This is a genomic window from Geosporobacter ferrireducens, assembly GCF_001750685.1.
Classification (GTDB): Bacteria; Bacillota; Clostridia; order Peptostreptococcales; family Thermotaleaceae; genus Geosporobacter; species Geosporobacter ferrireducens.
The window spans coordinates 1,326,445-1,384,115 of the sequence record NZ_CP017269.1 but is presented as its reverse complement, the minus strand read 5'-3'; the positions used below and the strand labels follow the sequence as shown (position 1 = coordinate 1,384,115).

General features: G+C 37.9%; 46 protein-coding genes (2 of these 46 only partly in view). 32 read left to right on the top strand and 14 right to left on the bottom strand.

The window, feature by feature from the left end; translation table 11 throughout:
* The 5 genes in view from Gferi_RS28775 to Gferi_RS06910 are tightly spaced (at most 12 nt apart) and all read right to left on the bottom strand, a layout consistent with a single transcriptional unit that may run on beyond the window.
* Positions 1 to 39: the start of a glycosyltransferase gene (locus Gferi_RS28775; RefSeq protein ID WP_069974894.1), read on the bottom strand. 1,467 nt of this gene lie to the left of the window's left edge; 39 of the gene's 1,506 nt are visible here — the first part of the coding sequence; its start codon is at positions 37 to 39; its stop codon lies beyond the left edge, outside the window.
* Entirely contained in the window at positions 36 to 602 is a 567-nt protein-coding gene (rfbC, locus tag Gferi_RS06925) for a dTDP-4-dehydrorhamnose 3,5-epimerase (protein WP_069974893.1), read from the bottom strand. Before rfbC ends, Gferi_RS28775 begins: the two co-directional genes overlap by 4 nt.
* The gene (rfbB, locus tag Gferi_RS06920; RefSeq protein WP_069974892.1) at positions 595 to 1,620 is read right to left on the bottom strand and encodes a dTDP-glucose 4,6-dehydratase; all 1,026 of its coding nucleotides are present in this window, start codon (positions 1,618 to 1,620) and stop codon (positions 595 to 597) included. The genes rfbC and rfbB overlap by 8 nt, the downstream gene beginning before the upstream one ends.
* Before the next feature lie 12 nt (positions 1,621 to 1,632).
* On the bottom strand, positions 1,633 to 2,511 hold the full coding sequence (rfbD, locus tag Gferi_RS06915) for a dTDP-4-dehydrorhamnose reductase (protein ID WP_069974891.1): 879 nt from the start codon (positions 2,509 to 2,511) through the stop codon (positions 1,633 to 1,635).
* 7 nt (positions 2,512 to 2,518) lie between these two features.
* Complete coding sequence (locus Gferi_RS06910; protein ID WP_069974890.1) at positions 2,519 to 3,271, bottom strand: sugar phosphate nucleotidyltransferase; 753 nt, start codon at positions 3,269 to 3,271, stop codon at positions 2,519 to 2,521.
* Positions 3,272 to 3,428: 157 nt separating this feature from the next.
* On the opposite strand from Gferi_RS06910, the gene Gferi_RS06905 reads away from it, so the two are divergent.
* The 3 genes from Gferi_RS06905 to Gferi_RS06895 are packed head-to-tail and all read left to right on the top strand — an operon-like array spanning position 3,429 to position 8,181.
* Positions 3,429 to 4,490: a DUF6385 domain-containing protein gene (locus tag Gferi_RS06905; RefSeq protein ID WP_069974889.1), complete on the top strand. Its 1,062-nt coding sequence runs from the start codon at positions 3,429 to 3,431 to the stop codon at positions 4,488 to 4,490.
* Positions 4,491 to 4,547: 57 nt separating this feature from the next.
* Complete coding sequence (locus Gferi_RS06900) at positions 4,548 to 6,356, top strand: tetratricopeptide repeat-containing glycosyltransferase family 2 protein (RefSeq protein WP_069974888.1); 1,809 nt, start codon at positions 4,548 to 4,550, stop codon at positions 6,354 to 6,356.
* 46 nt (positions 6,357 to 6,402) lie between these two features.
* Positions 6,403 to 8,181 carry a DNRLRE domain-containing protein gene (locus Gferi_RS06895; RefSeq protein WP_069974887.1) on the top strand — a complete coding sequence of 593 codons (1,779 nt, stop codon included), beginning with the start codon at positions 6,403 to 6,405 and terminating at the stop codon, positions 8,179 to 8,181.
* Positions 8,182 to 8,212: 31 nt separating this feature from the next.
* Here the strand turns inward: Gferi_RS06895 and Gferi_RS06890 are convergent, their stop codons facing one another.
* The gene (locus Gferi_RS06890) at positions 8,213 to 9,070 is read right to left on the bottom strand and encodes a DNRLRE domain-containing protein (RefSeq protein ID WP_069974886.1); all 858 of its coding nucleotides are present in this window, start codon (positions 9,068 to 9,070) and stop codon (positions 8,213 to 8,215) included.
* Positions 9,071 to 9,274: 204 nt separating this feature from the next.
* Between Gferi_RS06890 and Gferi_RS06885 the strand changes: the two genes are divergently transcribed.
* The 13 genes from Gferi_RS06885 (at position 9,275) to Gferi_RS06825 (ending at position 26,644) form a co-directional block, all read left to right on the top strand.
* Complete coding sequence (locus Gferi_RS06885; protein ID WP_083273417.1) at positions 9,275 to 10,186, top strand: putative nucleotide-diphospho-sugar transferase; 912 nt, start codon at positions 9,275 to 9,277, stop codon at positions 10,184 to 10,186.
* 19 nt (positions 10,187 to 10,205) lie between these two features.
* Complete coding sequence (locus Gferi_RS06880) at positions 10,206 to 11,135, top strand: putative nucleotide-diphospho-sugar transferase (protein ID WP_069974884.1); 930 nt, start codon at positions 10,206 to 10,208, stop codon at positions 11,133 to 11,135.
* Positions 11,136 to 11,311: 176 nt separating this feature from the next.
* The gene (locus tag Gferi_RS06875; protein WP_069974883.1) at positions 11,312 to 11,764 is read left to right on the top strand and encodes a hypothetical protein; all 453 of its coding nucleotides are present in this window, start codon (positions 11,312 to 11,314) and stop codon (positions 11,762 to 11,764) included.
* Positions 11,761 to 12,999 (top strand): N-acetylmuramoyl-L-alanine amidase, encoded by a 1,239-nt coding sequence (locus Gferi_RS28770; protein WP_069974882.1) that lies wholly within the window; start codon positions 11,761 to 11,763, stop codon positions 12,997 to 12,999. Before Gferi_RS06875 ends, Gferi_RS28770 begins: the two co-directional genes overlap by 4 nt.
* Positions 12,989 to 13,378: a hypothetical protein gene (locus Gferi_RS06865; protein ID WP_069974881.1), complete on the top strand. Its 390-nt coding sequence runs from the start codon at positions 12,989 to 12,991 to the stop codon at positions 13,376 to 13,378. Before Gferi_RS28770 ends, Gferi_RS06865 begins: the two co-directional genes overlap by 11 nt.
* Positions 13,379 to 13,567: 189 nt before the next feature.
* Positions 13,568 to 14,605 carry a LacI family DNA-binding transcriptional regulator gene (locus Gferi_RS06860; protein ID WP_069974880.1) on the top strand — a complete coding sequence of 346 codons (1,038 nt, stop codon included), beginning with the start codon at positions 13,568 to 13,570 and terminating at the stop codon, positions 14,603 to 14,605.
* A 122-nt stretch (positions 14,606 to 14,727) separates the two neighbouring features.
* Positions 14,728 to 16,098 carry an ABC transporter substrate-binding protein gene (locus Gferi_RS06855; protein WP_069974879.1) on the top strand — a complete coding sequence of 457 codons (1,371 nt, stop codon included), beginning with the start codon at positions 14,728 to 14,730 and terminating at the stop codon, positions 16,096 to 16,098.
* Between the two features lie 77 nt (positions 16,099 to 16,175).
* Positions 16,176 to 17,072, top strand: coding sequence for a carbohydrate ABC transporter permease (locus tag Gferi_RS06850; RefSeq protein WP_236932705.1), 897 nt, complete (start codon positions 16,176 to 16,178; stop codon positions 17,070 to 17,072).
* Positions 17,073 to 17,084: 12 nt separating this feature from the next.
* Complete coding sequence (locus Gferi_RS06845) at positions 17,085 to 17,963, top strand: carbohydrate ABC transporter permease (protein ID WP_069974878.1); 879 nt, start codon at positions 17,085 to 17,087, stop codon at positions 17,961 to 17,963.
* An 82-nt stretch (positions 17,964 to 18,045) separates the two neighbouring features.
* A complete protein-coding gene (locus Gferi_RS06840) occupies positions 18,046 to 20,457 on the top strand; it encodes a GH36-type glycosyl hydrolase domain-containing protein (protein WP_069974877.1) in 2,412 nt (803 codons plus the stop codon).
* A gap of 22 nt (positions 20,458 to 20,479) precedes the next feature.
* Positions 20,480 to 22,915, top strand: a complete 2,436-nt coding sequence (locus Gferi_RS06835; protein ID WP_069974876.1) for a GH36-type glycosyl hydrolase domain-containing protein — start codon at positions 20,480 to 20,482, stop codon at positions 22,913 to 22,915.
* Positions 22,916 to 23,236: 321 nt separating this feature from the next.
* Positions 23,237 to 26,173: a PAS domain S-box protein gene (locus tag Gferi_RS06830; protein WP_069974875.1), complete on the top strand. Its 2,937-nt coding sequence runs from the start codon at positions 23,237 to 23,239 to the stop codon at positions 26,171 to 26,173.
* A 126-nt stretch (positions 26,174 to 26,299) separates the two neighbouring features.
* Entirely contained in the window at positions 26,300 to 26,644 is a 345-nt protein-coding gene (locus tag Gferi_RS06825) for an Hpt domain-containing protein (RefSeq protein ID WP_069974874.1), read from the top strand.
* Positions 26,645 to 26,840: 196 nt separating this feature from the next.
* On the opposite strand, the gene Gferi_RS06820 is transcribed toward Gferi_RS06825, so the two are convergent.
* Positions 26,841 to 27,503: a response regulator transcription factor gene (locus Gferi_RS06820; RefSeq protein ID WP_069974873.1), complete on the bottom strand. Its 663-nt coding sequence runs from the start codon at positions 27,501 to 27,503 to the stop codon at positions 26,841 to 26,843.
* Between the two features lie 261 nt (positions 27,504 to 27,764).
* Here Gferi_RS06820 and Gferi_RS06815 point away from each other — a divergent pair, with 261 nt between their 5' ends.
* On the top strand, positions 27,765 to 29,765 hold the full coding sequence (locus tag Gferi_RS06815; protein ID WP_069974872.1) for a methyl-accepting chemotaxis protein: 2,001 nt from the start codon (positions 27,765 to 27,767) through the stop codon (positions 29,763 to 29,765).
* Positions 29,766 to 29,788: 23 nt separating this feature from the next.
* Entirely contained in the window at positions 29,789 to 29,941 is a 153-nt protein-coding gene (locus tag Gferi_RS29430) for a spore germination protein (RefSeq protein ID WP_083273414.1), read from the top strand.
* Between the two features lie 73 nt (positions 29,942 to 30,014).
* Here Gferi_RS29430 and Gferi_RS06810 read toward each other — a convergent pair whose 3' ends face one another.
* Together Gferi_RS06810 and Gferi_RS06805 are read right to left on the bottom strand one after the other, a co-directional pair.
* Positions 30,015 to 31,661, bottom strand: coding sequence for a BCCT family transporter (locus tag Gferi_RS06810; protein ID WP_069974871.1), 1,647 nt, complete (start codon positions 31,659 to 31,661; stop codon positions 30,015 to 30,017).
* Positions 31,662 to 31,860: 199 nt separating this feature from the next.
* Positions 31,861 to 32,574, bottom strand: a complete 714-nt coding sequence (locus Gferi_RS06805) for an AraC family transcriptional regulator (protein WP_069974870.1) — start codon at positions 32,572 to 32,574, stop codon at positions 31,861 to 31,863.
* A gap of 225 nt (positions 32,575 to 32,799) precedes the next feature.
* Here Gferi_RS06805 and Gferi_RS06800 point away from each other — a divergent pair, with 225 nt between their 5' ends.
* The 9 genes from Gferi_RS06800 (at position 32,800) to Gferi_RS06760 (ending at position 45,158) form a co-directional block, all read left to right on the top strand.
* Complete coding sequence (locus Gferi_RS06800) at positions 32,800 to 34,047, top strand: extracellular solute-binding protein (protein ID WP_069974869.1); 1,248 nt, start codon at positions 32,800 to 32,802, stop codon at positions 34,045 to 34,047.
* Between the two features lie 172 nt (positions 34,048 to 34,219).
* Complete coding sequence (locus Gferi_RS06795) at positions 34,220 to 35,461, top strand: carbohydrate ABC transporter permease (protein WP_069974868.1); 1,242 nt, start codon at positions 34,220 to 34,222, stop codon at positions 35,459 to 35,461.
* A gap of 13 nt (positions 35,462 to 35,474) precedes the next feature.
* Positions 35,475 to 36,299 (top strand): carbohydrate ABC transporter permease, encoded by an 825-nt coding sequence (locus Gferi_RS06790; RefSeq protein WP_156782337.1) that lies wholly within the window; start codon positions 35,475 to 35,477, stop codon positions 36,297 to 36,299.
* Between the two features lie 9 nt (positions 36,300 to 36,308).
* Positions 36,309 to 38,597: a glycoside hydrolase family 65 protein gene (locus Gferi_RS06785; protein ID WP_069974867.1), complete on the top strand. Its 2,289-nt coding sequence runs from the start codon at positions 36,309 to 36,311 to the stop codon at positions 38,595 to 38,597.
* Positions 38,575 to 39,219 (top strand): beta-phosphoglucomutase, encoded by a 645-nt coding sequence (gene pgmB / locus Gferi_RS06780; RefSeq protein WP_069974866.1) that lies wholly within the window; start codon positions 38,575 to 38,577, stop codon positions 39,217 to 39,219. The genes Gferi_RS06785 and pgmB overlap by 23 nt, the downstream gene beginning before the upstream one ends.
* Before the next feature lie 183 nt (positions 39,220 to 39,402).
* Complete coding sequence (locus Gferi_RS06775; protein ID WP_069974865.1) at positions 39,403 to 41,592, top strand: ABC transporter ATP-binding protein; 2,190 nt, start codon at positions 39,403 to 39,405, stop codon at positions 41,590 to 41,592.
* On the top strand, positions 41,589 to 43,466 hold the full coding sequence (locus tag Gferi_RS06770; protein WP_069974864.1) for an ABC transporter ATP-binding protein: 1,878 nt from the start codon (positions 41,589 to 41,591) through the stop codon (positions 43,464 to 43,466). The genes Gferi_RS06775 and Gferi_RS06770 overlap by 4 nt, the downstream gene beginning before the upstream one ends.
* A 161-nt stretch (positions 43,467 to 43,627) precedes the next feature.
* Positions 43,628 to 44,401, top strand: coding sequence for a LuxR C-terminal-related transcriptional regulator (locus Gferi_RS06765; protein ID WP_069974863.1), 774 nt, complete (start codon positions 43,628 to 43,630; stop codon positions 44,399 to 44,401).
* Between the two features lie 103 nt (positions 44,402 to 44,504).
* Positions 44,505 to 45,158 (top strand): hypothetical protein, encoded by a 654-nt coding sequence (locus Gferi_RS06760; protein ID WP_069974862.1) that lies wholly within the window; start codon positions 44,505 to 44,507, stop codon positions 45,156 to 45,158.
* 202 nt (positions 45,159 to 45,360) lie between these two features.
* Here Gferi_RS06760 and Gferi_RS06755 read toward each other — a convergent pair whose 3' ends face one another.
* Positions 45,361 to 47,802: a M56 family metallopeptidase gene (locus Gferi_RS06755; RefSeq protein WP_069974861.1), complete on the bottom strand. Its 2,442-nt coding sequence runs from the start codon at positions 47,800 to 47,802 to the stop codon at positions 45,361 to 45,363.
* Positions 47,799 to 48,158 carry a BlaI/MecI/CopY family transcriptional regulator gene (locus Gferi_RS06750; RefSeq protein WP_069974860.1) on the bottom strand — a complete coding sequence of 120 codons (360 nt, stop codon included), beginning with the start codon at positions 48,156 to 48,158 and terminating at the stop codon, positions 47,799 to 47,801. The genes Gferi_RS06755 and Gferi_RS06750 overlap by 4 nt, the downstream gene beginning before the upstream one ends.
* 344 nt (positions 48,159 to 48,502) lie before the next feature.
* On the opposite strand from Gferi_RS06750, the gene Gferi_RS06745 reads away from it, so the two are divergent.
* Entirely contained in the window at positions 48,503 to 49,252 is a 750-nt protein-coding gene (locus Gferi_RS06745; RefSeq protein WP_069974859.1) for a DUF2087 domain-containing protein, read from the top strand.
* Positions 49,253 to 49,348: 96 nt separating this feature from the next.
* Here Gferi_RS06745 and Gferi_RS29010 read toward each other — a convergent pair whose 3' ends face one another.
* Together Gferi_RS29010 and Gferi_RS06740 are read right to left on the bottom strand one after the other, a co-directional pair.
* Complete coding sequence (locus Gferi_RS29010; protein ID WP_257785970.1) at positions 49,349 to 49,483, bottom strand: hypothetical protein; 135 nt, start codon at positions 49,481 to 49,483, stop codon at positions 49,349 to 49,351.
* Between the two features lie 107 nt (positions 49,484 to 49,590).
* On the bottom strand, positions 49,591 to 51,057 hold the full coding sequence (locus Gferi_RS06740; RefSeq protein WP_069974858.1) for an aminotransferase-like domain-containing protein: 1,467 nt from the start codon (positions 51,055 to 51,057) through the stop codon (positions 49,591 to 49,593).
* 109 nt (positions 51,058 to 51,166) lie between these two features.
* Between Gferi_RS06740 and Gferi_RS06735 the strand changes: the two genes are divergently transcribed.
* Both Gferi_RS06735 and Gferi_RS06730 read left to right on the top strand, forming a co-directional pair.
* A complete protein-coding gene (locus tag Gferi_RS06735) occupies positions 51,167 to 52,288 on the top strand; it encodes an aminotransferase class I/II-fold pyridoxal phosphate-dependent enzyme (protein ID WP_069974857.1) in 1,122 nt (373 codons plus the stop codon).
* An 8-nt stretch (positions 52,289 to 52,296) separates the two neighbouring features.
* On the top strand, positions 52,297 to 53,283 hold the full coding sequence (locus Gferi_RS06730; protein ID WP_069974856.1) for an ornithine cyclodeaminase family protein: 987 nt from the start codon (positions 52,297 to 52,299) through the stop codon (positions 53,281 to 53,283).
* A 367-nt stretch (positions 53,284 to 53,650) separates the two neighbouring features.
* On the opposite strand, the gene Gferi_RS06725 is transcribed toward Gferi_RS06730, so the two are convergent.
* Positions 53,651 to 54,508, bottom strand: a complete 858-nt coding sequence (locus Gferi_RS06725; protein ID WP_069974855.1) for a MurR/RpiR family transcriptional regulator — start codon at positions 54,506 to 54,508, stop codon at positions 53,651 to 53,653.
* 355 nt (positions 54,509 to 54,863) lie between these two features.
* Between Gferi_RS06725 and Gferi_RS06720 the strand changes: the two genes are divergently transcribed.
* Together Gferi_RS06720 and Gferi_RS06715 are read left to right on the top strand one after the other, a co-directional pair.
* The gene (locus Gferi_RS06720; RefSeq protein ID WP_069974854.1) at positions 54,864 to 56,150 is read left to right on the top strand and encodes a transporter permease; all 1,287 of its coding nucleotides are present in this window, start codon (positions 54,864 to 54,866) and stop codon (positions 56,148 to 56,150) included.
* 134 nt (positions 56,151 to 56,284) lie between these two features.
* On the top strand, positions 56,285 to 57,671 hold the 5' portion of the coding sequence (locus Gferi_RS06715) for a hydantoinase/oxoprolinase family protein (protein WP_069974853.1). 752 nt of this gene lie beyond the right edge of the window; the window shows 1,387 of its 2,139 coding nt (coding positions 1-1,387); its start codon is at positions 56,285 to 56,287; its stop codon lies beyond the right edge, outside the window.

Below are 57,671 nucleotides of genomic sequence, written 5' to 3'. Positions count from 1 at the left end.
CAATTGGTTAAAAGTTAATAATACAATACTGGTTTTCATAGATTATCATTCCTCATTTTATATTGGCGAAGGGTCATCCATCCCTTGTCCTGGTCAGACAATAAAACCGTTGAAATCCTATCTAAAGGCCAATGAATATTGAGATCCTTATCATTCCAAAGAATACCCCATTGATCTTCCGGATGATAGTATTCGGTACATTTATATAGAAACTCTGCCTCATTAGAGAGAACTAAGAAGCCATGTGCAAAGCCTTCCGGGATATAGAGCTGTTTTTTATTTTGGTCACTCAGGATACAGCCAAACCATTGACCAAAGGTTTCAGAATCCTTTCTTAGATCTACGGCTACATCAAAGACTTCGCCTTTTAGCACTCTTACCAGTTTGCCCTGCGGGTATTGCTGCTGGAAATGGAGACCTCTAAGAACGCCTTTTTTTGATTTGGATTGATTATCTTGTACAAAGTCTCTATGAAGTCCCTTTTCTTCAAAATCCCTGAAATTGTAGGCTTCCATAAAATAACCTCTCTCATCTTCAAATGTCCGCGGCTCAATGATATATAATCCGGCTATAGCGGTGTCTGTAAACTGAAATTTATGCATAGCTGCCTCCTTGAAGCGCTTTTACCCATCCTTGATTTTCAAAATACCATTGTATGGTTTTAATGATGCCTTCTTCAAAATTTGTCTCAGGTTCCCAACCCAGTTCATACCTGATCTTACTGGGATCAATAGCATATCTTCTGTCATGGCCTTTTCGGTCAGCCACATAGGTGATAAGGTCTTCTGTCACAGAAGGGTCGATATTTTTGTGAATGTAGTCAATAATGGTTTTGACAATATCCCGATTGGTTTTCTCATTGTTTCCGCCAATATTATAAATTTCCCCCTGTTTTCCCTTTTGAATGACTGCTTCAATGGCTTTGCAATGATCTTCTACATAGAGCCAGTCCCGGATATTGAGCCCATCTCCATAAATAGGTAAAGTTTTTTTGCGGAAACAGCGGTCGATCACCAGCGGGATTAGTTTTTCCGGAAACTGGTAAGGGCCGTAGTTATTCGAACACCGTGTAATGTTGATAGGCATTTTATAGGTGTCATAATAGGCCTTGACCAGCAGATCTCCTGAGGCTTTGCTGGAGGAATAAGGACTGTGAGGGTCCAGGGGAGAATCCTCCCTAAAGTAACCGGTATCGCCTAAGGAGCCATAGACTTCATCGGTGGATATTTGGATAAACCTTTTGCCCGTTTGGAAACCTTCCAAGGTTTCCCAGGATGTCTTAGCATGATTTAAAAGATTGACTGTGCCCAGGACATTGGTTTGGACAAAAACCATGGGATTTTCAATACTTCTGTCCACATGGGATTCTGCTGCAAAGTTCACTACGTAATCAATCTCGTTTTCATTAAATATTTTCGATAAGAATAGGGGATCGCATATATCTCCCTGTTCAAATTTGTAATTGGGATGATGCTCTACTTCTTTCAAGTTTTGAAGATTGCCTGCATAGGTTAGTTTATCGATATTGATGATTGTAATGTCTTCATGGGTTTTCAATAAATATTTTATAAAATTGGAGCCGATAAAGCCAGCACCGCCTGTAACTAGATAAGTTTTCATAAAAACCTCCTGTCAGCTTATATGTTCAATAAAATCTTTCAATGCTTCTTTCCAATCTCTCATTTTATCGCCGATCGTACATCTCAGCATTAAATTATCCAAAGTAGAGTAGTGGGGCCTGGAGGCCGTACTGATATATTCCTTTGAGGAGACCGGATAGACGCTGCAATGGATTTGTGCGTATTCTAAAATAGTTTTTGCAAATTCATACCAGCTGCATTGACCGTTACCTGTACAGTGATAGATGCCGTATTCATCGGTAACAGCCAACTGCAAGAGATGATAGGCTAAATCTGTGGCATTGGTAGGTGTGCCGGTTTGGTCGGAGACAACCTGAAGCGCCTCTTTTTCTCTGGATGCTTTAAGAATTGTTTTTACAAAGTTTTTTCCGTCCATTCCATAGAGCCAACTGGTTCTTACAATAAAATAGCGCGAACAAAGCTGCTGTACATATTCTTCACTCAGATATTTTGTCTTTCCGTAAATATTTATGGGGTGAGGAATGTCAAATTCACTGTAAGGCATCGAACTTTCTCCATCAAAAACATAATCTGTAGATAAATGAATAAGCTTTGCCTGTATTTCTTCACAGGCAACGGCTAAATTTCTAGGGCCTAGGGCGTTTACCTTGAAGGCGAGATCGATATTGGATTCGCACTGGTCCACCTGGGTATAGGCTGCTGTATTGATAACTACGTCCGGTTGAACCTTTTTTATTTTTTTTTGGACGTCTTTTAAATTTGTAATGTCCAATGTATTTTTATCTGTGTAGATCATTTGTGCATCTCTATACATTTCGTGAATTTGTCCTAAGGAACATTGTTTGTTTCTAAAAATTCTTTGAAGCTCGCTTCCCAGCTGTCCACTTCCACCTGTAATCAATATTCTCATGGGAATTTCACCTGCTTATCTTATAATCTATGCTTAATATTTCATCCAAGTTCATGTCTTTAGCCAATAGGTTGGTATTTAGCAGGGATTGAAAAGTACCGGCATCAGACCACCATCCTTCTAAAATATCGTAGGTGAGGGAACCATCCTTTACATACCAATTGTTTACATCGGTTATTTCAAGCTCTCCACGGTTAGAGGGTTTTAGTGTTTTGATGATATGAAAAACCTGGTGGTCATACATGTAAATGCCTGTAACGCAATAATTACTTTTAGGGTTTTGCGGTTTTTCTTCTATTCCTATGATTTTCTGGTCTCTAAGTTCTACTACGCCATATCTTTTCGGATCTTCAACTTTTTTAATGAGGATTTTGCCTCCTTTATCCTGTGCTTCAAAATCCTTTACGAAAGGGGCAATGTTATCTTGAAACACATTATCTCCCAGCATGACTACACACTTGTCTTCATTAACAAATTCTCCACATAAGCCAAGTGCCTGTGCGATTCCACCCGGTTGGTCCTGTATTTTAAAAGTAAAATTTAGCCCGTATTCATGGCCACTGCCCAATAAATTTACCACAGATCCCATATGCTCTTTCCCGGAGACGATCATGATATCTTCTATCCCTGCCTGCTTCATTCTAGCGATCAAATAAAAAATCATAGGATATTTTCCTACTGGCAGCAAATGCTTATTGGTTACCTTCGTTAACGGATAAAGTCTTGATCCTGTCCCGCCTGCCAAAATAATACCCTTCATAGTTTTCTCTCCTTCTATAGTGATTTTAAAATAATTCTCTAATACAGTATATTTCTGACTTGAGATTTGGACACACTTTCATTCAGTTCACATAGAATGTACTGGGATTAAGTAGACAACTACTGTCCTTAATATGAGAACCGGGAGGAGGAGAAATATGCCCAATAATATAGTATTTAATCATGTGGCAAGGGAACTGAAAACACAGATATACGGTGAAGATAACGGAGCTGTGCGGCCGATAGCAGTGGATGCAGACGGTAGGGTACTGATAGTAGGAGAACTATCAACCATAGCCTATGTAGGAATCATAGATACGGTAAATTATGTGGCCAGCGTAGATACAGTCAATGAGGTAGGAAACGTATCATCAGTAGATACTGTGGACTATGTAGCCAGTGTAGATACGGTCAATGAAGTAGGGAATGTGTCATCGGTAGACACCGTGGACTATGTAGCCAGCGTAGATACGGTCAACGAAGTAGGGAATGTGTCATCGGTAGACACCGTGGACTATGTAGCCAGTGTAGATACGGTCAACGAAGTAGGGAACGTGTCATCGGTAGACACCGTGGACTATGTAGCCAGTGTAGATACGGTCAATGAAGTAGGGAATGTGTCATCGGTAGACACCGTGGACTATGTAGCCAGCGTAGATACGGTCAACGAAGTAGGGAATGTGTCATCGGTAGACACCGTGGACTATGTAGCCAGTGTAGATACGGTCAACGAAGTAGGGAACGTGTCATCGGTAGACACTGTGGACTATGTGGCCAGTGTAGATACGGTCAACGAAGTAGGAAACGTATCATCGGTAGATACCATAGATTATTTAGCCAGTGTTGGAACTATTGCCCATATTACAGATACGGTGGATGTAAAAATTGTAAGCAATGACTTTATTGAAGATATTGCCACCGTGTCGCTTGCTGCGGGAGCTGTTGATACAGTGCTTACTACAAATACATCGGAAAAGAATATGTATTCTTTCTACGTACGGAACATGTCGGATACGGTCACAATCGATGCACAAGTTCAAATCGCGCCGATTGATGATGATGATTACTATACCAATGATGCAGCCAGTGTAATTGGTCTTGTGGCAGGTGGTATGGATGTACTGGTTCCCCAGAAATATCTTAAGTATACAAGATTAGTTTTAGCCAATAATTCTACGGATGCAGGCTCTGTAGTAGCTGTTTTTCAAGGACACAACTAAGTTATATGCAGCTATCGGATTGGTTCCGATAGCTACATACCTGAAGGGGGGATCGATTTGTCACTAAGTTTATGTGTGATTACGAAAAATGAAGAAAAAAACCTTTCAAGATGTATCGAGAGTGCTAAGAACATTGTTGATGAAATAATTATTGTGGATACAGGATCAACAGACCGTACAGTGGAAATTGCAGAAAGCTATGGAGCCAGGATATTTTATTATCCGTGGAATGACAATTTTAGCGATGCAAAAAACTTTGCATTTTGTCAGGCAAAGGGTTCTTGGATTTTGACAATGGACGCAGATGAAGCGTTGAGCAGTGTGGATAAATATAAAATCCTTCCATTATTAGATAATGAAGATATCGATATCTATCTGTTCCATACCTTAAGTTATATGGGAAGCAGTCCAGGGGTAGATACTGCCAGCAATTTAAATATCCGGCTGATGAGAAACCATAAAGGGTATCAATATAAGGGAGCTATTCATGAACAGATTTGTAATGTGAATCAGCAGCTGATCGATAAGCGTAAAGTAAAAATAGAAGATATCATTGTGTATCATTACGGATATTTAGATAAGGCGGTTGCAGAAAAAAATAAGGCCGGCAGAAATATGAAGATATTGGAGAGGCTTTTAAGGGAAGATCCTGAAGATAACTTTCATCTGTTTAATATGGGAAATGAGTATTTGAGACTGAGGGAGTTTGAAAAAGCTTTGGAATATTATAGAAGGGCCTATAGGAAATTTATGCCTGGACTTGCCCATAGTCCAAAGCTGCTGCTTAAGCTGGTAATGACTTTAGAAGCACTGCAAATGTATGAGGAAGAACTGGAAGTATTAGAGCGTGGATTATCCTGTTATCCCAAATTCGTAGATTTGGAATATCTAAGGGCTTGTTTATTCCATAAACAAAAAAAGTATACCCTGGCGATTAAAGGATTCAAAAGGTGTTTAACCATGGAAGCATCTCCTTTGCACCTGCGAAATATTAATGAGGTGGAGGGTTATAGGTCTTATTACGCCCTGGGAGAAATTCATTCAGAGCTGGGAGACCACGAAGAAGCTTATGATTACTACCTACAGGCAATCAAGGCCAAACCTAATTTTTACATGCCACTTTACCGCATTGCAGAGAATCTGTTGAAAAGAGGAAGAAACATGGATGAAACAAAGGCGGCACTGGAGAAATTCTTTGGAAAAAATCTGAATGCAGGGGCTTATGGAAAGCTTGGAGATATATTCTTCAGCATAGGAAGGTATGATAGTGCTTATGAATATTTCTTAAGCGCATACGAACAAATGGAACCAAATCCCAACATATATTATAACTTAGGGATGTGTCAATTATACTTGAAGCATTATCAAGAAGCCTATCAATGGTTTGAAAAAATAGAAGGGGGAAGATGCTGTGAAGATGCTGTTTATAGAATGGCTCTTTGCGAAATCCTTTCGAATCATATAGAGAATGCCGAGAGATTCATACAGCTTACCCCGGATCATGCGTATAATAAGAGAAGCCTTGTATATAAAGCCTTTAAAAACTTAGCTGTTGGTAATCCCTGTGGTATGCTTAGTGATGACAAGGAGGAGTCGAACGCCTATGTGCCTATTATTTTTACGCTGTTAAATGACCTGTTGAAGATCTCAGCACCGGAGATTTTTGAGAAATCACTGCAGCTGCTAAATCTTATTGAAAATGATGAGGTTTTATTAAAACTTGCAAAGCTGTACTATTGTCACGGATATTACCGGCTGGCCTATCAGGAATTTGTACGATCGATTCAATTGTTTAATAAGATAGACCGGGAAGGATTAAGATTGATGGAAAATATCATGGATTTATCCACCGGATTCACAATATAAATAAACCACCGTATGATATATAAAAAGTAGAAGTGAGAGGGTGTATATGCTAGAGGTAATTGAGAAAATGCCTGTAAAAGATACTACCATTAATAGTGCTATGGCATATGAAAATTATGGGGATTATTATGCACTGTTTGTTGGGAAATATATGGGTCACTCGATCTATAGAAGCTTATTGCAATTCGACCTGCCGGTTATATCAAGCCAAGGAATTATTGAAAAGGTGGAACTTCTTTTATATATTACGCGAAATGATAAAGCTGCTTTCCAAAAAGATTTTGAGATCTATAGAATTACAGAAAAATTTGATGAAAACAGGATAAACTACGCCAGCAAACCGGCTTTTGATAAAGAACTGTATAAAACATTTACGATAAAAGACGAAATAAATACCTATATAAAAATAGACATAACAAAACTGTTTAGTGACTGGTATTGTGGGAAGTATCCCAATCATGGATTATTAATTAAAGCTGTAGATGAGGATAGGAGGGGATTAGTAGGTTTTTACAGTAAAGATACCCAAGGAGGTATATTTGCACCAAAGCTACAAATATATTTGGACTGTCATTTGGATAAAGATCCAATAAGCACGATGCAAATTGCAGAAAAAAATAAACGAACGACTGAAGAATACTACAAGCTGGGAAACCATTCTTTTGAAAATGGCGATTATGCTGCAGCTTTTGAGAATTACAAAAAAGCTTTAGCAGATCATCATCCGAATGCTGCTTATACGCCGAAATTATATTTTAGAACGGTCTTGGCTTTAGAGAAAATGGGGAGATATGATGAGGCTTTGGAAATTATAACACAAGGGTTGAAGCTTTATCCCGATTTTACAGACTTGGTTTTTATTCAAGGAAGCTTGTTGTGTAAGCAAGGGAAAACGACTTTAGCTATAAAATTACTGCATCAGTGTATGAAAATGGGAGAAGCGCCGCTGCATATGAACTGTATGGCAGGAGTGGAAAGTTATAGAGCCCTTCATCTCCTATCCCAGATTTATTATGAACTTGACGACTATGAGGAAGCATATCATTATTGTCTGAAGGCTCTTCATACAAATCCAAGATATATGGAACCCCTTTATACAATGGTTAAGATACTATCCGGCAAACAACGGGATATCGGAGATATAAAAGCAAAGATAGAGTCATTTTTAGGAACAAACCTAGATGGAAGAGATTATATGATTCTTGGGGATATATTTTTTACTGAAGAAAAATATACAGTTGCATATGCGTATTTTTCAAAGGCGGAAGTCTTTATAAAGAACCATGAAAAAATTCTTTACGGTAAAGGAATGTGCCAACTCTGTCTAAAACAATATAATGAGGCATATAAATACTTTGAGGAGATAAGAGATGGGGAAATTTATGAGGAGGCTGTGTACAGGAGGGCTTTATGCAAAATACTGAGCGGCCAAATGGATCAAGCTGTACAGGCATTAGGTGTTCTTAGAAATCCTGAAAATAACCATAAAAGAATGGTCTATTATGTATTGAAGGATCTTTTGGATGAAAAAACTGTAATGCCAATTGCTGATGATAAAAAAGAATCGGAGGAATTTTTGGAGATCGTTTTTACTTTGCTGGATATCCTTATCCAAGCTGCATCTCCGGAAGTATTTGAAAAATCTCTGCAGCTTTTGAACCTGATTGAGCATGATGAAGTTCTGCTAAGGCTTGCTAAGCTTTATTACAAACACAGATTTTACAACATGGCTTACCAGGAGTTTCTAAGGTCAATCAAAATCTTCGATAAAATAGATTTGGAAGGGTTAGCTATGATGAAAAGGGCTTTGGAGAAAATAAAATAGGCACAAAGGTGCCTTTTTTAATGAAATAAATCTATCCTTCCTGTGCCTGATACCATATTTTTAACCTGGAGGTCTCCCCCGGATTTACATTCCTTGCTGCAATTCTAAGATATTTGGAAAAAGTATACGGAATGGCATAAATCTGGTCATGAGGAGCGATTATTCTAGGCGTAGAGCTATCGTTCATAAAATCAGTTAAATTTGCACTTACCTGTAATAATATTTCCACGGGAGTATTTCCAAGATTTTCAATATGATAAGTAATGGTTTTTGTCAAAGCGGTGTCCATTACAGATGAAAAGGTATAGAGCTCATCGGTGCTTATTTCTTCCGTCTGCGATACAAAACGGGTTGAAATTACCTGTGTTTCACATTTAGGTGTATAGGTTATTTCTATAGAGGGTGCTAAAATTGAATTTGTGACGGTTGTAATTTGCTTTGCTGTTTTGTTTTGTGTTTCGGTGTTCTTTATAATCAATCCATAATTGGGAATTTCATGATTATACCACATGGAGACGGGTTTTGTGATATTAAAAGTATAGAAGCCTTCCCGGTTTAAATACCGTGGTTCGCCTGTAAACATTGGATAGAAAGCGGGCTGATTCTTCCAGTTTACTGTATCAACCGACCAGTCTTCCTGCAATGCAAAGGGTGTAAATAAGCTTGATGTGCGGCAGTTTGTAAATTGTACATATATTTTGAGAATCGATTTTAAAATCATACAATTGCTCGGGATCATTGAAATAGGGAATTTTAAAAGTACGCGATATATTTGCCTGGAATCCTTTCTTCCCATATACATGCTTTTAAGCATGCCAAATACTTTAGAGGGTTCAGCCAGACTGATTTGAGCTGCCTCTGCCTGCGGATTTATTATAACTGTACCCATTTATTTTCCCCCCTTCCTCTACATTATAATATTGCGTTTCTCTACTTATGCCACACTAATTGTTCTATAAACTATAGCAAAAGTTATTTTATATATTATAGAAGATGCTTATAAAAAATTGAACATAATGGGAAGCATGTACGTAGTATGTAATGTAAGCATACTAGAAAAAGACGAGTAATCGAAACGGAAAGGTGTGGAATAATGAACAATGTTTTTTGCACTATTTTAAGTAAACTCAGGGTGTATCAGGGACTGGTTTTATACAGATCATTGGATTATAATACCGATGAATTTAAGTTATATATATTGTGTGCCGATGAGGAGTCTTATTCCGCTTGCAGCAAAATGAACCTTACGAAGGCTGTATTGGTAAGAGCTGAATATCTAGGCAATGAACAGTTATTATTTAAAAGATTTGAAAGAGAATTAAATGAATTTTGCTGGACCTTGAAGCCATTTCTTATTGAGTATGTGATGAATCAATGTCAGCCAATTGAGTATGTAACCTATGTTGATTCAGACATATGTTTCTTTAATAATCCTAAGCGGATCTATAGAGAGCATATGGGCCAGGATGTTTTATTATCAGAGCATGATTATTCATTAAACTATAGGGGGGTAGAGCAATCGTGCGGTAAGTACAACTCAGGATTTATCGTATTTAAGAATGCGGAAAATGCGAGGTATGCTTTAAAATGGTGGCAGGACAGATGTATGGAATGGTGTTTTGACAGGGTGGAGGAAGGGAAATTTGGAGACCAGAAATATCTTGAGTTCATGCCCGGTTTCTTTAGAAATGTCGGTTCAATTATTACACCCGGTGTAAATATAGGACCGTGGAATGATGTAAAATATCATTTCTTGTATCAAGATGGAAAGATTTTTGCGAATAAAGATAAGCTTATTTGTTATCACTTCTCAGGATTTAGGGTTATAAATAAAAATAAAATTGCATTGGTAGGCGGCAGTAGAAAGATACACAACATATTGCATTTGCCTTATATAGATGTGTTAAAAAATGTATTTCATGATATTGAGAAGGTTGCACCTGAATTTAATGGTTTTGTGTTTCATGACAAGTTGCTTCCGATGGCGATTTATCATGAGATATAACTATTGGGGAGGAATAACTGTGAATAGATTTTATTTCACTACGGTTGTATCAAGCGAGTATCTTTACAAGATGCTTGTCATGCACCAAACGCTAAGACACCACTGTACCGATTTTACTCTTTTTATCCTGTGTGCGGATGATGAAATCTACAGGATTCTTCAAGAGTTAAAACTGCCTGATACAAAGCTATTGAGCGTGCAAGATGTAGAAAATGATGCTATTCGGAAGGCGAAAGCGGACCGTTCTTATCTTGAGTTTTGCTGGACATTAAAACCGGTAACCCTTAACCATGTGATGAAGCATTATCAGGATGCAGACTATTACGCACACCTAGATGGGGACCTTTGTTTTTTTACGGAGCCGGACCACATATTCAATGAAGCGCCGGAAGCATCCTTATATCTTGTGGAGCATAGGTATTCTTCAAGATTTCAAAATTACGAAAACCAGCATGGAAGATTTAATACGGGATTTGTCGGCTGCAGAAATACCGAAATAGCTAAAAAGGCTGTTCAATGGTGGGAAGAAAGGTGTTTGGAAAGATGTCCGGAAAAACCGGATGTTATGCATAAAGTCTACGGGGATCAAAGGTATGTTGAACGGTGGCCGGAACTGTTTGAAGATGTGCATAGCATAAACGGCAAAGGTGTAAATGCGGCAGCGTGGAATATCGAAAAATATCGGGTTTCCCGTGGAAATAAACAGGTTTATGTAGATCAGGACCAGCTGGTATTTTATCACTTTTCAGGGTTCAAGATTCTGGAAGAAAATGAATTTAATTTATCCTGGTTTTATCCTATAAAAGAGGATGCAGTAAATATAATCTATTTACCTTATATGCATTTAATAAAAGAAAACATAAAAAAGATTCGCAGGATATATCCGGCCTTTCAAAGAGGACTTCATGAAAGGAATCCGGCATTCATAGTCCACAGATATAAACTCTAACAGTATCAATATTGATTGTGATTTCTAGTTTTTGAATTTTTTTAAAAGAAAAAAATAGATAGGAGAACTAGCTGTTTTAAAACCTTAAATGATTGAAAAGATCACTTCAAGCAATACCTCACAAATAGATCGTCGGAGTCATATAATTTAATAGAGATAAAAAAGGGGGAAACCACATGCATGATACGGGAATATTCAACGAACTGATTATCACAATCATACGCGGATTACTTATTCCACTGGTACCGGTTGTAACATCCTATCTAATAGCACTGATAAAGAAGATGACAGAGGATATTAACAACCAACTCAACAACGTGGATTTTCTAAAATATGCAGATATAGCAGAAAATATCATAAATACAGCAGTTATAGCAGTTTATCAGACTTATATTAATAATATTCTTAAACAGAAGATTGCGCTCACGGATGATGAAATGAAGATTGCTTTTAATATGATAAAAGAAAAATCTGTAAAAATTATAAGTGATATAACAATAAGTGAACTGGAGAAAAAATATACGAACCTGGATAAGTGGCTTGAGAATAAGATTATCTGCTGCGCCAATCAAGAAAAGGTTGATCGTATTAAGTTAGCAGATAAAATTGGAATGGAGGTGATGCTATGAGGATCATTATTGATTCCGGCCATGGTGGAAAAGACCCCGGAGCTTCAGGCTTTGGCATGCAAGAAAAAGATTTGAATTTAATCTATGCAAGGCTTCTGGCAGTAAAGCTTGAAAATTACAATATGGATGTAGATACATCTCTCCTTAACGATAATTACTATTCACCTGAAGAGTTGACAAATAGAATAAAAAAATCTGGTGCAACCCTATGCATATCTTGTCATAATAATGCATTTAACGGTACTGCAAGAGGCTTTGAAGTAATTCATAGCATACACACAGAGGGAACAGTGGCAAAATTGATTTTGGAGGAAACCCGAAAAACAGATTTTCCTGTAAGGCGGGTATTTAGCAGAGCCAGCACGTCTCCCTCACGAGCCGGTGAGGATTACTATTATATCATTAGAGATACTTATCCGGAAGTAGAAACGATTATTGTTGAATTTGGCTTTATGGATAATCGTGAAGATTTTAAGCTGCTTACCAACCCTGTGTGGCAGGATAAACTTACTGCTGCAGTAGCTGCTGGTGTAAATAAATACATTTACTCTGATATCAATGGCAAAACCAAAATACAGGGAAATTCCATTCTTCATCCCAATCAGCTGAAGGCAGCTTTAAGAGCAGTTAATGGCGGTGCCAATACTGGAGTTGTGGACATTTATTATGATATTGCCCCAATCTATGAAATAAAAGCTGATCTGGCATTTCTGCAATCGATCCATGAAACGAACTGGCTCAGATTTACAGGTGTGGTTAAGCCTGAACAAAATAATTTTGCAGGTCTTGGTGCTACGGGACCGAACAACACGGGTCTGTGGTTTTCAACTGTAGAAGCCGGAGTGGAAGCACATATACAACACTTATACGCCTATGCTGCAACGGCGTCAATTCCGGTAGGGCGCACACTGTATGACAAGAGGTTTCACCTCGTGCAGAGAGGAAGTGCACCCACTTGGGAGGACCTGAACGGAAGATGGGCAGTTCCAGGCACTGGATACGGAGAAAGGATTGTGGAATTGCAGAAAATAGTATTGGAAAAGTATCCCATAGAAGTGTCAGACCTTCCAGAAATTCCGCCTTCCACCCATTGGGCAAAAATATGTCATGATGAATTGAGAGACGCGGGACTCCTTTTAAACGACCATACCGACACACTAGATCAACCTGCAACAAAAGGTGTTGTGTTTTGTCTGGTTAATAATTTAAGGAAGGAGTTAATGAATGATGAATAACTTGCTGTATATGATCTCCACCAGTGTAATCATCGGATGCATTTTAGTACTGTTTTACTACTGTATGAAACTGTTGTCAGCGGTAATTAACAGAGGAAAATCTACAAGGGAGCATAAAAAAATTGATGAAACCATGTCTAAATTAGATAATACTATCCTGCTAAGTGTTATGACCGTTAACAAATCAATGGTTGATAGACTTAAAGAATCACAGTCATTTTTCCAGCAAGAGAAAGAAGAAGCATTTCATGAAGCAAAAGATCGAATCATGAATATCATCAATGAAGAGGAAATTCAATGCCTCAATACGTATATCGGCAATATAGATGAATGGATCAATAATAGGATTGAGTATTACGTTAAAATTTTAAAGAAATAACAAATGCGCATAATTATTAATTCTACACAAAGGCCTAAGTCTATTGGTGGGAGCTTTCCTTGAGCCCACCATGTTTAATTTATGGAAAAATTGTGGAAAAAATTTCAAAAAACCTATTGAAATATTCTGAAAATGGAGTTACACTTATTTTATAAACACGCGTTCACAATAAAAACCAGAGGTGTTGCCATGAATGCTTCAGATATTGCAAAAATTGCTGGTGTATCAAGAAGTACTGTATCCAGAGTCATAAATAATTATGGGAATGTTACTGAAGAGACAAGACAGAGGGTATTAGAGATTATAAAGGAATACAACTATGTTCCACATGCATCGGCACAAATGCTGGCAGGAAAGAAAAACCGGATCATCGGACTATTTATCATTGATACAAAGGACGACAACTATGCCAACAAAATGTGCACGAGTTCATATTTCTCTCCCTTTACAAGTGCAGTCATTGATGCAGCCAATAAACAGCGATACAATGTACTAAGTGCAATCGTAAATGAACAACAGGATTTTAATAATGTAAAGGAATTATTCTTTAATAAAACCATATCGGCCGGTATCTTTATTGGGGGAAAGAATAATGAACCGGCCATTGCTGAAATCATAGAAAGCGGCTACAATGTTGCAGTGATCGAGCAAGAAGTATCAAGCGAACAGGAACCTTTTAGCAAATGTATCGTGGTAAACAACGATAGCTTTGGAGGTGCCTATGAAGCCACAAAATATCTAATTCAGCTAGGGCACGGCACGATTGCACACATAACGGGAGATTTAGATCAATTCACTGCAATTTCCAGGCTGGAAGGATACAAAAAAGCCCTGTTGGATGGAGGCGTACCTGTAAAAAGCAATTTGATCATAAAGGGCAATTATACGGAAGAAAGCGGTTATAGGGCTGCAAAGAAACTTTTATTAAAGGAAACGCCCACAGCTATGTTTGTTGCCAATGACAGCATGTGTCTTGGTGCGATTCGTGCGATTGAGGAATTAAGGCTTAAAATACCAGAAGACATATCTCTAATTGGATTTGATGATATTGAAGTAGCCAGGTATCTGCAGCCGGCACTTACAACCGTTAGAATACCACTGCTGAACATGGCCTTTATGGCTACCAATAATTTAATCAAAGCAAACGAAGAAGAAATGAACTTTTTTGCAAATTATAAAATACCTGTTGAATTAGTTGTTAGAGATTCCTGTCGAAAGATAAGATAATAATTTTTTTATTGTTGAATGAACGCGCGTTTACAAAGCATGTACAACAGCTATACAATTTTACAACATCAAACTGAAGGTATAGTGTGATAGAATCAATCATTTAAAAGGGGGAACCAAAAATGAAAAAAATGCATTTAAGGAAAGCGCTTGCTTTAGTTATGTGCGCAATTTTCATGGTATCACTATTTACGGGATGCACCAGCCAGACACCTGAACCGGCGGCTGGCAATCCACAACAGGAAAGTCCGCAAAGTGAAGTTGCTCCGGCAGAAAAAAAGCCGGAAGATTTCACTGGAGAGCTTACATTCTGGCATTTCAATAAAGATGAGGGTCCCAAACTGGCAGAAGCATTTATGACAAGGTATCCAAACGTAAAAGTAAATGTACAAATTACTTCTGATACGGATCTTGCCTATCAGAATAAAGTAACTTCAGCTATTCGGGCAGGATCAGGCATGCCCGATGTGCTGGCAGCTGAAAATGCATTTGTAAAAAGGTTTGTCAATTTACCGGGAGGATTTGAAAATATTTCTGCAGCACCTTATCATGCAGAGGAATTTGTAAGTGCCAATATTCCATACACTGTAGATATCGGAAGAGATAACGAGGGAAATATGAAAGCGTTATCATGGCAAGCATGCCCGGGCGGAGTTGGTTATAAAAGGGATATGGCACTGAAGTATTTGGGAACAGATGACCCGGCTGAAATTGCTGCCATGCTTTCGACGCCGGAAAAGATTGTTGAGACGGCAAGAAAACTAAAGGAAGCCAGTAAGGGAAAAGCAAAGTTATTTGTTGGAACCGAAGATTTATACAAAATATATGTTGGCGGAGCACGTACACAGCCTTGGGTGAAGGACAATAAATTAATTATAGACCCCAAAATGCTGGAGTATATTGATATTGCCAAGACAATGAGAAGCGAAGGACTTGAAGGCGGTATAAGACAATGGACACCACCCTGGTCTGCAGCGATCGCCGATGATATCCATATGTGTTACGCCATCCCAACCTGGGGAATTCAGTGGATTGTTGCCGTGAATGATGAGAAAAATGCCCAGGCAGGAAGATGGGCTGTTGCCACACCTATGCCTTACTATGAAGGCGGTACTTGGGCAGGGATCTCACAGCAATCTAAAAATAAGGAATTGGCATGGGAATTTGTCAAGTTTCTTGCCACCGATAAGGACCACTTAAAAGCATGGGCCATTGAAACCGGTGATTTCGTAAACCATGTAGAGGTTATCGATGAATTAAAGAACGATTCCAGTTTTATCAATAAGACAGTAAATCAAAACACCTATGAGGTCTATGGCCCTATGGTGGAAAAGGTCAACGGAAATCTTATTACCCAGTATGATGACCAGATGAGAAAATCCTTCCAGGATATCATGCAGACTTATCTTGCAGGAAAGATTAACAAAGATGAATTTATTCAGCAGTTTAAAGAAAAGGTTAAGTCTGATTTACCGGATTTGATCGTTGAGTAAATATGCATATTGCCTTATTAGCAAGATTGCTAATAAGGCAATTCCATTCATTATCCCAGCAGAAGGGAGGAATAAGTGTGCAGTCAAAAAGCATTCGAAAAGATGCTTATGGATATCTGTTTATTGCACCATTCTTTATTATATTGACAATATTTGTCGTCTATCCCATCATCTATTCTTTTGGAATCAGCTTTACAAAATGGGATGGAAGTATTTTATCCCCGCAGTTTGTTGGCGTTGAGAATTACAAAAGACTATTTGGTGATAAATTCTTCATGAAAAGTGTAAGCAATACATGGATCATGTGGCTCGGCTGTATTATCCCCCAGTTAATTATGGGCCTTGCTTTAGCAGTTGCATTAACGGATAGAAAGATTAAGGGAAAAGCCTTTTTCCGATGGATCTACTATTTGCCAAATCTTGTAACAATGGCATCAGTAGGTGCACTGGTTTTCTTCCTGCTTGACTGGCAGTCGGGATCTATCAACCGATTGCTTATATCTTTAGGATTTATAAAAGAGCCTATCAATTTTCTCCAGGATATATTTGCTTCCAGATTTGCGGTATCCTTCACCTTATGGTGGATGTGGTTCGGCTATAGCATGATTATTTTTATGGCGGGCATCAGGGCTATCCCCGAAGAATACTTCGAAGCAGCAAGGGTGGATGGAGGGAATAGATGGCAGATTTTTTGGCGGATAACCCTTCCCTGTCTTAGACCTATTATATTATACCAGGTAGTAACCTCTTTGATTGGCGGTTTAACCATGTTTGATGTTCCCTATGTACTATCCGGCGGAAATGGTGCTCCACAGAATTCAACCCTAACGATGGTTATGTATTTGTATAATACGACCTTTGCCAATTATAATTTCGGCTATGGGGCAACCATTGGGGTAGGTTTGTTTGTACTTGTGATTATGGTAGTTGCAGTGGCTTACAGGCTCATTAACAGGAAATCACTTTATGAGTAGGGGGTGGATATTATGGCTTTTGATTTGGCAACAAAAAGAGAACTGCCTAGACCATTCAAGACAAATACAAGAAGGAAGAATGCATCAACAATAATACTTTACTTTCTCCTAATTTTATTAGCAATTTTATGTTTCTTGCCTTTTTATATGATGATGATCAATTCGACCCATACCAGCAATGATATTGCTACACAACTAAATATACTTCCCGGAAATGCTTTTACAAATAACTATAGGCGAATGATGGAAAGCGTAAATATGTGGCAGGGATTTAAAAACAGTTTAATTATATCTGTATCCAGCACAGCTTTAGCAGCCTATTTTGGTGCTTTAACAGCGTACGGCTTCTCTAAGTATAAATTTAAAGGAAGTAAAGTTCTATTCGGTATATTGCTTGGGTCCATGATGTTTCCATCACAACTGGGACTCATCGGTTTTTTTAAAGTATGCAGCGAATTAAATTTAATCAATAAACACCTGGCACTCATTATTCCAGCGATAGCCAATGCTAACTTCGCATTCTTCGTAAAACTTTACATTGATGCTGCGGTACCGAATGAGATTGTAGAATCTGCAAGGATTGATGGATGTGGTGAATTTAAAATATTCAATAAAATTGTAATCCCTATTATCACACCTTCTATTGCCACCATGTCGATTTTTACTTTTATCGCATCATGGAACAGTTATTTAGTTCCCCTGGTTGTGTTATACGATGAACAGAAGTATACAGTGCCGATTTTAACTGCTATGGCGAAAGGGGTATACCGGACAGATTTTGGGGCAGTATATGTGGCGATTGCGATGTCCATGGTACCTATCATGATTGTATTTGCTTTCTGTTCCAAATATATTATTGGCGGGTTGACTGCGGGAGCTGTTAAACAGTAAATGCAGCATGTAAACAGGAGACAGGGGATAGAAACAACCGCTGTTTTTTAAACGGTGAACAAGGTCTATGAGGAGAATGTGTATGAGCTTTGGATATTTTGATGACGCGCAGAAAGTTTATGTGATTACAGATCCGCGAACACCTGCCACTTGGATCAATTATATTGGAACCATAGGATTTGGAGGTTTTGTGGATCAAACAGGCGGTGCATTGATTTGCAAAGGGGACCCGGCCTTAAACCGCATCATTAAGTATATTCCCCAGCTGCCAAATGGAGACTTCAAAGGGGAAACACTGTATATCAGAATAAAAGTCCCATCCGGGTATAAGGTTTTTTCACCCTTTTATGTTCCTACATTGGATAACTATGATCGATATGAATGCCGTGTTGGCTTGGGCTATATGAAAATCCTATCAGAATTTTACGGAATTAGGACAGAAGCAGTTATATTTGTACCAATGAATCAATCTTGTGAGATAAGAGATATATGCATAACCAATTTAACCAAAGAGCCCATTGAATTGGACGTGATTCCCGTTGTTGAATATACACATTTTGATGCATTGAAACAGCTAACCAATGCAGATTGGGTTCCACAAACCATGCAGTCAAAGATCGTAGAGGAAGATGCAGGATACAAAATATTAACCCAATATGCTTTTATGAATAAAGAGAGCCGAATCAATTACTTTACATCCAACTACCCTATTTCCTCTTTTGAATCAGATAGAAAAATTTTTCTTGGAAATAGGGGATATGGTATATGGAAGTGTCCGAAAAGTCTATACGAAGATGAATTAAGCAATTATGAGGCACGGAGGGGAGATAATATTGGCGCTTTAATGCATCACATAGGAATTTTAGAAAGTGGAGAGCACAAAGAGATCATTACGCAGCTGGGGCAGGCTGCAAGTCTACGAGAAGTGATGCAGGATATTCAAAGATACAGAGACCCGGCAATCGTAAACAAAGCTTTTATAGGGCTTAAAGAATTCTGGGAGAATTATCTTTCCAAAATCGTTGTGGATACTCCAGATGCAGCGATGAATACAATGCTGAACATGCATAATCCGCGACAGTGTTATATTACGAAAAACTGGTCCAGATATTTATCTCAATACCAACTGGGTTTTGGCGCCCGGGGAATTGGGTTTAGAGATAGTGCCCAGGATGTTATGGGAATTTTAGGTCATGCCCCGGAGGAAGGCAGAGAGCTGATTGAAATGCTTCTCCATGTACAAAACAGAAACGGGTCTGCCATGCATCAGTTTAACCCGGTGACAATGGAAGCCAGCGCAGGGGATTCGAGAGAAATGGAAGACAGACCCAAATACTATAGTGATGACCATTTATGGATTGTTTTAGCAGTCTGCGCCTATATAAAGGAGACTGGAAATACAGCTTTTTTATCCAAGCAGATACCCTTCTATGAAAAAGATAAGGAAGGAAAACCTTTAGAATGGGGGAGTGTACTGGAACATCTAAAAAGAGGAATTGAATTTACGAAAGAGGATTGTGGTGTTCATGGTCTGCCCCTGCTGGGCTTTGCAGATTGGAATGATACGGTGAATCTACCCTATGGTGCAGAGTCTGTGTTTACTGCAAATCTATATGGAACTGCATTAAAGGAAATGGTGGAATTATTAAGATATATAAGGGATGAAGCATTGGCACAGGCCTATGAAGAATGCTATGTATCCATGAAAAAAAATGTAAACCAATATTGCTGGGATGGAAAATGGTACATTCGTTATTTTGATCATCATGGCCAGAAAATTGGCTCTAATGAAAACGAAAAGGGAAAAATCTATGCAAATGCCCAGTCATGGAGTGTGATTTCAGGCTTTGCACCTTATGATAGAGCTGCAGTTGCACTGCAGTCAGTAAATAGAATATTAAACACCCGGAATGGAATTAAATTAAGTGATCCCGGCTATGACGGTTATGACTCTGAAAAGGGTGGAATTACTACATATCCGCCAGGGGCAAAAGAAAACGGAGGAATTTTCCTTCACAGCAACCCCTGGGTTATGATGGCCGAGACCATGTTGGGAAATGGGGATCAAGCCTTTGCCTACTATAATCAAATCAACCCTGTATTGAAAAATGATGTCGTGGAGAGCTACGAATGTGAACCTTACTGCTATCCGCAAAACATTTTAGGCGATGAGCATCCGCAGTTCGGACTGGCAAGGAATAGCTGGCTTTCAGGTACGGCTTCCTGGGTATATCAGGCTTCGGTAAAATATATTCTTGGAGTTCGCCCAAACTATGAAGGGTTAATGATAGACCCCTGTATACCGTCTCAATGGAAGGGCTTTAGGATGAGAAAGCATTTTAGAAACGCAGTTTTTGAGATAGATGTTAAAAATCCGGAGGGAATCTGTAAAGGTATAAAGCAGGTACTTCTGGACGGAAAAGAAATAGAGGGGCAAATAATACCAGTTCTTGAAGATGGAAAGGTGCACAATGTACAAGTGATCATGGGATGATCGGTGAAAGGAAGTGAAAAATATGAAGTACGGGTACTTCGATGATGTCAATAGAGAATATGTAATACAAACACCCAAAACACCCTATCCATGGATAAATTATCTGGGAGGTGAAGATTTCTTTGGATTAATATCCAATACCGCCGGAGGATACTGTTTTTATAAGGATGCAAGATTTAGAAGGTTGACAAGGTACAGGTATAACAATATCCCATTAGACAATGGCGGAAGGTACTTTTATATAAAGGATAAAGAAGGTTATTATTCCCCTACATGGATGCCGGTAAAAAAAGATCTGGATCGTTATGAATGCAGGCATGGAATGGGCTATACAAAAATTACAGGGATGAAAGATCATTTAGAAACAGAAATACTCTATATGGTTCCCCTTGGAGAGTCTATAGAGATTCATAGAGTAAAACTGAAAAATACGGATCGGGTAGTAAAGGAATTTACACTATTTTCGTTTATTGAGTTTTGTCTTTGGAATGCTTATGATGATATGACAAATTATCAGAGAACCTACAGCATAGGCGCTGTAGAAATTGATAATGGAACTATTTATCATAAAACCGATTATCGGGAAAGAAGAAATCACTATTCTTTTTATGGAGTAAACCATCCGGTCGATGGATTTGATACAGATAGAGATGCTTTTTTAGGGCAATTTAATGGGCTGCATGAGCCTGAAGCGGTAATTGAAGGAAAATCTAAAAATTCCGTTGCAAGCGGATGGAATCCTATAGCATCTCACCGTATTGAAATCAAGCTGCTGCCGGGAGAAGAAAAAGAACTTATCTTTATCTTAGGTTACATAGAGAACCCGGTAGAGGAAAAGTGGTGTGCAAAGGGGATCATCAACAAGAAAAGAGCAGAAAGACTCCTTGAAAAATACAATAGCAGCGATGCAGTTCATCACGCTTTCCTAGCATTAAAAGAACATTGGAGTCAACTATTATCGAAATTCATTGTTCAAAGTCATGATGAGAAACTGGACAGAATGGTGAATATATGGAATCCTTATCAATGTATGACTACTTTTAATATGTCTAGAAGCGCTTCATACTTTGAAACAGGTATTGGAAGGGGTATGGGCTTTAGAGATTCAAATCAGGACCTATTAGGTTTTGTACATCAAATTCCGGAAAAAGCAAGAGAAAGAATCTTGGATATTGCAGCAACACAATTTGAAGATGGCAGTGCCTACCATCAATACCAGCCCTTAACCAAAAAAGGAAATCATGAGATTGGATCAGGCTTTAATGATGATCCATTATGGTTGATCCTGGCTGCTATTGCTTATATTAAAGAAACCGGTGATTTCGATATTTTGGATGCACAGGTCCCCTATAACTGTGATCCAAACAACATGGGGTCTCTGTTAGAACATTTGGAGAAGTCCTTTGATTACACCTTAAACAATTTAGGGCCCCATGGACTCCCCCTAATCGGACGTGCAGATTGGAATGACTGTTTAAATCTAAACTGTTTCTCTGTAAATCCGGACGAATCTTTTCAGACCTGTGAAAATCAAAAAGGAAGAAGGGCAGAGTCCATCTTTATTGCAGGTATGTTTGTTTATATAGGAAAAGAGTTTGCCGGATTATATAAGAGAATAGGAAAGGAAGATTTGGCACGAAGGGTTCTCCATGAAGCAGAAAAGATGAAAGACAATGTAGAAAAATATGGTTATGATCAGGAATGGTTTCTGAGAGCCTATGATTTCTATGGCGATAAGATTGGCAGTGCCGAAAATGAAGAAGGAAAAATTTTTATTGAACCTCAAGGGTTTTGTGTAATGGCAGGAATCGGAATAGATAATGGCAAGGCACAAATGGCCTTAGACGCTGTAGACAAATATCTAAATACATCCTATGGATTAGTTCTTCAACACCCGGCCTATAGTGAATATAAGCTGAATCTTGGAGAAATATCTTCCTACCCTCCCGGATATAAAGAAAATGCAGGAATCTTTTGTCATAACAATCCGTGGATAATGATTGCAGAGACGCTATTAGGCAGAGGGGATAAGGCCTTTGAATATTATAGGAAAATAGCACCGGCTTACCTGGAAGAAATCAGTGAGGTTCATAGATTGGAACCCTATGTATATGCTCAGATGATTGCCGGAAAGGATGCACTACGTCATGGAGAAGCTAAAAATTCATGGCTGACAGGTACTGCTGCATGGAATTATGAAGCGATTACAAAATGGATTCTGGGAGTCAGGCCGGATTATGACGGACTGATCATTGATCCTTGCATACCAAAGGATTGGGACCACATAAATATCAAAAGAATCTACCGCGGGGTGGAATACAATATATCCATAAAGAATCCTGAAGGTGTCAGTAAGGGGGTTAAGAAAGTCACCGTAGATCATAAAGAACAAACCGGTAATTTTATTGAATGTCTTGATGAGGCTTCTGTACGCAATATAGAAGTAATAATGGGTTGATGTAATGTTTAAAAAGGGACTTTAAAGTCCCTTTTTGTGTTTATAGGCTAAATTAGCCCAATCGATTTACCGGAGTCTATCATTTTTTTAAAATCTAATGTAAAAAAATAGTAAAAATGCAATTGAATAATTTGCAGGAATATGTCGAAAAACATCGAAATAATAAGAGCTGTGTTGTATTCCAACATCATATCGAATACCTAAACAACGTAAGCCGGAATATAGCTGGATTTTGGTCTTTTGTAAGGGCACTTTTTATACCATGATGCGTCCTGTGATGATGAAAAAATTTGATATGGTTGAATTAAGGAGGCATTTTAAATGTCAGAATCTGCTTATCCTGAAATGCAGAATGAGGCACTGGATACTTTAAAAAACTTATTTAATATTATAGAAGATTATATATTTATTGTTGATACGTCAGGTGAAATTATTGATGCGAATCATGCTGCGCTGCGAAGATTAGGATATTCTATTGAAGAACTGCAGGGAACAAGCATTTTGATGCTTTATCCTCCTGAAAAACGCGAAGAGGCTTTTGCCGCAACGAAGGGAATGATGGAAGGACAGATATATAAAAGCATGCTTCCCCTATTTTCAAAAAATGGTGAATATATATTTGTTGAAACCCGTGTATTCAGAGGACGATGGCATGGTAAAAATGTGGCCTTTGGCGTTTGTAAGGATATATCTACTTCCAGGCAGCAACAGTATTTTTTTAGAACAATGATCGATGTGATTCCTGATTTTTTATTTTTTAAAAATAGAGAAGACCTCTATTTAGGGTGTAATAAGGCATTTTCAGAAAAAATTATCGGATTAAGCGAAGAAGAAATCATTGGGAAAAGTACTCAGGATATTATTAAAGATCGTGCAGTTGCACAGCATTGTATAGCAAATGATATGGAGGTATTTAAGTCCGGTGAGATTAGGATTAATGAAGAAACTATAAGGTTGACAGATGGCAGCATTGTTGATGTTGAAACAGTCAAAACACCTTTTTATGATGAATGCGGAAAAATAGCAGGGATTATCGGGATTGCCCGTGATATTACCCAGAGAATGTGCATGGAGAAGCAGCTTCGTGAAAGCGAGGAAAGGTATTCGGCCATTGTAAACAGCGCACCGCAAATTGTACTTATCCATAAAGGGGGAAAAATCAAATTCGTAAGTGAAGCGGGCTTGAAAGCTTTGGGATATGAAGCAGCAGAGGTGATAGGGCACCATGTAGGTGAATTTGTTTCCGGAGAATCCAAAGAACGGGTACTGTCAGCTTTACATAAAAGATTACAGGGAGATACTGTTGGAGACTACGAAATAGAATTTGTCAGAAAAACCGGTGAGATCATGAATCTGATCGTTAGAACAACCTCTATAACCTATGAAAATGAGTCGGCGGCACTTTCTGTGCTGATAGATATTACAGAAAGAAAGCGTTCAGAAGAAGAATTAAATCGGAAAGAAAAAATACTTTCAGCGGTTGCAATGTCCGTCAAAGAATTTTTAAGCAATTGTAACTATCTGGATGCAGTAAAAAAATCATTTGAACTGCTGGGTACAGCTACACAGGTGGATAGAGTCTACCTGTTTCAAAACAGTTATGATGAAGACGGAAATGGTTATGTCAGCCAGAGGATTCAGTGGAATTCTGACAAGAAGGGTCTAAGGATTGACAATTCCAAATTTAATAAGATACCTTTTAATGATGTGATTAGCTTCATGGAGCCATTATCTAGAGGAGAAGCCTACTATGGAAGGGTAAGAGAATTAAAAAAAGATAGAGTTAGGGAGATGCTTGAGGCAAGAAATGTTTTGTCTATCGCGGTTATTCCCATTTTTATTAAAGAATATTTTTGGGGCGTTGTCGGTTTTCATAGTTGTGATGTTGAAAGGAACTGGTCAGAAGCAGAGTCCTCTGCATTAAAAGCTTTTGTAAACTCCTTGGAAAGAGCTATCGAAAGAAGCATGATCAATGAAGAATTGGAAAAATCAAGGAGAGCAGCTGAGACGGCCAGTATTTTAAAGGGACAGTTTCTTGCCAATATGTCTCATGAAATAAGAACGCCTATGAACGGAATCATTGGCTTTGTGGACCTGCTTTTAAGGACTGATTTAAGCAGTGAACAATCAGAATATCTAAGACAAATAAAATCTGATTCCGATGTATTGCTGCGGATTATTAATGATATATTGGACTATTCAAAGATTGAGGCGGATAAGCTGGAGTTGGAAGAAATCTTGTTCGATATGCATGTGTTGGTAAAAGAATCTGTTGCGCTTTTTACTCCTAAAGCCTATGAAAAAGATATTAGAATGAATCTATTGATTTCAAAGGATGTGCCAAAAGGATTATATGGTGATCCCGGAAGGTTGAAGCAGGTTTTGAATAATCTGATCGGGAATGCTTTGAAATTTACCGAAAAAGGTGAAATTGTCATCAAGGTTCTGCTATTAGAAAATAAAGAAAATCACGTTAAAGTTCAATTTACAGTAAATGATACCGGGATTGGAATGAGCGAGCAGGTACGCTCAAAGCTGTTTACTATGTTTACGCAGGCAGATGCCTCAATGACGAGAAAATATGGGGGCACCGGACTTGGGCTTGCGATTTCAAAGCGCATTATAGAGTTAATGGGAGGTACAATCCGGGCAGAAAGCGTTTTAGGTAAGGGATCTACCTTTTATGTAGAAGTGGATTTTGAAAAAAGTAAGATGCATGAGGAGCTGATTATAGAGGACAAACTTCTGATGAGCAAAGAATTTCTGGAATCTCTACATAATACTTTTATTTCAAAAACAAATTGCTTTGAGAAATGTATGGAAGAGACAAGAGAAGTGCCGGTTGATGAAGAAGCATGGAATAAACGCTACAATGTATTGCTGGTAGAAGATGCTTTGGCAAATCGAAAGCTTGCGGCTGCTATGTTAAATCAGTTGGGATATCGTGTGGAACTCGCTGAAAACGGTCAGCAGGCCGTTTGGATGTGCAGCGTAAAAAAATATGACATTATTTTGATGGATTGCCAAATGCCAATAATGGATGGATATAAGGCAGCTTCCCGTATCAGAACCGGCGAAGGCATGAACAGAGATACAATCATTATTGCCATGACAGCCCATGCAATGGAGGGTGACCGCGATAAATGCATTGCTGCAGGAATGGATGATTATATCAGTAAGCCAATAACGATGTTTCAGCTTGACAATATCATTAAAAAACGGTTGAATAATTCTTTTTTGGTGATGAGTGATACCTGATGTATTACTCATCATGCTATCTGCACTTTTTATAGCAATTCCGTGCCGTTGACATTTACCATAATGCCTTTCAATACTGCAGGCTCGATATAAATTTAGATAAAATAAAAAAAGGAGGAATAAAAAGTGGATCAGAGGGTAGTAGATATTGCCGGGTTTCAAAAAGATGTAGGGCTGGATCATGATGCAGTACAAGCATTGTATTTGATATTTGTTGAGGAAGTGGGAAAGGCGAAAGAGGCAGTAAACAAATGTCTGCCCTTAGGAAATCTGGAAGAGCTTACAAGAATTGTACATGATATAAAGGGAATTGCAAGCAGTTATAGGGCGCAAAAACTTTTAAACTATGCAAAGAACTTGGATAACACGTTAAAAAGCAAAGATATTGAAAACATACAAAAGGATGCAGCTGACATGAATGAGGGCATCGACCAAGTTATGAAAGAGATTATCTGCCATTTTAGAACATAAGATCTTTTTTACATATTTTGCTGTTTTTACTCAAAGCCTGTGGAAAGATTAAAGTGGAGGAAGATAACCTCTGGAGTACAATAGATGAAAATTCTTAGCTGTGATATGGTTTGAGAATATTTTACAGTAAGCCTGTTGAAGAATCAGATATAATTGAATGACTACTTAAACAACCTTTTTCGATGTGAAAGTTTATCTAAACCAGGTTGTTTTTAATTGCAAAAACTGCCAATTGAGTTCTGTCTTTTAGATGAAGCTTTGAAGTGATTTCTGTAATTTTATTTTTGACAGTGCCTTCCGCCAAAAACAGCATTGTGCCAATTTCTTTGTTGTCTTTTCCTGCAACAATCTTTTCAATTATACTAAGTTCTTTTTCGGTTAAAGGAATATCAATCCCTTCAACTTTAACAGTTTTACTTTTCCGATTTTCTTGTACAGATTCTTCTTTATTATTAAAGCAAGCACAATTTAGGACATCTCTATGAACAATCCCTAATCCTGCGGCACTGATCCTGATAGAGAGGATCAATTCTTCCATGCCGATATCTTTTACAATATAACCGTCTGCTCCGCTCTCTATTGCTTCAGCTATATCCCACTTGTCACTGGATGATGTCAGAATCAATATCTTTATTTCAGGATATTTGGATTTGATTCGTTTTGTAGCTTCTGTACCTTTGCAAACAGGCATAGAAATATCCATGAGAATTACATCCGGCATAAAACCTTTACAAAAGTCATAAGCCTCCTGGCCGTTCTTTACACAACCGACAACCTTGATATCACTATTGTTTTCTATGATACTTTTGAAGCTTTCCCTCAAAAGTTTTTGATCATCTGCAATGAGTACCTTCAACATGTAAATATCTCCATTCTACCATAAGTTTAATTCGTTTATATAGGGCATACCCTTTTAGAAATCGGGACAGAATTACCAGGGGAATGCTTTTTGCATTTTTAAAATAAGAGTTGTGCGTTTTGCATTTCTCTTAGTGACTTACGACACTGAAGGCGGTTCGTAGATACATCTATAATTATATTATCGGACAAAAAGAATAGGCTGTATAGTAAAAATTTAATAAGAAGCAGTGCATATATTCAGATGGAAAGGAGTGGACATATGAAATTTTTCAACTCACTTAAATTTAAAATGATGATGATTTTATTAGTTGTAACCATTATTCCGCTTGTTAGTTTGGCCTTATTTCAGCTGAATCAGTTTAGCACAACAATTACCCATAGTATACAAAAACAGGCAATGGAGATAGCAAGTTCAAATGCGGTTCAGATGGATTCATGGATTCAAAGCAAGGTTTCTCAATTGACAGAAATATATAAAGAACATCCGGAATTTGTAAATATGGATCTTGTTGAAATAGATAAGATACTTGCACCTATTCGGGAAAGTGATAGAGAAGTAGAGGGGTTTACAGCTATCGATAAAGATGGAGATGCAATTAATGTATTTGACAATACCATCATGAACCTATCAGACCGAGAATATTTTAAGAAAGCAAAGGAGACGAAAGCTCTCGTTATTACTGATGCCATTGTGAGCCGCGTTACAGGAAACAGGTGCATTACCATAGCGCTTCCGATATATGATGGAAATGATTTTAAAGGTGTTATTTTTAGTATGGCCAATATAGAAGCACTGGGAAATTATATGGGCAATGTAAAAATTGCTAAAACCGACTACGCGTATTTATTATCGGGAGCAGGAGAGACTTTGTTCCATCCGGATGCTGAAAGAATAGGGAAAAGCTATGCGGAATATACACAGAATCCGGAAACGTTAGAGGTTTTTAAAACGGAAGTATTAGGCAAAGATGAGGGCTTTATTACATATATGGAGGATGATGGTACCCGGAAGGTAGGTACCTATGCGACTATACCCCATACAGGATGGAAAGTAGTAGTAACAGTACCCTCTGCTGAAGTATATGATGAATACAATAAATCTTTGAGAATAACCGGTATTCTAGGGAGTATCGCAGTATTGCTAGTAATTCTTGCATCAATATTTATTGCAAACTATGTGGGCTCGCCTTTAAGAATAGCAGCTGAATATTTGAATGTATTGGCCCATGCGGATTTTAGCCGGGAAATACCACACCAATTCTTAAAGAGAAAAGACGAGCTTGGATTGCTTGCACAATCTGTTGACAGTATGAGTAGGTCGATCAGGTCTGTTCTTCATGATGTCATTGTAGAGACAAGTAGTGTGGAGGATAATGTTATATTGTCATCGCAAAATCTAGAAGAGTTGACTTCCTATATAGAAGATGTATCTGCAACCACGGAAGAAATGTCTGCAGGAATGGAAGAAACTGCAGCATCTACAGAACAAATGAATGCTACATCAGTAGAAATAGAAAATGCAGTAGAGTCCATTGCCGCAAAGTCGGAAAATGGAGCGATAATCGCTGAGGAAATCAGCAAACGTGCACAGCATTTAAAAGACAACGCTGTAATATCACAAAAGACAACCTCTGATATGCGTGAGAGGATTGATGCAGATATTCGAACATCCATTGAGCAGTCGAAGGCAGTAGAAAAAATTAATGTATTAACAGAGTCTATACTGGAAATTACAGCACAGACAAATCTTCTCGCATTAAATGCCGCTATAGAGGCTGCGAGAGCAGGAGAAGCAGGAAAAGGATTTGCAGTTGTAGCAGATGAAATACGAAAATTGGCAGAAGACTCAAAAAACACTGTTAATGAAATTCAAAATGTTACACAGCTTGTGGTTACATCGGTACAGAGTTTGACACAGAGTTCTGAAAAAGCTTTGAATTTTATTGATACAACAGTGATTAATGGATATAAGTCAATGGTAAATATTGGGGAGCAATACCATAAGGATGCAGAAGCTATTCAAGACCTGGTGAATGATTTTAGTGCGACAGCTGAAGAATTATTGGCATCGATACAAAGTATAAGCACAGCGATTAATGAAGTTACGATCTCTAATAATGAAGCAGCAGAAGGGACGCAAAATATTGCCCAAAAAGCATCGGATGTTGTAGAAAAATCTGCAAAAGCCTTAGAATTGATGAAAGAGACGAAACATAATTCTGAAAGACTTGCTAAGTCCGTATCAAAGTTTAAAATATAATATCAGATATATAGAAAAAGGGAGTGCCATTAGATTTATTGATTCCTTTAGCGGAATCACGGGCAAGAGTACCTTTTCCTCCCATTATTGAAGTTTTAATCCTAGCGGTGACTGTAGAGATGATCCGGGAGGCAGCAATAGGTCTCCCTCCCTATATTGGTACAGCGATCAGCTGATTGTCATCGTTGCGGCTACAACGGTCGCATCCTATGTTATACCCTTCTAAGATAGGTTTAATTTTTTTAAAAATCACTTTCTTTTTAGAAGGTTCATCATCTTTTCATGATGATGAATATCTCTGATTCTCTTTTGTTTTTTATGAGAAGTATGGATACCTTCTATCAAAGAGATGGTCATAACCGTTAATATGATTGAAAACGGCAGGCCGGTACTGATTACTGCAGTCTGCAGTGTTGAAAGTCCTCTTTCCCCACCGATTAGAAGCAGTACTGCAGCTACAAAACCTTCCATACAGGCCCAGAAAATTCTTTGGGTTACAGGAGAATCAAGGCGTCCTCCAGAAGTAATGTTGTCAACGACTAATGAACCTGAATCGCTTGAGGTTACGAAAAAGGAAATAACGAGTAGGGTACCTAGAATGGATAAAAGAACTCTTAGTACCCCGGCTAAAAAGGGCATATTCAGATAACTGATCATTTCGAATAATGCCACCGGAAGGTTATCCTGCACTACATCAAATAAAGCACCATTAGATGATTCATTAATATATATCGCTGTACCACCGAAAACAGATAACCAAATAAAAGACAAGAGGGAGGGAATCAACAATACAGCTAAAATAAATTCTCGTATGGTTCTTCCTTTAGATATTCGGGCAATAAACATCCCGACAAATGGGGACCAGGAAATCCACCATGCGAGATAAAACACAGACCAGCTGCCTTGCCATGCTTGATCTTTTACAGATATACGAAAGGAAGCCAGAATGAAATTATTTAGATAGAGCCCCAGGGAATTAGAAAATAATCTGATGATATAAGCCGTCGGGCCAAGGATAAAGATAATAGTCATAAAGATGGCAGCGAGTCTTATATTCAAGGTAGATAAAAACTTAACTCCTTTATCTAAACCGGAGACAACAGATAAGGTAGCCATGGATGTAATAATAACAATGAGTATAACTTGAACGATAACACTAAAACGGATGCCGAATAAATAATTCATCCCGCTGTTAATCTGTTGCACGCCGAGACCCAGGGAGGTAGCCAGTCCAAACAAACAAGCCAGTACTGCAAGGGTGTCGATGAGATCTCCTGCAATACCAAAAACTTTATCCTTAAGCAATGGATAAAACACAGAGCGCAAGGAAAGGGGCAATTTTTTGTTATAGGCGAAAAATGCCAGAGCTAAGGAAATCAGTGTATAAATACCCCAAGGATGAAAGCCCCAATGAAAGAAAGTAGTTGCCATGGCCGAATAATTTGGATTTGAACTTTCGAAAATGGGAGTGAATTCAGCATGATACAAGGGTTCTCCAACCGCCCAGAACATAAGTCCAATACCCATTCCAGCAGATATCAGCATAGAATACCACGCAAAATTAGAAAACTCAGCTTCACTTCCTACGCCGCCGATTCGTACATTTCCCAGCCTTGAAAGTGCCAGATATAGGCAAACAACAATAAAAAAATTGCTGGATAGGATAAAGACCCAATCTCCCTGGGTGATAATCCAGTTTTTTACGTTTTCGAAAACGGTATTAGCATGCTCTAAATTTAAAAGTGCATATAGCGAAAATGCCAATATAAAAACACCTGCGACAATGGAAACCACAGGATTTAGATCTAAACCAAATTTAGTATAATTTCGGCTGTATAGCTTTTTCTCTAGTTTTTTGGCTAAATCATCCTGCTGTTTATTGATGTCATTATTCATTTTTGAACACCTCTTCATAACCTGTATGAGTAATTTTATTTAATATTTTTTCAATATCTATAGTTAGTATGAACAATTACGAAAAAGATATCAGGAAATGAAAGGTTTATTTTGGCCTAATTAAAAATAAAAAACCTAATCCAGGCGGAATGTAAATTCCACCTGGATTAGGTTTGACTGTAAGACCTATTGGAAGGCTTTATAAATTTCGTTTGGAACGGTAAACACTGGGCGTCATACCCATATGTTTTTTAAAGACACTGGCATAATAAGCTGTATTGCAGAAATTAAACAGCATGGCGATTTCATGGATACTCATATTGGTGAGTTCAAGAAAATCCTTAGAGGTTTCTATTTTTTTCAATTGGATATATTCTGTGACATTGAGTCCGACTTCATTTTTAAATTCCGCAGATAAGTATGCTGCGGATTTTTGTGTTAACTGCGCAAGCTGATTCAGGGATATTTTTTCTGTAATGTGTTCATGGATGTAATTGATCATACGGGTGATGGGCAAAGAGTAAGAACGTATCCTCTCTTGATTAATCATTTTGATAAAGGTTCTAACCATATGATACTCAAAGGATTGCAGTTCTTTAATATTATTGAATTTTTCAATTTCCAAAATAAATACATCACTTTGAGAAAAGACATCTTCCGGGTGAACGTTTGCTTCCACCGCGGCTCTGGAAAAGAGTGCACAGCTTGCTATCAGAGAATTCTTAAGTGACCTTAAGGGATTATCTGCCAGTGTTGCCCGCTCAGTAGAATTTATGATGTCTAATGTTTCCAAAGCTTGCTTCTCTACACCCCGTTTGATTTCATTGATGAGCTTACGCTCAAGATAATAGGACGGATGACGATAATCGCAATGAAGATTCTCCATTTTTTTAAAGAGGAATGAATTGGGCATGAACAACCTCCTAAGAGTTACCTTAAAATATTGTTAATAATATAAAAATTCTATTATTATCGTATGAAAAATCGTTTACAATGTCAATATAACGATTCCTTTGATAACGTTTTCAAAAGGGGTTAAAGAACCGATACTTGGGCGTTTACGGGTGGCGAGACGGGTTTATGGCTTGACACTTGATCCCCAAGGTGATAGAAGATCATTAAAAAAGGGGGAGCATAAATGAAAAGAAGTGTATCCATGTTTCTAATTATGGTGTTAGTCCTGTCTATGTTGGCATTTGCAGGATGTACGAGTAAGACACCGAGTACGGAAGCACCTGCAGCCAGTGAGCCAAGCGTCGAAAAAACGAAGGTTAAATTTGCAGTTCAAGCGGATAGCACCAAAGCTCTTGAGAGTATTGTAACGGCATTTAATCAAAAAAGTGAGCAGTATGAAGTGGAAGCCATTATCCTTACAAATGACTCTGGAAATATGCATGATCAAATTGTTAATTCATTATCCAGCAAGTCTGGAGAATATGACGTGATTTCCATGGACGTAGTATGGGCAGGGGAATTTGCAGCAGCTGGATACCTGGAGCCCTTAGATACCTTCATTAAGGACGCTGGATGGAAGCCTGCAGATTTTAATGCTGGTTCAATATCCTCAGGAAAATATAAAGGAAAGCACTATGCCTTACCTTATTTTTCAGATTTAGGATTCTTATACTATCGTAAAGATATTGTTTCGGAAGAAGATGCTCAAAAACTTGCCGGCGCTGATTATACATACGAGGACTTGTTTGCAATGGCAGAAAAGTACGCTGGAAAAGGCGGCACGAAATACAGTTATGTCTATCAATCCAGCCAGTATGAAGGACTTACTTGTAATGTAAATGAATTTACAAACAACTGGACGGACCTGGAAAATGGTCTGAAGATGATGAAGGCATTTACGGATTCTAAAGTAACACCGGATAATATTTTGGTTTATACAGAAGGGGAAACCCATAATGCGTTCTTAAATGGAGAATCGGTTTTTGGCAGAAACTGGCCTTATATGAATGGAATGGCTGCATCAGGTGATTATACGGTCGGTACGGATAAAATAGGTTATGCTGCACTGCCTAACGGCGGGACTGTAGGGGGTTGGATTTTAGGGATCAATGTAAATTCAAAAAATATGGAGGGTGCAAAAGCATTCTTAGCATTTCTTGCAGGACCTGAAGGGCAAACAATCAATGCAACTGTTGGCAGTTACCTTCCAGGCTATAACGCGCTAATGAAAGATTCGCAAGTATTGCAAGCAAATGCGCTGTTAACTGATGAAGCATTCCAGAAAGCGCTGCAAAGCACGATTGCGAGACCTGTAGTAGCGAATTATTCAGAGGTTTCAGACGTAATTCAATTAAAAGCCCATGAATTTTTATCTGGAAATGGAAAGCTGGAGGATGCGGTGAAAAGCATTCAAGAAAAACTACAGCAATAATGAGGAATTCAATAAAAGCTTTGGTTGGTGAAAATCGCCAAAGCTTTTCTATTATATAAAAAATAGGGGTTGTAGGGGATGAAAAATCCCCTGCCGCCTTCAGGAAGGTGCTCAGACAGCTTTGCTGTCGTCGACGCTCTTTTTATTAGATTTGATTATAGGAGTTGTTTTCATGAGAAAAATTACTGCATGGTTGGATCATCATCTAGGCTACGTTTTGGTAATACCTGCACTTATCTTCATCATACTATTCTCATTATGGCCAGTTGCCCAGTCGACCAAGTATTCATTCTTTGATTTTCAGTTAAATGACCAACAAAAGTCAGGCTTATACTTTTCTGAACAGTATAACTTAAAACTCATGCATGAAACCTTTGATTATATTGATTACTATTTGGAAATAGAAAAAGATACTGTAAGCTTAGGCAGTACCAAAGAAAAAATTAGTGATACCCAGCAGATGATTCTTGAAACCTATGAAGAGATTCAAGCTATGTTTCCGGGGAAAGAGGGGATTGTTCCAATCAATGGAGAGGAGCATGAGCTGTTAGTGAAGGCATCGGATAAGGTTATTGCCAGTCTGAATGGCCTTTATCAAACAGATGACACCTTTGATCTTCGGGAAGATATAATGCTGGTGGCTTCAGAACTGGATACATCGATCATTCCAGCAAACTATACTGGTCTTGGAAATTTCCAAACAGTCTTAAAAGATCCAAGAATATGGCAAACGATTATGGTTACATTGTTTTTCACATTGGTTTCTGTTGGAATGGAATTTGTTTTTGGCTTAATACTGGCACTGATTATGAATAAGGCCATGGTTGGAAGGGGATGGATAAGGACTTTTTCACTAATACCATGGGCAATCCCGACTGCAGTAGCAGCCCTGATGTGGGCATATCTGTATAATGGGTCCAGTGGGATTGTGGCGCTTATTTTAGAGCGCGTTGGGATTATTGGTCAATCAACAGATCTGATGTTAACAAGCACCAGTGCCCTGTGGTCTATTATTTTTGCAGATGTTTGGAAGACAACACCCTATTTTGGATTACTATTGCTGGCTGGACTGCAAGTGATTCCCGATAGTTTGTATGAATCTGCCATGTTGGACGGTGCTGGGAAATGGAGGCAGTTTATGCATATTACCCTGCCGTTGCTGAAACCATCTATTTTGGTAGCACTTCTCTTTAGAACATTGGATGCATTTAGAATTTTTGATTTGATATGGGTATTAACTGGTGGTGGACCTGGAGGGACTACTGAGTCTATCTCTATTTATGCCTATAAAGTAATGTTCGCTCAAACACGATTTGGCTATGGGGCAGCCATTATTCTGATCATGGCCCTTTGTGTAGGTGTGATTTCTTACTTATATATCAAATTTTTGGATATTCAACTCATATCTGATTAGGAGGTGAAGTACTGTGATAAACAAAAAAACAGAGCGACTTTTAGCAGCTGCGATTGTCTTATATTTATTAATCATTATATTTCCGTTTATTTGGGTATTTCTGACCTCCCTGAAACCTGAGAGTGAGATATGGGGTTCCGGTGCTTTCAAAATTCTGGCAGATCAGCCTACCCTTGAGCATTATGAAGCACTATTCAGAGGCAATATCTTAAACGCATTAAAAAATAGTTTAATTATTTCTTCGATCACTACGATGTATGTTACCATTATAGCTGCGATCGCTGCCTATGCCATTGCGAGGCTTAAATTTTGGGGGAAACGGCTGTTATTGGCTGTCGTGCTGGCTACTTCTATGTTTCCTCAAATGACTGTAGTAGGTCCAATCTATCAAGCCTTTGTCAAATTGAATTGGACCAATTCCTACTTCATTAGCCTTCCCTACTCCATGATCGCACTTCCTGTGGCTATTTACATACTGGTAACCCATTTTAACAAGGTACCGAAGGAAATGGAGGAGTCTGCCAAAATAGATGGAGCATCCAAAATGAAGACTTTTACGAACATTATCTTACCATTGGCGCTGCCCGGTATTTTTACATCGGCGATTATTACTTTTATTTCTGTATGGAATGAGTTTTTACTTGCTTTGACATTGAACCCAGACAGCAGCTATCATACAGCTACAGTTGCCATTACTTTCTTAAGAGGGCAATTTCAAATCTTTTGGGGGCAGGTCACAGCCGCTACTGTGGTAGTAACCATCCCAACCTTAATTATTGTTATATTATTTCAGCGTCAGATTATATCTGGACTTACATCTGGTGCCGTGAAGGAGTAGAAGACAGCTATGTGGAAATTAGAAAGTTCATCTCTTGATCTTACCGTTTTACCCGTTGAGGAGAGCCTTTATACCCTTGCTAATGGTTATCTTGGAATAAGAGGTTGTTTTGAGGAAGGCTATCCTCAACATTACACCAGCATTCGAGGAACCTATATCAACGGTTTCTATGATTTAGTAGAGGCGAAGTACAGTGAAAAGCTGTTTGGATTCCCTGAGATGCAGGAAAAGATGCCAAATCTCATGGATGTGCAGACCATAGAGATCTATTTAGATGGAGAGTGTGTATCCCTCTTTAATGGTAATCATGTCAATTATAAACGAACCCTTTATTTTGATGAAGGATATGCTGAGCGTTCCTTTGAATATCAAACGCAGAAGGGAAAAAGTGCTTCCATAAGGTTTCGGAGAATGGTTTCCTTTCAGATCAAGGAACTGTTTGCAATAGAAGTTAAAATAAAGTATGAGGGAGAAATATTGGTTAAATCTTATATGAACGGCGAGGTGAGCAACTATACAGATGCTTTCGACCCACGGGTTGGGGAACATGCCAAACTGTTGGATTGGAAAAGCAGCAACCTTATCGATGGCCGATATATGATCATAACAGCAAGAACAAAACAGACAGATTATGAGGTAGGCTGCGCTGTGTATCACCATTGTTCAGAGAAAGATGCTTTTGTAGAGATAGCGGGTGAGCAGGAGCCAAAAATGCGTGCAGTTTATTCAACCAATGGAAGGATGACTCTGACTAAATATGCTGCATACTCCCACAGTAGGCACAATCAAGAACCTGTACTGCATCGTATATTGGACATCATCAAAAAACATTCGATACGATCCTTTGATGAGCATTTGGCAATACAAAGGCTGTATTTGGAGAATTTTTGGCATCATTCTGATATTCAGATATATGGGAATGATTTAATTCAGCAAGGAGTACGCTTTAGTCTGTTTCAACTGCTTCAGTCGGTGGGAAAAGACGGATTGACAAACATTGCTGCAAAAGGCTTGACAGGCGAAGGATATGAGGGGCATTATTTCTGGGACACAGAGATTTATATATTGCCGGTGCTGCAGTTGGTACAGCCGGAAATCGCTGAAAAACTATTGATTTATCGCCATAGTATCTTAGATCATGCTAGGAAAGAGGCTCGGATTCTGGGGCATAAAAGAGGGGTGAAATATCCGTGGCGAACCATCGCAGGAAGAGAGTGCTCTACTTTCTTTCCCGCAGGAACAGCACAGTATCATATTAATGGCGATATTGCTTATGGATTCATTCAACATTATCTACAGCATGAAGATTTAGACTTTATTTGTCGCTATGGTGCAGAGGTGATTTTTGAGACAGCCCGACTATGGTTGGATGTTGGACATTTCCACGACGGGAAATTCATGATCCACAATGTCACCGGTCCTGATGAGTATTCCTGCATCGTTAACAATAACTATTACACCAATGCAATGGCACGATACAATATGGAGTGGGCAGTGAAGTTTTACGAGATGCTAAAGCTGGAAAATCCTCAAATTCTTGAGGAAATCACCAGGAAGATACAGATGGTTGAGACTGAAATTGACGAGATGATTGAAGCATCTCAAAACATGTATTTACCCTATGATGAGGTGTTAAAAATCCATAAGCAGGATGATGCTTTTTTAGATAAGGCGCTATGGGATTTTGAAGGGACGCCGGAGGAGAAATATCCATTGCTGCTGTACTATCATCCTTTAACGATTTATCGTTATCAAGTGATCAAACAGGCAGATACGGTATTGGCTCATTTTCTTCTGGAAGATTTTTCAGAAGAAGCGTCTATAAGAAATGCCTTTGATTATTACGAAAAAGTTACTACCCATGATTCTTCATTGTCATCCTGTATCTATGGGATTATGGCTTCGAAGTGCGGCTATTATGAGAAAGCCTATGACTATTTCATGGAGACTGTACGGTTGGATTTGGACAATACCCACGGAAATACAAAGGATGGCCTGCATATAGCCAATTTAGGAGGCACCGCCTTATCTGTTATCTTTGGATTTGCAGGATATCGTATAAAGAATGAAGGTATTGCCTTATCACCCTGGTGCCCTCAAAATTGGAGTGGATATGGGTTTAGGCTGATATACAGAGGTCGAAAGCTGTGTGTAAAAGTTACAGATTACCTGGAAATAGAGCTTTTGGAAGGTGAAAAACTTCAGCTAAAAGTCTACGGACGACAATATGAATTGGAGAAAGTATTGAAAATTCCTTTAGAAGGACTGAAAAGAGATGATCAGAGCTGTAATATTTGATTTGGATGGTGTGATCACAGAAACAAGTAGGCAGCATTTTCAAGCATGGAAAGCAGTGGCATACATGATTGGTGTGGAAATTGACAGCACGGTGAACGAATCCCTAAAAGGTGTCTCAAGGGAAGAATCCTTAAAAATCATTCTAAAGTATGGCGGCATACTGGATAAATATTCGAAAGAAGAGATGGAAAAATTATGTTTTTGCAAGAATGAATATTATAAACAGCTAATCAGTCAGTTTACTCCTGCCAATGTATTTGAGGGCGTGGTGGAGATGTTTGAGTATTTGAGAGGAAAGGGCATTAAAATAGCCATAGGCAGTGCATCGCACAATGCACCTGCATTGATCAGTGCAATGGCACTGGAACCGTATATAGACTATATCGTTGATCCGGGCGATGTGAAAAGAGGAAAGCCGGCTCCAGACATTTTTTTAAAGGCAGCAAGTGCCTTAGGGGTCAAACCTTCGGAGTGTATAGGTGTAGAAGATGCTGTAGCCGGAGTCGAGGCCATAAAAGCTGCAGGGATGTATGCTATAGGCATTGGAGATGCAGAAGTATTGAAGGAAGCAGATGTTGTTTTTGGAAGCATTGCTGAGATTGATTTGGGTATCATAGCATGACTCCCCTTATTTTAAACAACCGCCGTTGATTATGAATCACGGTGGTTGTTTTTATGTCTGCTGCACTTTCATTCAATAAGCATTCATTATCAAAAGATAGCAATTTATATCTATAATATTAATGGTGATGGACTTTTTTGGTTAAATTAAGATAGATTAAAAGTATTAGAAGGAGATATACAAATGCTAAAGATTATTAAATATTTAAAACCATTTGCAATATCAATTGTTTTAATAATAGGACTATTATTCATCCAAGCTATAAGTGATTTAGCGCTTCCTGATTACACGGCGCGTATTGTTAATGTAGGGATTCAACAGGGAGGTATAGGCAATGCAGTGCCAACGATTATTCGTAAAGATGAGTTGGATAAGCTTAAAATCTTTATCAATGCAGGGGATTTGGAGAAGGTGGAAGAAAATTACCTTCTTTTAGATAAGACAAGGCTTTCTCCAAGGGATTTGGAGCTTCATCTTAAAAATTATCCACTGCTTGATCAGGAGCCTCTTTACATGCTGAATACGAAGGATCAAAAAGTAGCTGATAGATTAAATCCGATACTTGGCAAAGCAATCATGATTGTAAGTGGAATTGAAAAGGAATGGGGAAATTCAGATGTATTTACGGTCCTTTCAAAAATGCCGGAAGAACAAATAAGAGCGATGATAGAGGAGATCGATGAGAAGTTTAGAAATATCCCCGAAAGTATGATTACGCAATCGGCAGTTCTCTTTATTCAAAAGGAGTATCAGACAATAGGTGTGAATACGAATAAACTTCAAACAAATTATATTATTATTACGGGACTTAAGATGCTTCTTATTGCTTTATTGAGTGCAGCGGCGTCGGTAATTGTGGGTTTGCTCGCTGCAAGAGTAGCGGCGGGACATAGTAAAAACCTCAGAAATGATGGTTTTAAAAAAGTAATCGGTTTCTCCAATTCAGAATTCGATAAATTTTCAACAGCTTCATTGATTACGAGAAGTACAAATGATATCCAGCAGATACAAATGCTTATGGTAATGCTTCTTAGAATTGTATTCTATGCACCGATTCTAGGCATAGGGGGAATGATTAAGGTACTGAATACGAATACCTCTATGGGTTGGATCATAGCAATAGCAGTAGTGGCTATTCTTACATTGGTAGTCGTGCTGTTTGGCATTGCTATTCCCAAATTTAAGAATATGCAAAAGCTGATAGACAGATTGAATCTTGTAACCCGTGAGTCTTTAATTGGGATATTGGTCATCCGTGCATTTAACAATGAAAAATATGAAGAGCAGAAATTTGACTATGCAAATCAGGATTTAACTAGGACATCATTATTTGTTAACCGCTTAATGAGTTTGATGATGCCCATGATGATGCTGATCATGAATGCTATAACGCTTTTGATTGTATGGATAGGCGCGCATCAGATTGATTCAGGCAATATGCAGGTAGGAGACATGATGGCATTTATACAATACACCATGCAGATTATTATGGCTTTTTTAATGATTTCCATGGTATCTATCATGTTTCCCCGTGCATCTGTTTCAGCACAGCGGCTGGCAGAGGTATTGGATACCGAAATTGCCATCCGAGATCTCAGGGAACCAAAGCAATTTCCAGCGGATATCAAAGGATTTATTGAATTTAGGAATGTTTTTTTCAAATATCCGGGGGCAGAAGAGGATGTGCTGTCAAACATTAACTTTACAGCAAAGCCTGGAGAAACAACTGCCTTTATAGGAAGCACAGGCAGCGGAAAAACAACCCTTATAAACCTGATTCCCCGTTTTTATGATGTTTCAGAGGGAGAAATTTTAATAGATGGTATTGATATAAGAGAGGTATCCCAGCATGCGCTGCGGGAAAAGATTGGTTATGTACCTCAAAATGGCGTATTATTCTCCGGTACGATAGAAAGCAATATCAAATATGGCAATAAAGCAGCAACGGAAGAGGAATTAAGGAAGGCAGCGGAAATAGCTCAAGTGATGGACTTTATAAAAACTGCGCAGGAGGGTTTCGATAAAGAGATCTCTCAGGGAGGCACCAATGTATCAGGAGGCCAGAAACAGAGACTGGCCATTGCTCGTGCACTTATTAGAAAGCCTGAAATATATATTTTTGATGATAGTTTTTCTGCACTTGATTTTAGGACGGATGCAGCATTACGTAAAGCATTGAAGATGGAAACAGCAGAAAGTACTGTTTTGATTGTTGCCCAAAGAATCAGCACCATTATGAATGCCAATAAGATTATTGTCCTTGATGAAGGAAAGATTGCAGGTATTGGCACTCACCAAGAGCTGCTAAAAACTTGCGAGGTCTATAAACAAATTGCCCTATCGCAGCTTTCAAAGGAGGAACTTTCATCATGAGCGATAAAAGAAAAGAAAATAGAAAAACTGCTGGTCCAGGAGGGCTTGGCGGCGGACGCATGGGGGGCGGCTCCATGGGACAAGTCGAAAAAGCAAAAAATTTTAAAGGCACAATGAAGGAATTAATGAAATATATAAAACCTTATAACCTGTCTATTATGATTGTGATCATTTTTGCATTAGGAAGTGCAGGATTTTCAATTGTTGGGCCTAAGATATTGGGGAAAGCTACAACCAGACTTTTTGAAGGGCTTATGAATAAAATCATGGGAGTTCCGGGAGCTGCCATTGACTTTGATTATATTGGCAGTATTATTATTCTGTTGATGGGATTATATTTAGCAAGTGCAATGTTTACATTTATACAGGGGTATATCATGGCAGGCGTGGCGCAAAAAGTTTCATTCAATTTGAGGAAGGAAATCTCAGAAAAAATTAACCGCATGCCCCTCAATTATTTTGATAAAATCAATCATGGAGAGGTTTTATCAAGGGTTAGCAATGATGTGGATACCGTGAGCCAGACATTAAATCAAAGCATGTCGCAAATCATAACGGCAGTGACAACCATCATTGGCGTATTGATTATGATGTTATCTATAAGCTGGCAAATGACGTTGGCTGCACTCTTGATCCTGCCTGTATCGACAGGATTGATAGCAGGGGTAGTGAAGAAATCACAAAAATATTTTAAACAGCAGCAAGAATATTTGGGACATGTGAATGGACATGTGGAAGAGATTTATGGCGGACATATTGTAATGAAAGCCTTTAATGGAGAAAAAGATGCTATTGAGGAATTTGAAAAGCTTAATGATAATTTGTATGATTCTGCATGGAAGTCTCAATTTCTATCTGGAATCATGATGCCAATCATGCAGTTTGTCGGGAATCTTGGATATGTTATTGTATCCATCCTTGGCGGCTGGCTTGCTATAAAGAAAACAATTGAAGTTGGAGATATTCTTGCTTTTATACAATATGTCAGAAACTTTACACAGCCAATATCCCAAGTAGCGCAAGTATCTAATGTGCTTCAATCAACAGCGGCTGCCGCTGAAAGAGTTTTTGAATTTTTGGATGAACGGGAAGAAATTGCAGAAACATCAAATCCGGCCCAGCTTGATAAGGTTAGGGGAGAAGTCACATTTGAGCATGTTCACTTTGGATACAATCCTGATAAGATTATCATCAATGATTTCTCAGCGCACATTAAGTCAGGCCAGAAGGTTGCTATTGTAGGCCCAACAGGTGCGGGGAAGACTACAATCGTGAAGCTGTTAATGCGTTTTTATGATATCAATAGGGGTGCGATCCGGATAGATGGTCATGATATAAAAGATTTTACGCGAGGAGATTTACGGAACATATTTGGAATGGTCCTTCAAGATACTTGGCTGTTTAACGGTTCAATCATGGATAATATCCGCTATGGAAGACTTACTGCCAGTGATGAGGAAGTGATTGAAGCTGCTAAGTTGGCCCATGTCCACAGTTTCGTAAAGACCTTACCCAATAGATATCATATGGAATTAAACGAAGAGGTCAGCAACATATCTCAAGGACAAAAGCAATTATTGACCATTGCCCGGGCAATTTTAGCCAATCCTAAAATACTAATACTGGATGAAGCTACCAGTTCCGTAGATACCCGTACAGAGGTTTTAATACAAAAAGCCATGGAAAATCTGATGAAAGACAGAACCAGCTTTATCATCGCACACAGATTGTCAACCATAAGGGATGCGGATCTCATATTGGTTATGAAAGACGGGGATATCATAGAGCAGGGTAATCATAAAGAATTATTAGCCGCCAAGGGGTTCTATGCATCACTTTATCTTAGTCAGTTTGATATTGGCGATGTCTCATAATTGAAATACATATTTTCAAAGCAATAGACTGAATGGTAAAATAAGACTATTATGCGAATTTGTAAATCTTCCGATACCAATAGTTAGTGGTATTTAGCCATGCTTAACGATAATACAGTAAAATATTTGAACTGCAGAAGCTATACAAGGGGGACACCATAATGAACAAGCTTATTCTTTCTTCATGGAACCGTTGCAGTAGTCAGGGGTTATGTAAACATATCCCATCTCCGAAAATGCATGTATCAAATGAGCAGTTTGGTACCATCCATAGTAATAATAAATTACTTATTGCAACTTTTGATAATTGTATTTCAGAAATCAAAGAGTATCTCACAGGATCATTTTTATTTTTATTGACCGATGCTCAGGGGATATTGCTATCCCTTGATTGCAGCAAAAACATTGAAAAACAGATTACCCAGCTGCCGATAAAACTTGGCATATTTTTTTCAGAAGAGAGCTGCGGTACCAATGCAATCTCTTTGGCAATGGATATGAACAAGCCTGTATACATACAGCCTGAGCAGCATTATTGCCATATCTTTAAATCCTGGTATTGTTTTTCCACTCCTCTGATAATAAATAAAGAGATTATTGGATATCTTGACGTCTCAACCATTGATATAGAAATGAAAAAAGAGCTCATAGCGATTACGAAAATATTGCCGGATCATTTACTAAACAGTTATAAAAAGCGGATAAGGCATAAAGAGACTGGTTCGAACTCTCTGAGGCTTACAAAACGTCAAATAGAAATAATAAATCTTGTTTCGCAGGGCCATACAGGAAAATCTATCGCTACAGAACTCTGCATTAAGGAATGTACCGTTAATCATCATAAAAAAATAATTTTTGATAAACTAGGCGTTCAGTCTAGTATTGAAGCTGTGTCAAAAGCGTTGCAACTTCATTTGATCTCTTCAAAACCATAGATACTATAGAAAACTATAGGTAGGAGATAACAGGAAGATATGGTAAGATATGTTGGCGAGTGAAAATTGCACTTGTTAATAAACTTATAAGAAGAGGTGTAGTATGAAAAAGAAAGCAGTATTATTATCAGCAGTAGTGATTGTAGTTCTAAGCTTTTTAACTGCTTGTGGAGGTGCATCTCCTACTGCTAAGGTTGACTTAGGTGTAATGGATAAAGGTACTTACAAAAACGATTATTTTGGTTTAGAAATGCAAGTATCTGAGGCGTGGTCTATACAAGATGCAGAAGCCATGAATGAGATCATGGAGATAGGTAAAGAAATTGCTGCAGGGGATGATGAGAAAAAGAAAAAACAGCTGGATCTTGGAGATGAAAAAACGCTTAATTTTGTAATGGCATTTAAATATCCACCGGAGCAGCAACAGCCTATTAATCCCAGTATTATTTGTAATGCGGAAAAGCTGAGCTTTTTACAAGGCGTAAAGACCGGTGAAGATTATCTGGAGTCAGCAAAAAATATGATGACTGAAAGCCAGATGCCTTACAAATTTGACAAAGAAATTTATACCGAGAAAATTGGCGGAAAAGATTTTGATATCATGGAAGCTGTTGTAGAAATAGGAGATATGAAAATCATGCAGAAATATCACACTTCTATCATGAAAGACTATGCACTGAACTTTATCGTCACTTATTTTGATGATGAAAGTAAAGCAGAAATTGATACAATTTTGGATTCCATTCGTTTTGAATAATAATCTGTCTTTTTAATGGGCGAAACAAACCCTTCCCGGCTTGCAGCATGGGAAGGGTTTGTTTTATTTCCTGCAAAGGCAGCAGCAATTGCATCAATTTCAACTTTGAAGCCGTAGCAGCTTTTTTGCAGGTGCAATCGCCCGGGACAGGCTTGTGATTTCCCAAATAATCACCATATGTCCTTGTGGGATGGATAAACCTTTATATTAATGGCATGATCTCGCCTGTTGCCTGTCTTAGAATAATATCTTTCTGGTTGTTAGATTTAAGATGATCAATAAGATTTTTCATCAGCAATTCTGAACGGCTTTCGTTGCTGCTATAATCATCTAAAATTTTATCATAAAGTCCCTTTATTTCTTTTTTAGACACTGGCATTATACAATATTCCTTTATGGATTGTAAAAAATATGAGCCGTCCATAGCTTCCAAGTATTCATCTAATGTATAGCGGCCATTCTCTTTTTTTGTATAAGTAATTGCTGCTGGAATAACACTCCCACCTACCTCGGAGAGCGTCTTATCATAAAGTTTATATCTGTTGCTGAAAACAGTTACAAAAACTTTAAGCTTATTTCCTTCCTCATAGCTGCCGAATATTGTAGGCGCAACAACAGTAAATCCGGCATCGGATCGGGAATATTGTTCAATTGCTGCATCATAAACAAGCTGTTCTATCTCATTAGAAAAATTCTCTTTGAAATCCGGCAGCTTTGTTTCTGCATAGGGTGAGAGCTCTGAAAACCAATCCTGAGGTGACAGGCTTTCATCCGTTACATTGTTTCTATGCCCCAAAAGATCTTTGCAAAGCGCCATTATAATATGATCTCTAAGGCCATTATGGTTACTGCTTTTTTCAAACTGGGCAAGTAAATAATTAAGCGCATCATCACCCATTTTTAATATATTTTCATACTCATTCTGGTGAGCTTTAATATAATCGTAAGGATTAGATGATGTGCCGGGTGAGGACAGAATGATTTGAAGATAGCGTTCTATTGCAGCAGCTGTATCGGTAGTGTTAGATAAAGCGTTTACTATATTGTTTTCGATCAATTTGTCTTCATAGACAGTTTGATAGCCGGCAACCACAAGTTTCCCCTTTTCTTTGCCGAAAGTGAGTGTTTCCATCCTGTTGTAGTATGCAGGCTCACTGGTCATTGTTAGATAAGTAATATTCGCATTTGCACCGTCAAGTTTAACCTCGAAATCGACGACCCAGGGACTGGAAACACCGATATTAAAATTCCAATTCTCATCGGCTCTATCAATCTGCTCCTGCTCGAATTTTTCTTTCATTTTTTCCGACATCATCTCATACCGCGGTTGTCCGTCACGTGTTTTAAGTGCATTGGCCCAAACCGTAGCAAGCAGCAGTTTATAAATGCTTTCAAAATCGGATTCCGGTATTTTATAATAACGGTGTTCTTCTTCACGAATGACCATTGCAATGGAAGGCTCCGAATCGTAAAACCTGATTTCAAAGTTTCCGTCAAAAGGAGCTTTAATCCTAATGTATGTTGGCCGTTCATCAAGAGAAGGAACATTTTTTATTTTCCACTTTGTGAAATCGAAAAGATGAGAGATCTGGTTTCCAGCCAGTTGGAATTCGCCATAAATAGAAGAAATTGCAATGTTTTTTTCTGTTTCTGCATTTAAAAATGACAGATCTTGTTTCTCGACGGGATTGGAGATAAATCCTATCGTAAATATCAGCGATACAATGAAAGCTGCCGCGACCACAAAATATGTCGGTTTTTTATAATTTAACACATTTTTGATTCTTGACTTAATATTACTTTCGCCAAAGGCAAGAGGACTGGCAGTTAACAAATTACTTCTTTTTATTGAAAGCGAAAGCAGGGAATTTGAGTAGTTGACTCTAATATCATTGCCCAATTTTTTAAGGACATTTTCGTCGCAGGACATTTCCATATCCTTGCTCATTAATGCAAAGGATAACCATATTAGAGGATTGAACCAGTGAACAACAAGCACTAAAAATGCAAAAGGTTTTATGAGATAATCCAATCTTTCGATGTGTGTCTGTTCATGAGCCAAAATATAAGACAGTTCCTTTGGCTGCATTCCCGTAGGAATAAATATTTTAGGTTTTATAAATCCGCATACAAATGGGGCGGTAATTCTATCTGTTTCAAAGATATTATCTTTTACAAGGGTTGCAGTTTTTACATTATTTATTACTTTTAAATAAGAAATAATGCTGCAGATAAGCAAAATTGACAAGACAATAACCCAAATCATACCGGCGATCCCCATTATGATTTGCATAGGATTTACGCTCGCCGCTGGTGCAGCAGGTGGAAGCGATGTGTTCACAGCATTATTTATTCTATGAATTCCGACATCAACAACAGGATTTTGCATGAAACCGATATTATTAGGAATATACTCCATCGTTCCTGTACTTGTTTGCGTATTAAGCTTTAATAAACTTAAAAAGCTGAAGCTAGAGTTAAAACTAAAAGGGAACACAAGTCTTATCCATACCGGCAACCATAGTGCATAAGAGAAAATCTTAGGAGCCTTTTTAAAAAAGAGCAGCCTTATCGCAATTACTGCAAGAACGACATAGCTTGCAGTAATATTCATATTAAGTATAGTAGTAAATAAGCTTGTCATTTTGTTGCCTCCTCTATAATACGTTTCAGCTCCTCGGCTTCCTTTTCAGTAATCTTCCTTTCGCCTAAAAATGCCGTTAAAAACTGTGGCAGAGAGCCATCAAAGGCTTTTTTTATTAAGGTCTGACTCTCGTATTTTTGAGCATCCTCCTTCTTAATAATTGCTGAAACCGTTGCATCTTCATTTTTGAGTATTCCACGTTCACAAAGTTTTCTTAAAACTGTGTATGTGGTGGATTTTTTCCAGCCAAGTTTGTCAAGGCTAAGCTTTACAAGTTCAGTTGAATTGATAGGTTCATTTTCCCAAATTAAATTAACAAATTTATATTCCGCATCGAATAATTTATATTGTTCCATAATAATTTAACCTCCAGAAGTTTATTGTAGTAGACCTTGCAAGTATAAGTTTATCGAAATAGACCTTGCGTGTCAATAGGAAAATAATAAGATTTACTGCTGCAATCTTGAATGACAACTGCAGAATAGTGAATTTATTTGTATAGCTTAATCCGCTTAAAATGAGCATATGCTAGGAGCTTGAAGCGGAGGAGAGAAAGAAAAAAGTTTAGAACAAACTTTAATAAACGTGGATAGCATATTTTATTAAAATGATTGTTGAATAATAATATGTTGACAATATTAACAAACTAATATAGTATGTATTTATTAAATCAATAAACATAATTGGAGGAATGATAAAAGTGGAAATTGATAAACTTTCTGTAGAAGAACTTAAGAGGGGCTATAGATTTAATGCGAATACCAACGCCTATATATGCAATACTTGTGGAAAAGCATTTGAAATAGGCGAAATTTATTCATTTGATAATAGATTCTTTGAAGCAGCTCGTGCAATTAAAATACATGTTGATACGGAGCATGGTGACAATCTAAAACAATTGCTTTATGGAGAATCTAAATACAATGCTTTTACGGACAATCAAAAAGAATTATTATCGTTGATCTATTCAGGTCTTACTGACAAAGAGATTGCAAAAAGACTTGGCGTTTCACCATCTACGGTAAGACACCAAAGGTTTATGTTTCGTGAAAAAGCAAAGCAGGCAAAAATGTATTTGGCTGTTTACGAACAAGTAATAGAAAAGAAGTCATCAGATGAAGATGCCATAGTACCTGTTCACAGCAATGCCACCATGGTTGATGACCGTTATTTAACAACAGAAAAAGAAAAAAGTCAGATATTGAAAACAGCATTTGCAAGTTTATCACCCTTAAGATTAAAAGACTTCTCTCCAAAAGAAAAGAAGAAAATTGTAATCTTGACCAAAATAGCAGAGCAATTTGAATATGGGAAAAGGTATCCTGAAAAAGAGTTAAATCAGATATTAAAAGCTATATATGATGATTATCCAGTAATTAGAAGGTACTTGATTGACTATGGATTTATGGAAAGAACCGATGATTGTAAAGAATACTGGCTAAAGCAGTAAGGAGGGACGGCTCAGACTTAATGCCTTTTTTTATTATTCAATTCTTCTTCCGTATAATGTTAAAGAATGCGGTTTAAATGAAAGCCAAAAGAATAGTTATTTTTCTTGAATATTATCTTGAAGCCATTTTTTCAATTCTTCAAAGCGTTCGTCGATATGCTCCTTAATAAGTTTGTAAAGTATATAGGTCAATAAAATAGGACCTATAACTACAATCCAGGGAATTTGCATATTTAACCTCCTTTAATGATGTATTTTCCTGTTGCATAAAATAATCCTTGTTGCACATTATGCTACTATTATACAGCACATAGACTACCATAAGTAAGGGGTTAATTCTACATTTTTCTAATAATATTGGAAAGTTTTATTAATCCATCTTCCATGTCTTGATTTGATGCATAAGAATAAGAAAGTCGAATACAGTTATTTTTCTTAAAGCTGTATATATCACCTGGATTGATCAATATATTATCCTTCAGTGCGTGATGAAAAACTTTTTCTATCGGGATAGATTTGTTTATCTTCAGCCAAATATAGAAGCCGCCTTTAGGAATATTCCAAGTTGCAATATCTGAAAAATACATGTCAAGCAGGCGAAGCATAAAAAAGCATCTTTTCTTTAGCTGTTTTCTAAATTTCTGAATATGCACTTCATATAACCCACTGGCAAACCATTCTGTCATGATCCATTGAGAAAGAGAACTCGAACCATAATCAGTCTGCATCTTTATGTCTCCCAGACGCTCGACAATAGACTCAGGTCCTATAATCCATCCAATTCTAAAACCTGGTGCTAATGATTTTGATACACTTCCAAGGTAAAGTACGTTTCCGGAAGTATCTATTGATTTAATTGGAAACGGAGGAGGATCATCAAAATACAATTCTCTATAAACATCATCCTCAATGATTGGTAGTTGATTAAGTCTACACCACCTAAGCAATTCACTTCGTCTATTTTCGCTCATAGTAATTCCTGTTGGATTATGAAATGTTGGAATTGTGTACAAAATCGACATTCCTTTTTTCAATATCGTGTCATCTATCATCCATGGTTGTATACCATCTTTATCCATTGGAACATTTTTCATTGTAATACCCGAAAAGTCAAATACTCTCAGGGATTTGATATATGATGGTTCTTCAACAAGAACAACAGAATTTGGACCTAATATACTAAGCGAAATAAGCTGCAAAGCCTGGAGTGATCCTGAGACAATCAAAACTTGTGAAGGTTCAACAGACAAATTGAACTTTTTGAGGTACTTGCATAATCCTGCACGAAGTTCATAAAGACCAAGTGGCTCTAGATAATTATAAGAAATATTCAGATCAGACACTCTTTTGAGTACGCTTGCCATCAAATCGCATGGGAACTCATCGGGAGACATTTCGCCTGTACCCAGTCTAGTTATTGGTTCGAAAAATTCAAATTTATTGATTGCTTGAATCGTTGGATTGTTAGGTCTATGAATTCCATGTTCAATATAATTATTCCAGTCAGGTGTGCTACCGGCAAAGATAAGGGACCAGGTATTATTTATTATTGTTGTGCCTTTTCCGAATGAAGAATCAACAATACCAAGTGCTGAAAGTTCAGATAGTGATTCGGCTATCGTACTTCTGTTCACGTCAAATAACTGGGCTAGTTTACGTTGGGATGGAAGTTTTTGACCAACTAACCAGTCACCTTTTGCTATACGTCCTTTAAGATATCCAATAATTTGTTTAGTTAAAGTAATGTCAGAGCCTTTATCAGGCTTCCAATCTATTATAACAGTTCCGCTAGATTTGGTTTTCATAATCTGCTCCTCATATTAACTTGGATGGATAGAAATTTTTTTTTGGCTGGTTATTTCTAAGTTATTATATTGTATTATGATTATAAATTCAAGAAAGGAATGATGAAGAATGAAGTTAAAAGATTTTAAATTGGAAGTGTTTTTCGGAAAGCATGAGTTTTCTGCACCCTATTTACTTACGCAGTCAGATTGTGCTTCGATGAGTATCAAGGAACTGCTTGCTTACGAGCCGGGTTCGGAGAAAGAATTTTTGGAAGGGTGGCTGGGATACACTGAAGTGTCTGGAAGTCCATATCTACGAGAGGTTATCGCAAATCTGTATACAACAATTGTACCGGAGGAAATTATAGTTCACGTTGGAGCACAAGAGCCAATATTCAATTTTATGAATGTGTTGTTAGATCAAGAAGACCATGTAATATGTCAATTCCCCATTTATCAATCATTATTCGAAGTTGCAAATTCAATAGGGTGTGAAGTATCAAAATGGTCTTTAGAACAGGCAGAGAATGGTTGGGCAATTGACTTTAATAAATTGGAAAGTATGATAAAACCAAACACAAAACTCATATGTTTGAACAGCCCTAATAATCCGACAGGTTATACCTTTAAAAAAGAAGAAATAGAAAAAATAGTTGAAATAGCAAGAAGATATGATTTATATGTCTTTTGTGATGAAGTATATAAAGGTGTTGAATTAGATGGGATTAAGCGGCCTTGGTTTGCTGATTGCTATGAAAAGGGCATATCACTTGGGGTTATGTCAAAGGCATATGGTTTGGCAGGACTCAGACTTGGATGGATTGCCACTAAAGATCATGAGATTATTGAAAAGGTGAAAAAAATGAAGCATTACACAAGTATTTGCTCCAGCGGTCCATCTGAGTATCTTTCTATGATCGCACTCAAACATAGTGATGAAATCTTAAAGAAGAATAAATGCATAATCGAATCAAATCTTAAGATTGCGGATGATTTCTTTCATAGATATTCGAAGCTTTTTAAATACAACCGACCAATGGCTGGGCCAGTAGCATTTCATAAAATGAATACCCAAATGCCAATCCATGACTTCTGTGAGATAATGGTTGCAGAAAAAGGAGTACTTTTACTGCCATCAAGTATTTATGATTTTAAAGGACAATATTTCAGAATGGGCTATGGCAGGACAAATTTTGCAGAAAGTCTCTCAAAATTTGAAGAATACTTACAAGAAAAGAAATATATTTAGGTGATCAAATGGAAACGCTTATTTTATCAAAACAAGATGTAAGCAAGCTAATAAATATGAAAGACGCAATTGCTTCTGTTGAACAGGCATATAAAGCTTATTGCAGCGATCAGGTTATTCAACCACCTATTGTATCTATTGACGATGCAGAGCATAATGGAGAAATTGATATTAAGACATGTTATTCAAAATCCGAAGCACTAGTAAGTATCAAATGTGCATCTGGATACTGGGATAATCCAAAGCGGTACAATATGCCTACATTACTGGCAACAATTATATTGCTTGATGGTAAGAATGGATATCCATTATGTATAATGGATGGAAGCCTGATTACTAGTTACAGAACGGGTGCAGCTGGTGGATTATCAGCTCGCCTTTTAGCAAAAAAAGATTCAAAAAAAGTAGCTGTAATCGGAGCAGGGAATCAAGCACGTTTACAAATTAAGGCGATAAGTGAAGTTGTTAATATAGAATCTGTGTCTGTATGGGATACCTGTAAGGAATTCATGAATGCCTACAAAAATGACATTTCAGCCTTGCTAAATGTGTCGGTTGAAACCTGCGGAACATCAAAAGAAGCTGTTATGGATGCGGATATTATTGTCACAACAACACCAAGCAGAAAGATGCTTGTTATGAATGAATGGGTTAAGAGTGGAACGCATATAATTGCTATCGGAGCTGATATGAAAGGCAAGCAAGAAATTGACCCAAAGATATTCTGTCGGTCCAAAATATATGTTGATTCAGTAGCGCAGTGCGTTGAACGTGGTGAAATACAGAATGCAATTGAAACAGGTGATATAGAGATTTCGGACATATATGCTGAACTAGGAGAAGTTCTTCTTGGAAATAAAGAAGCAAGAACAAATGAATCTGAGGTTACTATTTTTGATTCTACTGGCATGGGAATTCAAGACAATACTTTGGCTGCTTTGATCTATCAAAAGGCATTATCTTCGAATGTTGGGACAACGATAAAGCTGCTTTAAAGAAAACTATAGATTACGGAAAGGGACTGTCTCAAAATGATTTAACAATCATGGCGTGACAGTTCCTTTTTTCTTTCAATAATGGGTGCTTTTTCATTGAAGTTTTGTGAAAAAACTGCAGCTAGTCTATTTTAAGCACAGAAGGAAGAATTCTGTTTTTACATTCTTTTTCCCTCGTAGTAAAAAGCGCCTAAATCCATAATCCCCCTTAAGAATACCAAACATTTAAATGAAAACTAAAAAAATAGTCATTTTTCTTGATTATTATATTGCAGCCATTTTTTCAATTCGTCAAAGCGTTCATCGATATGTTCCGTAATAAGCTTATAAAGTATATAGGTCAATAAAATAGGACCTATAATTACAATTAATATTCCAATATATTATTATCAATGGTTTGGTGGCTGTTTAAAACAGAATCACTGTTTAGTTTTTTCTCACGCAAGGATTTGTCACTCTTAAGCAATGCACTATAAATTAAGTCCAGGACGTATAAATACATTAAGTTATTGGAAAGGGAAATAGAGTTCTTGGCAGTAATTTTATCAGAAGTAATGAATTTCACATTTACAAAATCATTTAGCTTGGAAGAATCATAACTTGAAATGCTTATGATTTTAGCTCCTTTTTCATGGCAAGTAGTTAAACACTGATAGATATCCCGCATTAAAATAGTGGGAGCGATTATAATGGCTACATCCTTTGGCGAGATATTTATTGCAGAAATATGCATATCAAAGACATCGGTATGAGCCTTAGCAGAGATGCCTAAGACCCTTAGTTTGAATTCAAGCTCACTGGCAAGAAAAGCTGAATTGGATAAAGCAAATATATGGATGTTTTTAGCTGATTTAATATATTCAACAGCTTCAATAATATTTTCCTCGCTCATCATGGCAGATGTATTTATGAGCATTTGACGATAGTCAGCAGTTATGGATTCGATTAATCCTTCATTGGCATTGTAGGTATTCTGCTGTTTCATGTTATTGTAGAAATTTTCCTGCATTAGTGCAATTTTAAAACTGTTGAAGCCTTTATATCCCATCTTTTTACAGAAACGATTTATACTTGCTTCTGATGTATTCGTTTCTTTTGCAATAGTGGTGATAGTGCTTGAAATCACTGACTCAGTATTATTAATTACATATTGGCTTATTTCATTTTCACTCATGGTGAAATTGGGCTGCATAGAAATAATTTTAGCAATTACCGTTGGTATCATTTATTACCACCTCATACTTCATACATTTAATTTTATAAATACAATAGCATATATACTAGAAAAAAACAAACCATATCACATTTAGTGAAGGAAATTTTTAAATTCTGTCAAAACATGTCTTTGGAAGTGAAAAAATAAAATCAAAAAACGTCTAATGTTTTGAAAAAAATCTTTCAAAAATATTGAAACATTTTGAAAATGATGATAGGATTATATCATAACGAGTATAAAGAAATAAATACTGAAGCCGGTTATTTGATGCTGCAGTGGGGGATACAGTGAACTTATACCATAAGTGACATTATGATCACCATCCAATGGGTGTTCTTAATGATATAAAAAAGGGGGGTTTTTTATGAACACATTGCAGGTAGTTGGAATACTCTGTACATTTGGAATTTTGGTAGCGCTTATGATGATGCGTAAATTGCCAACAATTCTTGCTTTGCCCATTATGGCTGTTTCCATTGCTTTTATAGCAGGGATACCCTTTAGGTCGGCAAACGGCGAAGAGTTCACGATTGCCAAAAATATCCTGGAAGCAGGTTCTATGAGAATGAGTACAGCAATAGCAGGGCTCTTTTTCGGCGCATGGTTTGGAAAGATATTGACAAAGGTTGGGATCACAAGCACGATCATCAGGAAAGCAGCTGAATTAGCAGGTGATAAGCCGCTGGCAATCGCTTTAGCTTTTTTAGGGGTAGCTTCTGTAATCTTTGCAGCATCGAATGGTTTAGGAATGGTTATTTTGGTCGGTACGATCATACTCCCGATTATGATTTCTTCGGGGATAAGTCCCATCGTAAGCGGCATCGTGCTATTATTAGCTAACGGCATCGGTGTTACTTTTAGCGTTGGAACCTTGGGCGTATACATAGATGTACTGCAATTACCGCTTGAAACCGTTACCGCTTATTCATGGGTTCCTGGATTACCATTGGTCTTAGCATCCATATTCATCGTAGTTTATTTTGTTAAATATGCAGGGTATACGAGTAAAGCATGGGCTATGCCCACTGCTAGCCCAATGACACAAGAAAAAAATGTAAGGGCAATTGCCCTTATCAGTCCGATTATTCCTGTAGTTTTGGTTTTTGCCTTTAAAGTTCCATTGGTTCCGGCAGTAATGACAGGTATTTTACTTACACTGATACTATCTACGCCTAAAAATCCCGTACAAGTAACATCCAGCGCATTAATCGAAGGAATACAAGATACAGCTGGAGCAGCTTCCTTGATGATAGGAATCGGTATGTTATTAAATGCTGTTATGGCACCCCAAGTAGCTAAAATCCTACAGCCTTTTATTAATGCCATCATTCCAGGCAGCCCTGTAACGTATATACTCATTTTTGGACTGCTATCTCCTCTTGCAATTTATAGAGGGCCACTGAATGTGTGGGGCCTTGGAAGCGGTTTGGTAGCACTTTTAGCGGCAGGTGGCATGAATCCGGTGGGCGCTATGCTTGCACTCCGGTTAACCAGCAATGTTCAAGCTGTATGTGACCCAACAAATTCTCATAATGTTTGGGTGTCAGACTTTATTAAGACGGATCCAAATGAGATTCTTAAGAAAACGATTTTATGGATAGCCATATCTACAATCGCAGGTTTAATACTTGCAAGCTTTTTAGTGTTTTAGTCTGCATAGATTTTAAAACAAGCGGTATAGATGAAATTTCCATCTGTACCGCTTGTAAAAAAAGGCATTTAATGCATTAGATCGATAGACCTCTGGAGACAAACGATGACGAAAGGGATAAGAGGAGGAAAACAATGACCAAAAAGATAAGAATTGGTATTGATGTAGGGGGAACCTTTACAGACGCTGTAATTATAGATAATTCTACATACGAAGTAATCGCTAAAATGAAGCTTCCTACAACCCATGAAGAAGGAGTGGCAGTTGGTGTTGTAAAAATAATTTCTACTCTGATGAGTGAACACAATATAGCTCCGGAGGATGTAGTGTTTATTGCCCATGGAACGACGCAAGCCACGAATGCGCTGTTGGAGGGCGATGTAGCAGCAGTTGGGATTATAGGTATGGGAACAGGAATCGATGCGATCAGTGCTAAAAAAGAAACCAATGTAGAGAACATAGAATTGGCACCGAATAAGCATTTGAAATCAAAGCACCGGTTTGTTGATTCTAAAGCGCTGAATCAGCAATCTATTTCCGAAGCAATAGAAGAACTCCTGTCAGAAGGCTGTGAAGTAATCGTGGCTTCTGAGGCATATAGCGTAGATAATCCCGCTAACGAGTTAAAGGTAATGGAAATTGCTGCCGGCAAGGGGTTGTATAATACAGGAGGGCATGAAATATCACAGCTTTACGGACTAAAAATGCGTACACGTACTGCTGTTGTAAATGCAAGCCTTATACCCAAAATGATGGAAACTGCCAATATGACTGAAAAGGCAGTATTAGATACAAAAATAAAGTCAAATCTCATGATTATGCGTTGTGACGGAGGCGTCATGAGTATAAATGAAGTCCGCCAAAGACCGATTCTTACAATGCTTTCCGGATTGGCAGCCGGTGTTGCGGGAGCACTTATATATGAAAAAGTTTCCGATGGGATATTTCTCGAGGTCGGAGGCACCAGTGTTGACATCTCGGTAATCAAAAATGGCAGGGTAATGATGAAGTATGCCCAAGTAGGAGGACATAAAACATACCTGCAGTCCCTGGATGTAAGAACGATGGGGATTGCCGGCGGCAGTATGATTAGGGTTAAAGATGGTCAAATTGTGGATGTTGGTCCCAGAAGTGCACATATTGCCGGCAAGAAATACGAGTGCTTTGTTGAAGAAGGAGCAATCACTGAAGCGAAAATTAATTTTGTAAGCCCGCGAAGGGATGATCCTAAAGAATATGCAACAATTACTGCTCAGGACGGCAAAGAGTATTCATTAACCCTTGCAGGAGCAGCCAATATATTAGGCTATATCCCAGAAGGTGATTATGCACAGGGAAAGGTTAATTGTGCAAAAATCGCATGGCAGGCTTTAGCAGATCATGTGGGAACCGGTACTGAGGAAGCTGCAAAACAGGTTATGGAAATTGCTATCCAAAAACTGTCCGTGGTTATTGATGCGTTAATCAGGGAATATGCCCTTGATAAAAGATTCATTACATTGGTAGGCGGCGGCGGAAGCG

Bases quoted from the DNA above. Each gene is read 5' to 3' on its own strand.
- Gferi_RS06845 (WP_069974878.1), top strand. From the start codon at position 17,085: ATGGCTTTTGATTTGGCAACAAAAAGAGAACTGCCTAGACCATTCAAG.
- Gferi_RS06820 (WP_069974873.1), bottom strand. From the start codon at position 27,503: ATGTTGAAGGTACTCATTGCAGATGATCAAAAACTTTTGAGGGAAAGC.
- Gferi_RS06865 (WP_069974881.1), top strand. From the start codon at position 12,989: ATGATGAATAACTTGCTGTATATGATCTCCACCAGTGTAATCATCGGA.
- Gferi_RS06910 (WP_069974890.1), bottom strand. From the start codon at position 3,271: ATGAAGGGTATTATTTTGGCAGGCGGGACAGGATCAAGACTTTATCCG.
- Gferi_RS06860 (WP_069974880.1), top strand. From the start codon at position 13,568: ATGAATGCTTCAGATATTGCAAAAATTGCTGGTGTATCAAGAAGTACT.
- Gferi_RS06725 (WP_069974855.1), bottom strand. From the start codon at position 54,508: ATGATACCAACGGTAATTGCTAAAATTATTTCTATGCAGCCCAATTTC.
- Gferi_RS06720 (WP_069974854.1), top strand. From the start codon at position 54,864: ATGAACACATTGCAGGTAGTTGGAATACTCTGTACATTTGGAATTTTG.
- Gferi_RS06890 (WP_069974886.1), bottom strand. From the start codon at position 9,070: ATGGGTACAGTTATAATAAATCCGCAGGCAGAGGCAGCTCAAATCAGT.
- Gferi_RS29010 (WP_257785970.1), bottom strand. From the start codon at position 49,483: ATGCAAATTCCCTGGATTGTAGTTATAGGTCCTATTTTATTGACCTAT.
- Gferi_RS06740 (WP_069974858.1), bottom strand. From the start codon at position 51,057: ATGAAAACCAAATCTAGCGGAACTGTTATAATAGATTGGAAGCCTGAT.
- Gferi_RS06830 (WP_069974875.1), top strand. From the start codon at position 23,237: ATGTCAGAATCTGCTTATCCTGAAATGCAGAATGAGGCACTGGATACT.
- Gferi_RS06755 (WP_069974861.1), bottom strand. From the start codon at position 47,802: ATGACAAGCTTATTTACTACTATACTTAATATGAATATTACTGCAAGC.
- Gferi_RS06805 (WP_069974870.1), bottom strand. From the start codon at position 32,574: ATGCCCAATTCATTCCTCTTTAAAAAAATGGAGAATCTTCATTGCGAT.
- Gferi_RS06785 (WP_069974867.1), top strand. From the start codon at position 36,309: ATGTGGAAATTAGAAAGTTCATCTCTTGATCTTACCGTTTTACCCGTT.
- Gferi_RS06905 (WP_069974889.1), top strand. From the start codon at position 3,429: ATGCCCAATAATATAGTATTTAATCATGTGGCAAGGGAACTGAAAACA.
- Gferi_RS06835 (WP_069974876.1), top strand. From the start codon at position 20,480: ATGAAGTACGGGTACTTCGATGATGTCAATAGAGAATATGTAATACAA.
- Gferi_RS06885 (WP_083273417.1), top strand. From the start codon at position 9,275: ATGAACAATGTTTTTTGCACTATTTTAAGTAAACTCAGGGTGTATCAG.
- Gferi_RS06840 (WP_069974877.1), top strand. From the start codon at position 18,046: ATGAGCTTTGGATATTTTGATGACGCGCAGAAAGTTTATGTGATTACA.
- Gferi_RS28770 (WP_069974882.1), top strand. From the start codon at position 11,761: ATGAGGATCATTATTGATTCCGGCCATGGTGGAAAAGACCCCGGAGCT.
- rfbD (WP_069974891.1), bottom strand. From the start codon at position 2,511: ATGAGAATATTGATTACAGGTGGAAGTGGACAGCTGGGAAGCGAGCTT.
- Gferi_RS06770 (WP_069974864.1), top strand. From the start codon at position 41,589: ATGAGCGATAAAAGAAAAGAAAATAGAAAAACTGCTGGTCCAGGAGGG.
- Gferi_RS06795 (WP_069974868.1), top strand. From the start codon at position 34,220: ATGAGAAAAATTACTGCATGGTTGGATCATCATCTAGGCTACGTTTTG.
- rfbB (WP_069974892.1), bottom strand. From the start codon at position 1,620: ATGAAAACTTATCTAGTTACAGGCGGTGCTGGCTTTATCGGCTCCAAT.
- pgmB (WP_069974866.1), top strand. From the start codon at position 38,575: ATGATCAGAGCTGTAATATTTGATTTGGATGGTGTGATCACAGAAACA.
- Gferi_RS06735 (WP_069974857.1), top strand. From the start codon at position 51,167: ATGAAGTTAAAAGATTTTAAATTGGAAGTGTTTTTCGGAAAGCATGAG.
- Gferi_RS06750 (WP_069974860.1), bottom strand. From the start codon at position 48,158: ATGGAACAATATAAATTATTCGATGCGGAATATAAATTTGTTAATTTA.
- Gferi_RS06810 (WP_069974871.1), bottom strand. From the start codon at position 31,661: ATGAATAATGACATCAATAAACAGCAGGATGATTTAGCCAAAAAACTA.
- Gferi_RS06765 (WP_069974863.1), top strand. From the start codon at position 43,628: ATGAACAAGCTTATTCTTTCTTCATGGAACCGTTGCAGTAGTCAGGGG.
- Gferi_RS06730 (WP_069974856.1), top strand. From the start codon at position 52,297: ATGGAAACGCTTATTTTATCAAAACAAGATGTAAGCAAGCTAATAAAT.
- Gferi_RS06895 (WP_069974887.1), top strand. From the start codon at position 6,403: ATGCTAGAGGTAATTGAGAAAATGCCTGTAAAAGATACTACCATTAAT.
- Gferi_RS06775 (WP_069974865.1), top strand. From the start codon at position 39,403: ATGCTAAAGATTATTAAATATTTAAAACCATTTGCAATATCAATTGTT.
- Gferi_RS06760 (WP_069974862.1), top strand. From the start codon at position 44,505: ATGAAAAAGAAAGCAGTATTATTATCAGCAGTAGTGATTGTAGTTCTA.
- Gferi_RS06855 (WP_069974879.1), top strand. From the start codon at position 14,728: ATGAAAAAAATGCATTTAAGGAAAGCGCTTGCTTTAGTTATGTGCGCA.
- Gferi_RS06815 (WP_069974872.1), top strand. From the start codon at position 27,765: ATGAAATTTTTCAACTCACTTAAATTTAAAATGATGATGATTTTATTA.
- Gferi_RS06800 (WP_069974869.1), top strand. From the start codon at position 32,800: ATGAAAAGAAGTGTATCCATGTTTCTAATTATGGTGTTAGTCCTGTCT.
- rfbC (WP_069974893.1), bottom strand. From the start codon at position 602: ATGCATAAATTTCAGTTTACAGACACCGCTATAGCCGGATTATATATC.
- Gferi_RS06875 (WP_069974883.1), top strand. From the start codon at position 11,312: ATGCATGATACGGGAATATTCAACGAACTGATTATCACAATCATACGC.